The sequence below is a fragment of the Mycobacterium sp. genome (assembly GCF_050700595.1).
Classification (GTDB): Bacteria; Actinomycetota; Actinomycetes; order Mycobacteriales; family Mycobacteriaceae; genus Mycobacterium.
Map to the genome: position 1 here is coordinate 1 of NZ_JBOHHI010000121.1, position 50,369 is coordinate 50,369.

A 50,369-nucleotide genomic window follows, 5' to 3' on the forward strand; every position below is an offset into this window, starting at 1 on the left:
CTGCACAGCTACCTCGCCGACCGACCCCCGACCGAGTTCGAGGACGCGATCTACGCTGACACACGGACCGACCAAGCCCTGGTCGGAATCCAATGAACCGAGCCTCCACCAGAACCAGGGCGCTTCAGTTCGCGGCGCTGGACGTGCTGACCGGCGCGGTGATCGGCCAGTGCCTCCCGCGGCACCGTCACACCGAGTTCCTGAAGTTCTTGAACACCATCGACCGTGAGGTACCCGAGGGACTGCAGGTCCATCTGATCCTGGACAACTACAGTACCCACAAGCACGCCGAGGTTGACCGTTGGCTTAAGCGGCACAAGCGTTTTCACTTGCACTTCACCCCGACCTCGTCGTCGTGGCTCAACCAGGTCGAGCGCTGGTTTCGTGACCTGACCGACAAGAACCTACGCCGCGGAGTATTCGCCAGCGTGCCCGACCTGATCACCAGCATCCAGGCATACCTCAACGCCCACAACGCCGATCCCACACCCTACGTATGGACCGCCACCGCCGAATCCATCCTCGCCAAAGTTCAACGCGCACGCACCAAACTCGGACAAGTAGTCAACCAAAACTGAGACGGACCACTAGTCCGAAGTTCCCCCTGATGGGTTGACGTGTGTTGGTTGACCTGGGGTTTTGGGTGTGGCTGGTGTGGCTTACTGCCTACGCGTAGCCCAGGCGGTGAGAGACATCGAGCAGGTCGAAGGCTCGCCGCTGCAGTGCGGTGGGGCTGGTGATCTTGTTGAATGCCGGCATGTCGTCGGTGGGCTGGATCTGGTTGGCGCAGATGGTGGCCAGGTCGGTGAGCAGGCTGGTGAAGCTGTGCACCGGGTAATCATCGTTGGTGCGTTTGCGTGCGGCCTTGGTGAGAGCTTGGTCGGAGCGTTGGGCGGGTGCGACGGGGTTGGCGCGTTTGGCGACGGCGGCGGGTTTGTCGTTGTCGACAAACAGGATTGGGGCCAGAGCGGCTTTCATGTGCCAGACGATGTAGTAGGACAGCATCCGCAAGAACATGTGCGCGCGGACTCGATCGGCGAGCCGATGCCGGATGGGGCGCACATCAAGTTCGCTGTTCAGCGTGCGAAAGAACCGCTCGACGTCGGCAAGGCTCTTGTAGCGGGCCACCACATCGTCGCGGTCCAGGGTGGGTTCGGGCAGGCTGGTGCGCAGCACGGAGATGCCATCCAGGGCGGCCTCGGCGGTGATCTGATCGTGTTTGCGGGTGAAGCGAAATGAGTCGTCGGTGATGTCAAGGTCAAAGTGCTTGGCCATCTTGTAGTGGTTGATCACCTTGCCCACCTTCAGGGCGATCTTGTCTTTGCCGCGCAGCGGGCGCTTGTCTCGGGCGGTGGCCGCAGCGATGGTGGCGAGTTCTTGTTCGGTGGCTGCCAGCAGTTCGGTGCGTTTGCGGGCCCGCTCCTCGGCCAGGGCGGGGTTGTGGCAGCACACCAGCCGCTCACCGGGGTAGTCGGGGTGGGCGATCTCAAACAGGTCTTGAGTATCGAATAGTGATAGCTGGATCGCGCCGGCTTCGACTAAGGCTTTGATCTGGGGGGCGCGCAGTGCGCTGATCCAATCCAGGGCGGCTGGGCGTAACTCGATGTCGATGCGGGCACTGGTGAGCATGCCACGATCGCCCACCAGCGCGACCCGGGAAAGCCCGAATCGGGTTTTGAGTTTCTGGATCTGGGCGGTCAGGGTTTTTGGGTCGGCGGTGTTGCCCTCGAACACTTCGATGGCGATCGGCACCCCGGCCGGGCTGCACAACAGCCCGTAGACGATCTGCAACCTGCCTTTGACCCCGTCTCTGGGGTGACCGATTTTGCCGAGCGGGCAGGTGCGGCCCTCAAAGGCCGCCGAGGACACGTCATAAAGCACCAGTGTTCCGTTGCTCAAATGTCGTGCAGCCAGGGTGTTTTCGATGCCGTCTTTGCGGGCCAGCACCCAATCCATCGCCGCGTACAGGTCATCCTCATCACAGCCGCCCACCCCGAGCAGCTGGCCCAGGGAGCTGGTGGCGGTCTCGGTGCGCAGCCCGCGCGCGAACGCCAGCTTGGAGCCCGGATCGATCACGGCCGCGATCAGCATCGCGGTCACCAGATCCCGGCGCCGCGACGGGGCTGGGTCGATCAGCTCCTCGATGCCCAACCGCCGTGCGCTGCCCAACACCGCCGCGACATGCCCGTGCGGCAGGCTGCGGGTGATCTCAAACGCCTCGGCAAGATCGGGCGCCGCCGCCGGCAGGCCCTTGAGCGCCCGCTGCAGTTTCTCCACCTTGTGCTCGGGCCAGCGCGACAGGTTGGCCAGGGTGCGGTTTTTCACCTTGCCGCCCTCGCGATAGCTTTCCCGCAGCAGGATCGCCGGCGGCGAGCCCCGGTTCGGCACCCGCGCCACGTACATGTCTATTGATATATCACATCAATGGGGTTATTTCCCGCAGCGACACGCAAATACACATAGCGATTATCGATATACATGTCTACTGAGCGGATCCGCCACGACCGCAATGCACCTGCTCACAACGGCGCGTGCCCTTCAAGGCCGCCCTAACAGGGGGAACTTCGGACTAGTCCTCCGCACAACGCCGACATGGCCCAGGACGGCTGGTCCGCCTAAGAACCAGATCCGTATACCGGCACCGGTGGTCGCGCCTTGGCCAGCAGGTCGGTGACCACCGGCCCGATCTCCGCCGGATCCCACTTCGCGCCCTTGTCGACCTGCGGGCCGTGCGCCCAGCCCTCAGCGACCCGGATCAAGCCGGCCTCGACCTCGAACACCTTGCCGGTGACGTCCTTCGATTCATTGCTGCCGAGCCACACCACCAGCGGTGAGACATTCTCCGGCGCCATCGCGTCGAACCCCTCGTCGGGCTTGGCCATGGTCTCGGCGAACACCGCCTCGGTCATCCGGGTCCGGGCGGCCGGCGCGATCGCGTTCACCGTGATCCCGTAGCGGCCGAGTTCGGCGGCGGCCACCAACGTCAGCGCGGCGATCCCCGCCTTGGCCGCCGAGTAATTGCCCTGCCCGACGCTGCCCTGCAGGCCGGCGCCCGAACTGGTGTTGATGATCCGCGCGTCCACCGGTTGACCGGCCTTGACCAACCCCCGCCAGTAGCCGGCGGCGTGCCGCAGTGTCGCGAAGTGGCCTTTGAGGTGCACGCGGATCACCGCGTCCCACTCCTCTTCGCTGGTATTGGCCAGCATCCGGTCGCGGATGAAACCGGCATTGTTGACCAGTACGTCGAGCCGGCCGAACGTGTCGACGGCGGTCTGGATCAGGTTTTGCGCGCCGGCCCAGTCGCCGACATCGTCGCCGTTGACGACGGCTTCCCCGCCGGCGGCCGTGATCTCCTCGACGACCGCATGAGCCGGGCTTTCGCCCGCGGAGCCGTCGAGTCCGACCCCGATGTCGTTGACCACCACGCGTGCGCCCTCGGCAGCGAACGCCAAGGCGTGCGCCCGCCCGATGCCGCGGCCCGCTCCGGTGACGATGACCACTCGGCCGTCGACCAAACCCATACCTGTTGCCCCTTACTGTTTGTTGGCGCTCGACGCGGCCAAATACGTCGGCGGCTCACCACCACCGTGGACCTCCAAGGTGGCACCACTGATGTACGACGCCACATCCGACGCCAAAAACGCGGCGGCCCAACCGACATCGGCAGGCTTGGCGAGCCTGCCCAACGGTACGGTGGCCGCGACCCTGGCGAGCGACTCGGCGTCGCCGTAAAACAATTCCGACTGTTCGGTTTCGACCATTCCCACCACCAGGGAATTCACCCGTACCTTCGGCGCCCACTCCACCGCCAGTGTGGCCGTTAGGTTTTCCACTCCCGCTTTAGCTGCTCCGTAAGCGGCCGTGCCCGGGGTGGGACGCCGGCCGCTGACGCTCGAGATGTTGACGATGGATCCGCCCTCGGGCTGTGCCTGCATATGAGCGTTCGCCTGTTGGGAGACCGTGAGTGGTCCAATCAGGTTGAGTTCGACGATTTTTCGGTTGAACTTCGGCGTTGCCTCTGCAGCAAGTACGTACGGCGATCCGCCCGCGTTGTTCACCACGACATCGATCCGCCCATGACGCTGCACGATCGCCTCGACCATTGCGGCGACCGCGTCTTCGTCACGCACATCACAGGCATGGAATTCATACTGCAAGTCCTCGACGACCCGGCGCGCACAGGTCACCACGACCGCGCCTTGCTCGGCGAAAACCGAACTGATCCCGGCGCCCACTCCCCGAACACCGCCGGTCACCAGCACCACGCGCCCGGCCAGCCCCAAGTTGATTGCAGGCTCTCCTTCGGCGTGAGTCACTGTGCTAGCGTACCAAGCAAGTGCTTGCTTAGGTACCCGGCCGGCCGTTTCGATAGGAAGTGCCAATTGTCCATCACCTCCACCACCACCGAACCGGGCATCGTCGCGGTCACCGTCGACTTCCCGCCCGTCAACGCCATCCCGTCGCGCGGCTGGTTCGACCTCGCCGACGCCCTGACCGCCGCCGGCGACAGCTCGGACACCCATGCGGTGATCCTGCGGGCCGAGGGCCGCGGCTTCAACGCCGGGGTGGACATCAAAGAGATGCAACGCACCCAGGCTGCCGGCCAGGGCTACACCGCGTTGATTGACGCCAACCGCGGCTGCTTCGCGGCGTTTCGCGCGGTCTACGAGTGCGCGGTCCCGGTGATCGCCGCGGTCAACGGGTTCTGTGTGGGCGGCGGAATCGGGCTGGTGGGTAACGCCGATGTCATCGTGGCTTCCGACGACGCCGTCTTCGGGCTGCCCGAAGTCGAGCGCGGCGCGCTGGGAGCGGCCACTCACCTGTCTCGGCTGGTGCCACAGCATGTGATGCGGCGGCTGTTCTTCACCGCGGCCACGGTGGACGCCGCGACCCTGCATCACTTCGGCTCGGTACACGAGGTGGTGCCCCGCGATGAACTCGACGAGGCCGCGTTGCGGGTGGCGCGCGACATCGCCGCCAAAGACACCCGGGTCATCCGGGCCGCCAAAGAGGCGCTGAACTTCATCGACGTGCAGCGGGTTAACTCCAGTTATCGGATGGAGCAAGGCTTTACGTTCGAACTCAACCTCGCCGGAGTTTCCGACGAGCACCGCGACGCGTTCGTGAAGAAGCCATGACCGATAAACGAATTACTCTCGACGACGCCGTCGCGCAATTGCGCAGCGGCATGACCATCGGGATCGGTGGCTGGGGATCGCGGCGCAAACCGATGGCCTTCGTGCGGGCCATCCTGCGTTCCGACGTCGGCGACCTGACCGTCGTCAGCTACGGCGGGCCTGACCTCGGACTGCTGTGTTCGACGGGCAAGGTGCGCCGCGTCTACTACGGCTTCGTGTCGCTGGATTCGCCGCCGTTCTACGACCCGTGGTTCGCTCATGCGCGCGCCAACGGCTTGATCGAGGCGCGGGAAATGGACGAGGGCATGCTGCGCTGCGGCCTGCAGGCGGCCGCGCAGCGGCTGCCGTTCCTGCCGGTCCGCGCCGGCCTGGGCAGTTCGGTGCCCGACTTCTTCGAGGGCGAATTGCAGACCGTCACGTCCCCCTATCCATCACCCGGCGGCGGGCACGAGACGCTGATCGCGATGCCGGCGCTACACCTGGACGCCGCGTTCGTGCATCTGAATCTTGCCGACGCCCAGGGCAATGCCGCCTACACCGGGATCGATCCCTACTTCGACGACCTGTATCTGATGGCCGCCGAGAAGCGCTACCTGTCGGTGGAAAAGGTGGTGCCCACCGAAGAGCTGGTCAAGGCGGTGCCGCCACAGGCGCTGCTGGTGAACCGGATGATGGTCGATGCGGTGGTGCAAGCACCCGGCGGCGCCCACTTCACCACCGCCGCACCCGATTACGGACGCGACGAGAAGTTTCAGCGGCACTACGCCGAAGCGGCCAAGTCCGAGGACACCTGGCGCCAGTTCGTCGCGACGTATCTGTCCGGCAGCGAAGCCGACTATCAGCAGGCCGTGCGCAAGTTTGCAACGGAGGAGTCCGCATGATCAGCCGAGCCGAAGTCTGCGTGATGGCCTGCGCCGAGCTGTTCCGCGACGCCGGCGAGATCATGGTCAGCCCGATGACGACGGTGGCCTCGGTCGGTGCCCGGCTGGCCCGGCTGACGTTCTCGCCCGACATCCTGCTCACCGACGGCGAGGCTCAGCTGCTGGCCGATACCCCCGCGCTGGGCGCGTCCGGCGCAGTCGAGGGCTGGATGCCGTTCGGGCGGGTCTTCGAGACGCTGGCGTGGGGACGCCGGCACGTGGTGATGGGCGCCAATCAGGTTGACCGCTACGGCAATCAGAACATCTCGGCGTTCGGGCCGCTGCAGCACCCGATCCGCCAGATGTTTGGTGTGCGCGGAGCGCCGGGCAACAGCATCAACCACGCCACCAGCTACTGGGTCGGCAACCATTCGCCGCGGGTGTTCTGCGACGCCGTCGACGTGGTCTCGGGAATCGGCTACGACAAGATCGACGCGGACAACCCGGCGTTCCGGTTCGTCAACGTCTATCGGGTGGTGTCCAACCTCGGGGTGTTCGACTTCGGCGGGCCCGACCACACCATGCGGGCGCTGAGCCTGCACACCGGGGTGTCGCCGGATGATGTCCGCGACGCCACGTCATTCGCGGTGCACGGTCTTTCCGACGCCGACGAGACGCGGCCGCCGAACGATGACGAGCTGCGGCTGATCCGCGAGGTGATCGACCCGAAATCGTTGCGCGACAAAGAGGTCCGAACATGAGATTGCGTACGCCGCTGACCGAGCTGGTCGGTGTCGAGCATCCGGTGGTGCAAACCGGGATGGGCTGGGTGGCCGGCCCGCGGCTGGTCTCGGCCACCGCCAACGCCGGCGGACTCGGAATACTGGCATCGGCCACGATGACGCTCGACGAGTTGGCGATGGCGATCGGCAAGGTCAAGGCCGCTACCGACAAGCCGTTCGGTGTCAACATCCGCGCCGACGCCGCCGACGCCGGCGACCGGGTGGATCTGATGATCCGCGAAGGGGTCAAGGTGGCGTCGTTCGCCTTGGCGCCCAAGCAGGAACTGATCGGCCGGCTCAAAGACGCTGGTGCAGTGGTGGTCCCGTCGGTCGGCGCGGCCAAACATGCCCGCAAGGTGGCGACCTGGGGCGCGGATGCGGTGATCGTTCAGGGCGGTGAGGGCGGTGGCCACACCGGGCCGGTCGCGACCACGCTGCTGTTGCCGTCGGTGCTGGATGCGTTGAACGGAACCGACATTCCTGTCATCGCCGCCGGCGGGTTCTTCGACGGGCGCGGGCTGGCCGCGGCGCTGTGCTACGGCGCGGCGGGGGTGGCGATGGGCACCCGGTTTTTGCTCACCTCGGATTCCACCGTGCCCGACGCCGTCAAGCGCCGCTATCTGGAGGCCGGGCTGGACGGCACGGTGGTCACCATCCGCGTCGACGGCATGCCGCACCGGGTGCTGCGCACCGGGCTGGTCGAGAAGCTGGAAAGCGGTTCGCGGGCACGGGGTTTCGCTGCAGCTTTGCGCAACGCCGCCAAGTTCAAGAAGATGTCGCAGATGACCTGGCCGTCGATGATCCGCGACGGCTTGACGATGCGACACGGTAAGGAACTCACCTGGTCGCAGGTGGTCATGGCGGCCAATACCCCGATGCTGCTGAAAGCCGGACTGGTCGAAGGCAATACCGAGGCCGGCGTACTGGCTTCCGGCCAGGTGGCCGGCATCCTCGAGGACCTGCCTTCGTGCGCCGACCTGATCCAGACGATCGTTCGTGACGCAATCGAGCACCTGCAGGCAGCGGCCGCGCTGGTGGAGAACTAACGCCCCCGGTCAGACCACCGATGAGCCCCGAGGGGGTCGGTCGCTTTGGCGGCCGGGGGAATCGGGGCGTAGGCGAACAGCGTGGTCAGGCGAGTTGTCGGTGTCGTTGCGTAGGGTTCGGTTCATGTCGGGTCAGCGGTTTCGTCGCACGCCGGGAGGCGTGTGCTCGCTGGGCCTGCATCTGGTGTGGTGCCCGAAGTATCGGCGCCGGGTGTTGGGCGCGCGGGTCGCGCGCCGCTTGCACGAGCTGATCGAGCAGATCGCTGCCGAGCAGGGTTGGCAGATCGTGGCTCATGAAGTGATGCCCGATCATGTGCACTTGTTCGTGCGGGTCGGGCCGACCGACGCGCCGGCCGCGGTGATGCGCGCGTTTAAAGGGCGCACCGCGCGGGTGCTCCGCCAGGAGTTTGCGCACTTGCGGAATTTTGCGAAGGTGTTGTGGTCACCGGCGTATTTCGCCGCCTCGGTCGACTACGTGTCGGAGACGACGGTGCGCCGCTACAGCGAGCACCGGTGGGACGCGGTGGCGGCGTCATGAGTCAACAGGTCAACATCACCCGCGCCCGCCTGCACGGCAGTGCGGTGTATCTGGGCGACGTCACGGGGCCAGATGGCGCCCAGATGCCGGTGTGGTCGGCCAACCCGGATGAGGTTTTGAGCTGGCTGTGTGATGGGTTCCGGTTCCGGTTCAATCAGCGCCGCTCGGCCCGCTGCCGTTACCTGACGTGCGAGGACCGTGCCGGGGAGCGGGTCATCGTGAGCGATCCGGCCGGTGTGCCGGTCCTGGTGCCGATCGGTAACAGCGTCACCGACATCACCGATGTTCAGGCGCGTCGCCAACATAGTTTCTTGGCGGCGATGCCCGGCTACGTGGTGGAAGCGACACTGAAGACCGAGAACACCGACTGGTTTTCGGCGACTAAACGCCGAAAGACGAATGTCGCTAACGGCCGTAAGCCCGGGGCGATGCCGGGTTTCCGCCGTAAGGATTCCGATCAACGGTTTGTGTGCTGGTTCAACGGCGGCCGCAACGCGGTGTTCACCCGCACCGGCCGGCGCTCGGGCATGGTGACGATCCGCGGGGCTAATCCGTCTGCGCACCGCGCACCAGGGGCGGGGCCTGACGGTAAACCGCGCACGCTGGCCTGGCGGATCACGCTGCAGGTGCGGCTATCGCAGCCGATCCGGGCGTACACGTCGGTGCGGGTGAACTGGACACGACGCGAGTTGGTGTTCGTCAACGAGCCACTGCCGGTCACCGGCCGCGCCGGCGGCGGTGCGGTGATCGGGATTGATCGCGGCGTGGTGCATACTGCCGCCGATGACCGCGGCGGGTTCTACGACGCCCCCGACACCGCCGCTTTAGACAAGCAGCGGAAGTTTCATCAGCGGCGGATGGCCAAATCGAAGGTGATCGCCGCACGGCAGGGGCGCCGGTTTTGGGAGTCCAAACGCTACCAAGCACACAAGGCCGCCGCCGCGAAGGTGGCGGCTAAACAGGTGCGGGTGCGTGCGGATTTCGCGCACAAGCTCAGTACCCAACTCGTACGCGGGCACGATTTCATCGGCATCGAGAAACTGTCCCTGCAGCGCATGACCCGGCGCGGCAAAGGCAAAGGAGCCGCGCAGAAGCGGGGACTCAACCGGGCACTGCAGAATGCCGCGCTCGGCAAACTCGCCAAGTGCATCGAATACAAAGCCAATCTAGCGGGGGTGCCCTTCATCGAGGTGCCCGCCGCCTACACCAGTCAGCGTTGCCATCAGTGTGGACACACGTGCAAGGGGAACCGCGAAAGCCAAGCGGTGTTCCGTTGCCTCTCGTGCGCTTGGACCGGCAATGCAGACACTAACGCCGCCGTGAACGTGCGTGAGGAAGCCCTCAAGCGGTGGGCGGCACACACCGAACAACTGGCTGGGACATCCGGCGAAAAGCCGGGCGGGATCACACCCGTCAGCCAGGCGGGGAGCAAGAGTAAGACCGACCCCCACACGGGTCCGGCCCCTGGGCCGGCGGCATCTGCGATGAACCGCAAACCACCCAACGCCGCCTAACGGCCAAGGGAATCCCCCGCTTTCAAGCGGTGGAGGATGTCAATGGCGGCTCGATCCGCGCGACGGTGTGGATCCGATCGATGGACCGGTCGAAGGAAGCGACCCTGTCAATGCCTGTGCTCTCCGCGCAGGCGACGAGGTAGGCCTCCGCGAAGTCGATGCGGTCGGTTTCATAGACCTCGATCGCTCGAAGGAGCAGTGCCGGATCCACGCAGACAATCGAGTCGAAGGCGACGAGTGAGCGTAATGCCTGGGCAATTTGGTCGCGCGGCGCTTCGTAGAACGACTCCAACACGTACACCGTCTCGGCCGCGACGAGGTCGGTCAGCAGCAACTCTCGTTCGGCCGCAAGGTATGAAGTCGCGCGCGCCGCCAGATCCGGCGGGTCACCGGTCAGATGGCGGACCAGGACGTTCGTATCAACGAATGCGCTCACCGTCGAGAAACAGCTCGATCCGATCTCGTGCGTCGAATCACGTCGTCCCATGCAACATTGCGCTTCGCCGCCGGCACCCGGATCGTGCCGGCCAAGGCTAGTAAGTCGGGTGTGCGCGCAAGCATGGCGCGCACACCCTCGACACGGAAGATGACCTCGTCTCCCTCCCTAATGCCGAGCGCATCCCGCACCACCTTGGGGATGGTCACCTGCCCTTTCGATGTCACCGTGGCCGCGGCGTCCATTGTGTCTCCTTACTTCCCTATTGGGGTAAGGATAGCTCGGCAGCCCGGGAAAGTCGCCCGCCGCAACAGACCCTGGGTGACATGCTGTGCCCATGGCCACGCTGAGGAACGGCTTCCGGCAAAGTGCCGCAGCTCCGCCCGCCGCCGACAGTATCGGGGTGGCCGGGTCGATCGGCACCGCCGACAGTATCGGGGTGGCCGGCTCGATCGCCAGCGCCGGCAGCATCGGGGTGGCCGGCTCGATCGCCACCGCCGGCAGCATCGCGGTGGCCGGCTCGATCGCCACCGCCGGCAGCATCGCGGTGGCCGGCAGTCTGATGATGTTCTTGTGCGCGGCCACCCGATTCTCCGTGGCGTGCGTCGCCTGCCTGAGATGCACCCAATGCGTGGGTTGCATCGGCTGCCTGGGCTGCACCGACTGCATCGGGTGCATCGGGTGCGTGAACTGTTCAGGGTTACGCGGTGTGGTCGGCGCACGCGACATGCACGTGCAAACCGGCGAACCGGTTGGCGCTACAGCCGTTCGATGATCGTGACGTTGGCGGTGCCGCCGCCCTCGCACATCGTCTGCAGACCGTAACGGCCGCCGGTCCGCTCGAGTTCGTTGAGCATGGTGGTGAACAGCTTGGCCCCGGTGGCGCCCAGCGGGTGACCCAAAGCGATCGCGCCGCCGTTGGGGTTGACCTTTTCCGGGTCGGTCTTGATTTCCTTGAGCCAGGCCATAACCACCGGCGCGAACGCCTCGTTGATCTCGACGACGTCGATGTCATCGATAGACAGCCCGGTCCGCTCCAGCGCGTGGCGGGTGGCCGGGATCGGCCCGGTCAGCATGAATACCGGGTCGGCGCCACGCGCGCTGATGTGGTGGATGCGCGCCCGCGGGGTCAGCTTGTGGTCTTTGACCGCCTGCTCGGAGGCCAGCAACACCGCACTGGCCCCGTCGGAGATCTGGCTGGCCACCGCCGCGGTCAACCGGCCGCCCTCGGTCAACGTCGGCAGCGCGGCCATTTTCTCCAATGACGTCTCGCGCGGTCCTTCGTCGATCCGGAACCCGTCCACCGCGACGACCTCGTTGTCGAAATGCCCACCCCTGATCGCAGCCAGCGCCCGCTGATGGCTGGTGAGCGCGAACCGCTCCATCTCCTCGCGGGACAGGTTCCATTTCTCGGCGATCAGCTCCGCACCGCGGAACTGCGAGATCTCCTGATCGCCGTAGCGGTGCAGCCAGTTCTTCGACTCGCCGGTCGGCGAGGTGAAACCGAATTCTTTGCCGACCGTCATCGCCGACGCGATCGGGATCTGGCTCATGTTCTGCACGCCACCAGCCAGAATCAGGTCGGCGGTACCGGACATGATCGCCTGTGCGCCAAACGAAATCGCCTGTTGGCTGGAGCCGCATTGCCGATCCACGGTGACACCGGGGACCTCCTCCGGATAGCCGGCCGCCAACCACGCCAGCCGGCCGATGTTGCCGGCCTGCCCGCCGATGGCGTCCACACAACCGACGATCACGTCGTCGACAGCAGCGGGGTCGACGTCGACACGTTCGAACAATCCGTGGAAACCGGCCACTCCCAAGTCGATCGGATGCACACCGGCCAGCGATCCGTTGCGCTTGCCGACCGCGGTCCGCACAGCCTCCACGACGTACGCCTCTGTCATATCTATCTCCTTTGATTTGACGTGATTCCGCCAAGGACGATGGCGAGATACTGTCGGCCCACCTGCTCGCCGGTGAGCGGTCCGCCCGGCTGATACCAGCGCACCGACACCCAGGTGGTGTCGCGGATGAAACGGTAAACCAGATCGACGTCGAGGTCCGGCCGGAAGTAGCCCTCCTCGATGCCCTGGTGCAGCACGTCGACCCACATCTTGCGCTGCTGCTTGTTCATGTCCTCGATATAGGAGAACCGCGGCGCAGACAGCAATCGCTTGGCCTCGTCCTGGTAGATGACGACCTGCGCATGCCGATGCTCGATCGCGTCGAACGACGCCATGAACAGCCCCTTGAGCCGCTCGAGCGGATTGGGCTGGGTGTCGACGATCTCCTGGTAGCGGTCGAACAGCCAGTCCAAAAAGCTGCGCAGCAACTCGTCGACCATCTCCTCCTTGGAGGCGAAGTGGTGGTAGAGGCTGCCGGACAGGATGCCGGCACCGTCGGCGATGTCGCGCACCGTGGTCGCGCGTAAGCCGCGCTCGGCGAACATCGTCGCCGCCAGCGCCAGAAGTTCGTCGCGCCGGTTCATGGGTGCTGACTCGACACCGAAATCACTTCGCCGGTCAGGTAACTGGAGTAGTCGCTGGCCAAAAACGCGATGGTGGCCGCCACCTCCCACGGCTCGGCGGCCCGGCCGAATGCCTCGTCGGCCGACAACCGGTCGAGCAGTTCCGCCGAGGTGGTCTTGTCCAGGAACTTGTGCCGGGCGATGCTGGGCGACACCGCGTTGATCCGCACGCCGTATTCGACGGCCTCGACCGCGCTGCACCGGGTCAACGCCATCACCCCGGCCTTGGCCGCCGCGTAGTGCGCCTGCGAGTGCTGGGCCCGCCAGCCCAGCACACTGGCGTTGTTGACGACCACGCCGCCGTGGCCGGCATCGCGGAAGTAGCGCAGCGCCGCACGGGTGGCACGAAATACCGATGTCAGGGTGACATCGAGCACCCGGTCCCATTCCTCGTCGGTCATGTCGGCCACCGGCGTCTGCCCGCCCAGGCCGGCGTTGTTGACCAGCACGTCGATGCGGCCCAGCCGCGCGGTGGCCGACGCGATCAGCGCGTCGACCTGCGCGGTGGAGGTGACGTCGCAGAGTACGTGCTCAACGCGCCCCAGGCCCAGTGCGGACAGCTCCTCGGCGGTCGCCCCGAGCCGTCGTTCGTGGTGATCGGAGATGACGACGTCGGCGCCCTCGATCAGCACGCGCCGGGCGGTGGCCGATCCGATGCCGGTGCCGGCGGCCGCCGTGACGATCACCACCTTGCCGGTCAGAAGGCTGTGTCCGGCAACCTCTTCGGGTGCGACGGCTAGCGTCATCGCGCCTCCCTGGGTAGGCCGAGCACCCGCTCGGCAATGATGTTGCGCTGAATCTCGTTGGAGCCGCCGTAGATGGTGTCGGCCCGGGTGAACAGGTAGAGGCGCTGCCACTCGTCGAAGCCACCGTCGGCCAGCACCATGCCCGCCTTGCCCCGCGCGTCCATCGCGATCTCGCCGAGCTCCCGGTGCCAGTTGGCCCACAACAGTTTTGACACGTTGTCCTGCCCGGGTTGTTCGACGTCCATGGTGGCCAACGCATATGAGCGCATCGCCCGCAAGCCTGCCCAGGACCGGGTCAGCCGTTCGCGGATCAACGGGTCGTCGGCGGCACCCGTGCGCTTGGCGAGTTCCACCACGCCATTCAGTTCGCGCGCGTAGACGATCTGTTGGCCGAGCGTGGAAACGCCGCGCTCGAATGTCAGCGTTCCCATTGCGACCCGCCAGCCGTCACCGGGCGCGCCGACCACCAGGTCGGCATCGGTGCGGGCGTCGTCGAAGAACACCTCGTTGAACTCCGAGTCACCGGTCAGCTGGACGATCGGGCGGATCTGTACCCCGGGCTGGTCGAGCGGCACCAGCAGATACGACAAGCCGGCGTGGCGCTTGGAGCCCTTCTCGGTGCGCGCCACCACGAAGCACCACTGTGCCCAGTGCGCCAGCGACGTCCAGACCTTCTGCCCGTTGATCACCCACTGGTCGCCGTCGAGCACCGCCGCGGTGGAGACATTGGCCAGGTCGCTGCCCGCGCCGGGCTCGGAATACCCCTGACACCACAACTCGGTGACGTCGAGGATTCGGGGCAAAAACCGCCGCTGCTGCTCGGGCGTGCCGAACTCGATCAACGTCGGCCCGAGCAGTTCCTCACCGAAATGGTTGACCTTCTCCGGGGCGTTGGCGAGCGCGTATTCCTCGTAGAACGCCACCCGGTGTGCGACCGACAGGCCGCGGCCGCCATGCTCGGCCGGCCAGCCCAAACACGTCAGCCCCGCTTCGGCGAGATGCTGATTCCAGGCGCGGCGTCCCTCGAACGCCTCGTGCTCGCGGCCCGGCCCGCCGAGGCCCTTGAGCGTGGCGAATTCGCCGACCAGGTTCTCGGCCAGCCAGGCGCGCACCTCGGCCCGGAACTCCTCGACCTGTTGCATCCCTGTAGGCTAACCTACCAAGCACTTGCTTTGTTAGGAGCATGCATCGATGTCTAACGATCCGCAGACCATTCCTGCGGTTCTGGACCGCGTCGCAGGTGAACTTCCCGACCACGACGCGCTGATCACCCCGGATCGCCGGCTCACCTTCAGCGAGCTGCGCGCCGAGGTGCGTCAGGCCGCCGCGGCGCTGATCAAACTCGGCATTCGGGCCGGTGACCGGGTGGCGATCTGGTCGCCGAACACCTGGCACTGGGTCATCGCGTGCCTGGCCACGCACTACGCCGGGGCCGCCATGGTGCCGCTGAACACCCGCTACACCGCCGCTGAGGCCACCGACATCCTGGCCCGCACCGGCGCTCCGTTGCTGGTGGCGATGGGTGAGTTCGTCGGCGCGGACAAGGCCGCCGACCTCGACCGCGGCGCCCTGCCCGATCTGCGTCACATCGTGCGGGTGCCGGTAGACGCGGCCGACGGGACGTGGCGGGAGTTTATAGCCGCCGGCTCTGACAGCACGGCTCTGGCCGCCGCCGACGCCCGCGCCGCCGCAGTGCGCCCCGACGACGTCTCCGACATCCTGTTCACGTCGGGCACCACCGGCCGCAGCAAGGGAGTGCGGTGCGCGCACCGTCAGTCGCTCGCCGGCCCGGCGGCATGGGCGGCCTGCGGCAAGATCACCAGCGACGACCGCTACCTGTGCATCAACCCGTTCTTTCACAACTTCGGCTACAAGGCCGGAATCCTGGCTTGCCTGCAGACCGGGGCCACGTTGATCCCGCAGCTGACCTACGAGCCTGAGCAGGCCATGCACGCGGTGGCCGAGCATCGGGTCACCGTGTTGCCCGGCCCACCAACGATTTTCCAGACGCTGCTCGACCATCCCGCCCGCGCCGCCTACGACCTGAGCTCGCTGCGGTTCGCGGTCACCGGCGCGGCCAGCGTGCCGGTGGTGCTGATCGAGCGGATGCAGCAGGAGCTCGACATCGACATCGTGTTGACCGCCTACGGCCTGACGGAGGCAGGAGGGTTCGGCACCATGTGCCGTGCCGACGACGACCCGGTAACGGTGGCCACCACCTGCGGGCGACCGATCGCCGATTTCGAGCTACGCATCGGGGACCGCAGCGAGGTGCTGCTGCGCGGCCCCAACGTGATGCTCGGCTATCTCGACGACCCCCAAGCCACGGCCGCGGCCATCGACCGCGACGGCTGGCTGCACACCGGTGACGTCGGAAAGCTCGATGCCGCAGGCAATCTGCAGATCACCGACCGGCTCAAGGACATGTACATCTGCGGGGGGTTCAATGTCTACCCCGCGGAGGTCGAGCAGGTGCTCACCCGGCTGGACGGTGTGCTCGACGCTGCGGTGATCGGCGTGCCCGACGAGCGGCTCGGCGAGGTAGGCCGGGCCTTCCTGGTGACACGGCCCGGCTGCGGCCTCGACGAGCAGGCGGTGATCGCCTACACACGTGAACATTTGGCAAATTTCAAGGCCCCCCGATCGGTGAGGTTTGTCGACACGCTGCCACGCAACGCGGGCGGCAAGGTCGCCAAGCCGCTACTGCGAGAGATGGCATAGATGGACCTTGATTTCGATGACGAAACCCGGGCGTTCCAGAACGAGGTGCGCGAGTTCCTGGCAGCCAACAAGGCCTCGTTTCCCACGAAGTCCTATGACACTGCCGAAGGCTTTGAGCAGCACCGGCGTTGGGACAAAGTACTCTTCGATGCGGGGTTGTCGGTGATCACCTGGCCGGGTAAGTATGGTGGGCGCGACGCCACGCTGCTGCAGTGGGTGGTCTTCGAGGAGGAGTACTTCCGCGCCGGCGCGCCGGGGCGGGCGAGCGCCAACGGCACTTCGATGCTGGCGCCGACGCTGTTCGCGCACGGCACCGAGGAACAGTTGGACCGGGTGCTGCCCAAGATGGCCAGCGGCGAAGAGATCTGGGCGCAGGCCTGGTCGGAACCCGAGTCCGGCAGCGACCTGGCATCGCTGCGGTCAACCGCGGCGAAGACCGACGGCGGCTGGCTGCTCAACGGCCAAAAGATCTGGAGTTCGCGAGCTCCGTTCGGGGAAAGGGCTTTCGGGTTGTTTCGCTCAGATCCGGACGCCGAACGCCACCGTGGGCTGACATATTTCATGTTCGACCTGAAGGCCAACGGGATCACCGTGCGGCCAATCGCACAACTCGGTGGTGACACCGGTTTCGGTGAGATCTTTCTTGACGACGTCTTCGTGCCCGGCAAAGACGTGATCGGCGGGGTGCACGACGGCTGGCGCGCAGCGATGAGCACGTCGAGCAACGAACGCGGCATGTCGCTGCGTAGCCCGGCCCGGTTCGTCGCAGCCGCTGAGCAGCTCGCCGAGCTGTGGAAAGACGCGGGCAACATCACTTTTGGTGACGAGGTGGCCGATGCATGGATCAGGGCACACGCATACCGACTGCACACTTTCGGCACTGTGAGCCGACTGGCCAGCGGTGGTGAACTCGGCGCCGAATCGTCGGTGACCAAGGTGTTCTGGTCAGACCTCGACGTCGCACTGCACCAGACCGCGCTGGATATCCGCGGCGCAGACGGTGAGCTGGCCGGCTCCTGGACCGACGGTTTGCTGTTCGCGCTGGGCGGCCCGATCTATGCGGGCACCAACGAAATTCAGCGCAATATCATCGCCGAACGGCTGCTGGGACTGCCACGGGAGGCCAAATGAGATTTGAGTTAGACGCACAGCAGCGCGATTTCGCGGCCAGTATCGACGCCGCGCTGGCGTCAGCCGACGTCCCGGGGGCAGTGCGCGCTTGGGCCAATAGTGACACCGCGCCAGGCCGAAAGGTATGGGCCCGGTTGGCCGACCTGGGAGTGACCGCCCTGGCGGTGCCGGAGCGGTTCGACGGCCTCGATGCACATCCGGTCGACCTGATCGTCGCGATGGAGCGGCTCGGGCGCTGGTGTGTACCGGGCCCGGTCACCGAATCCATTGCGGTGGCGCCGATCCTGCTGGCCGACGACGAGCGGTGTGCCGCGCTGGCCGCCGGTGAACTTCTCGCCTCGGTCGCGCTGCCGCCGCAGGTGCCGCGGGCGGTGGACGCCGATGCCGCCGGGCTGGTGCTGCTTGCCGATTCGGACCGGGTCACCGAGGCCACCGCCGGTGAACCGCACCAGTCCGTCGACCCCAGTCGCCGCCTGTTCGACGTCGCCGCCACCGCCTCGTCGTGGAATGCCGACGTCGCACGCGCTTACGAGTTCGGCGCACTGGCCACCGCCGCCCAACTGGTCGGCGCCGGGCAGGCGCTGCTGGACACGGCCGTCGGCTACGCCAAACAGCGGGCCCAGTTCGGCCAGGTGATCGGCTCCTATCAGGCGATCAAACACAAACTCGCCGACGTGCACATCGCCGTCGAGTTGGCCCGTCCGCTGGTCTACGGCGCCGCGTTGTCGCTGGGAAATCACTCTGGCGATACCGCCCGCGATGTCGGCGCCGCCAAGGCCGCGGCGTCCGATGCCGCATTGCTGGCCGCCCGGGCTGCGCTGCAGACCCACGGTGCCATCGGTTTCACCGCCGAACACGACTTGTCGCTATGGCTGCTGCGGGTACAGGCGCTGCGGCCGGCCTGGGGCGACCCGGCGGCGCATCGGCGGCGGGTATTGGAGGCCTTATGAGCGCCGGCGACGATGCAGAGCGCGCAGCGCGATGAGGAGGAGCGGCGCTATGACACACGAACGCGAACTGCTGCGGGAGACCGTGGCGACCCTGGTGGCCAAGCACGCGTCGCCCGCCGCGGTGCGCGAGGCGATGGAATCGGCCAGCGGCTACGACGAATCGCTGTGGCGGCTGCTGTGCGAGCAGGTCGGCGTCGCCGCGCTGGTGGTGCCGGAGGCATACGGCGGTGCGGGGGGCGATCTCGGTGACGCCGCCGTCGTCGTCGAGGAGCTCGGCAAGGGGCTGGTGCCCACCCCGCTGTTGGGCACCACACTCGCCGAACTGGCTCTGCTCGCCGCCGACGATCCGGACGCCGGCGCGCTGGAGCGGCTGGCCGAGGGTATGGCGGTCGGCGCGGTGGTGTTCGATCCCGGTTATGTGGTCAACGGAGCCATCGCAGACATCGTCATCGGTGCTACCGACGGAAAACTCACCCGGTGGAGCGAGTTCAGCGCCGAGCCTGTCGACGGCATGGACCCCACCCGCAGGCTGGCCCGTGTCACACCGCAGCGCACCGAGGCGATCGGTGCCGACCCCGGCATCGCCGAGACCGCCGCGATCTTGCTGGCCGCCGAACAAATCGGCGCGGCGGCGCGCTGCCTAGAACTGACCGTCGACTACACCAAGGAGCGAGTGCAGTTCGGTCGGCCGATCGGCAGCTTCCAAGCCCTCAAACACCGGATGGCCGATCTCTACGTCGCGGTGCAGGCCGCCCGCGCCGTGGTGAACGACGCGGTCGCGGATCCGTCGCCGACTGCGGCAGCGCTGGCCCGCATCGCCGCCAGCGAAGCACTCAACACGGTGGCCGCCGAAAGCATTCAGCTGCATGGCGGAATCGCGATCACCTGGGAACACGACATGCACCTGTACTTCAAACGCGCACACGGCAGTTCACAACTGCTGGGTCCACCGCGCGAACACCTGCGCCGGCTCGAATCCGAAGTGTTCTAACCTGGGCACATGAACGACCGCGTTTCCCTGCGTGCGGGGATCCCACCGTTCCATGTGATGGACGTCTGGCTGGCGGCCGCCGAGCGGCAGCGCACCCACGGCGATCTGGTGAACCTGTCGGCGGGTCAGCCGAGTGCCGGGGCCCCTGAGCCCGTGCGCGCCGCCGCGGCGGCCGCGCTGCATCTCAACCAGCTTGGTTACACAGTGGCGCTGGGTATTCCGGAACTGCGCGCCGCGATCGCGACCACGTATCAGGATCGGTACGCGCTGCCGGTCGATGTTGACGACGTCGTAATCACGACGGGGTCATCGGGGGGATTTCTGCTGGCGTTTTTGGCCTGTTTCGATGTCGGCGACCGGGTGGCGGTAAGCAGTCCCGGATACCCGTGCTACCGCAATATCCTGTCCGCGCTCGGGTGCGAGGTCGTCGAGATCGAATGCGGGCCACAGACCCGGTTTCAGCCCACCGCACAGATGCTCGCCGAACTCGACCCGCCGGTGGCGGGGGTGGTGGTGGCCAGCCCGGCCAACCCGACCGGAACTGTCATCCCGCCCGCTGAGCTGGCGGAGATCGCGGCCTGGTGTGATGCAACGGGCGCGCGGCTGATCAGTGACGAGGTATACCACGGGCTGGTGTATGAGGGCGCGCCGCAGACCAGCTGCGCATGGCAGACATCGCGTAATGCCGTGGTGGTCAACAGCTTTTCCAAGTACTACGCGATGACGGGTTGGCGGCTGGGCTGGCTGCTGGTGCCGGCCGAACTGCGCCGTGCGGTGGACTGCCTGACCGGCAACTTCACCATCTGCCCACCCGCGCTGTCGCAGTACGCCGCCATTGCGGCGTTCACCCCGGAAGCGATCGTCGAGGCCGACGGGCATCTGCACCAGTACGCGCTCAACCGTCGGCTGTTGCTTGACGGTTTGCGCGACATCGGCATCGGCCGGCTGGCCCCCACCGACGGTGCGTTCTACGTCTACGCCGACGTCTCCGATTTCACCACCGATTCGATGGAGTTCTGTTCGAAGTTGTTGGCGGACACCGGCGTCGCGATCGCACCGGGCATCGACTTCGACACCGTGCGGGGCGGTTCGTTCGTCCGGCTATCGTTCGCCGGGCCGGCCGGTGACATCCAGAAGGCGCTGCGCCGAATCGGCCCGTGGCTGAACTAAGCGAACGGAGCCGGCGGAATCAATTCGGCATGCACCGTGCGCCCGTACTTGTGCCGCATGAGCCGATGCGCCAAAGGCACCAGCACGCCATGCAGCAATGGGTACTTACGGCGCAGCAAACGCGCAGCGAGCTGATACTCACCGCCGTCCAGTAGCCGCACTCGGCCGGGTTGCACAGAGCCCGTCGGCTTGCCCGATGCTGTAGCCGGCCCGAATTCGACACTCGGGTTGCGGTGTATCCGTCGGACCTTGACCGCCCGCTCGAAACTCCGAAAGTAAGCATGCTCACCGTCGACCACAATGCTCACCGGACTGCTGCCGGGTGTTCCGTCCTTCCGAAAGGTGGTGAGCCTGATCGTCTTCTGCCGCACGAACGGAGCCAACCTCGGATCAGCTGCGGTGCCGACGGCGCCCAGCACATAGCCGAGTTGACGTAGCCGCAGCACGAACGCTGCAACCAGCGCCAGCGACACGACGCCGAGGACCCATGCTTGTGCGGCCGAACCGCCGAGGCTGAGGTCCGTCATGTGGTTCACCATGTGGATAGTGTTCGCCACGATGAATCCGGTCAATGCGGTGGCCAATGCGTCGGCCCAGATAAGCGCGAGCAGCAGCATGACACCAAGGCCCAGTTGGAACGCGCCAACGTCATGCAGAAAATGCTCGTGAGCTTCGAAACGCACAAAATCGGCGAACGATCCGGGATCGACAAGACACCAGATCCCAATCCAAACGTTGGCCAGCCCGACCAGGGCCGTCACCGTCACCAGGTATGCGCGCGCTGCCGTGCTCAAAGGTCTCATCGTTGTGTCTCCTCTGACAACTCATCCTCGATACCTAGACGGGGTCGCACGCTGATGCGTGACAAGACGGACTGCTGGTCATCATGATGCGACTAGATGATGCTATGATGCGTGCGTGCGCACCACGGTCAATATCGACGATCATCTGCTCGCCGAGGCGAAGATCCTCGCCGCGAGAACATCGCGATCGCTCGGCGCGGTGCTTGACGACGCGTTACGTGTCATGCTGCGCCGAGTCGATGATGAACCGGGCCGCGGAGAATTTCGGCTGCCGACGCATGGCGCCGGAGGGTTGCAACCCGGCGTGGACCTGGAGGACCGGGAAGCCCTGGCCCAGCTGATAGGTGACAATGCTGCTCCTTGACGTGAACGTCTGCGTGTATGCGATCCGCGAGGACAGCCCCGATCACGAGGTCTATCGGACGTGGGTCGACGCTGTGCTCGCCGGTGACGAACCGGTGGGCATCAGCGAACTCGTGCTCTCTGGTGTCGTTCGACTGATCACCAACCACCGAGTCTTTCGACAGCCCAGCTCGACCGCGCAGGCGCTCGGCGCGTGCCGTGCGCTTCGGACTGCGCCGACCGCCATCCCATTGCGGCCAGGGCCACGACACTGGGACATCTTCGATTCGCTTTGTGCCGAAATCGGGGCAAAGGCGAACACAGTTCCCGACGCATACCATGCCGCACTGGCGATCGAAAACGGCGCGACGTGGGTTACCACCGACCGTTCATTCGCCCGTTTTCCGGGTCTGCGCTGGCGCCGGCCCTTCGATTAACCCACTACAGCCAGGTGTCCTGGGTGGTGGTAGTCAGGAACGCCTCGAGATCGTCCCGCCACTGCGCCGGGGTGGTTTTATCCGGCTCGATGCCGGTGTAGTCGCCGCGATAGAACAGTAGCGGGCGCGGCTTGATCCTGGGCACCTCAGACAGCGATTTCACCGCGCCGAACACCACGAAGTGATCGCCGCCGTCGTGCACCGAGGCGACTGCGCAGTCGATGTAGGCCAGCGATCCGTCGATGATCGGCGACCCCAACGGTGACGGGCTCCAATCGATGTCGGTGAACTTGTCCGTTTCCTTGGAGCCGAATCGGGCCGAGACTTCTTTTTGGCTCTCGGTCAGCACGTTGACGCAGAACTTCCCGCTGGCCTCGATGGCCTGCCATGACCGCGACACCTTGGTCGGGCAGAACAACACCAGCGGCGGTTCCAACGACAGCGCGGCGAATGACTGGCAGGCGAACCCGATCGGAACGTCGTCGCGAACCGAGGTGATGATCGTGATCCCGGTGCAGAACTGCCCCAACACCTGCCGGAAGGTTCGCGAATCGATCGACATCGCAGGTACTAACCGCGGGCGCCGATCGTGAAGTCATGCCCCCACAGGCTCACCGCGGTGCTTTCCCGGGCGACCCAGTCGCGGTCCTTGACTTGCCTCCCCTCACAACCGAATTCGACATCGAATCCGCCGGGAGTCTTCATGTAGAACGACAGCATCAGGTCGTTGACGTGCCGGCCCAGGGTGGCCGACATCGGCACCTTGCGCCGCAACGCCCGGTCCAGGCACAGCCCGACGTCGTCGGAGTTGTCCACCTCGACCATCAGGTGCACGATGCCGCTTGGGGTGGGCATGGGCAGAAAAGCCAGGCTGTGGTGCCGGGGGTTGCAGCCGAAGAACCGCAGCCAGGCCGGCGGTCCGTCGGCGGGCCGGCCGACCAGCTGGGGCGGCAGCCGCATCGAGTCACGCAGCTTGAAGCCGAGCACGTCGCGGTAGAAGTGCAGCGCCTCGACGTCGTCGCGGGTGGACAGCACCACGTGGCCCAGGCCCTGCCCAGCGGTGACGAACTTGTGCCCGTAGGGGCTGACGACCCGGCGGTGCTCCAGCGCAACGCCGTGGAAGACCTCCAGGCAATTACCGGATGGATCGGCGAATTGGATCATTTCGTCGACCCGCCGATCCGCCAGCTCGGCGGCGGTGGCCTCCTTGTGCGGTGTGCCCTCGATATCCAGCCGGTTGCGGATCTCCTGCAGGCCTTCGGCGTTCGCGCATTCCCAGCCTGCTGCCGACAGCCTGTCGTGTTGGCCGGGCACGATCACCAGCCGGGCCGGGAAGTCGTCCATCCGCAGATACAGCGCGCCCTCGGTGGTTCCGGTGCCCTCGACCATGCCGAGGACTTTCAGGCCGTACTCTCGCCACGCCGCCACATCGGTGGCCTCGATGCGCAGATAGCCCAGCGACCGGATGCTCATCACGCACCTCCCAGGAAATCGATGGTCAGTTTGTTGAACTCGTCGAACTTCTCCACCTGTGCCCAGTGTCCACACTGCCCGAAGACGTGCAGCTGCACACGCGGAATGGTCTTCAAAGCGACCAGTGCACCGTCCAGCGGATTGACCCGGTCCTCGCGGCCCCAGATCAGCAGTACCGGCTGACGCAGCCGGTACGCCTCGCGCCACATCATGCCGAGCTCGAAATCGGCTCCGGCGAACGACTTTCCCATCGCGATCGTCGCCGCCAGCGATTCGGGCGTGCTGGCCAGCGCGAAACGCTCCTCCACCAACTCCGGGGTGATGAGCTTGCGGTCATGGACCATGATCTTCAGGAACGCCTCGAGGTTCGCCCGGGTGGGCGTCATGGCGAACTTGTTCAGCCGCCTGACCCCTTCGGTGGGATCGGGCGCGAACAGGTTGACGCTCAGCCCGCCGGGGCCCATCAGCACCAGCCGGCCGGCGCGAGCGGGGTGATCGAGCGCGAACCGGACCGCGGTGCCACCCCCCAGCGAGTTGCCGACCAACGGGGCTCGCCCGATGCCGAGTTGGTCGAACAAGCCCGCCAGAGCCGTTGCGGCATAGCGGTTGAACTGGCCGTGCTCGGCGCGTTTATCCGAGTGCCCGTAGCCCGGCTGGTCGACGGCCAGCACGTGAAAGTGGTTGGCCAGCACGCTGATGTTGGCCGAGAAGTTCGACCAGCTCGACGCACCCGGGCCGCCGCCGTGCAGCAGTACCACGGTCTGCGGATTACCCACCCCCGCCTCGTGGTAGTGCAGTCTCAGCGGTCCGTCGACATCCACTTCCGCATAGCGCGACGTTGATTCAAACGTCAGCTCTTCAACAGCTGTCATCAGACCATCGTGTCGCCGGGCGGCAACCCGAACTCTTGGTTGCCGAAGATCACGTACGCCCGCTCCGGGTCGTTGGCCGCGTGCACCCGGCCGGCGTGCGCGTCGCGCCAGAACCGTTGGATCGGAGCGTCATTGGCCAGCGCGGTGGCGCCGGACGCCTCGAACAGCCGGTCGACCGAAGCGATCGCGCGGCCGGTGGCCCGGACCTGGTCGCGGCGGGCGCGGGCACGCAGCTCGAACGGAATCTCCCGGCCGGCGGCCAACAACGCGTATTCGTCGCTGACGTTGCCGATCAGCTGACGCCACGCCGCATCGATGTCGCTGGCAGCCTCGGCGATGCGGACCTTGGCGAACGGATCATCCTTGGCCTTTTCCCCGGCGAACGCGGCACGCACCCGCTTGCCCTGATGCTCGACGTGGGCGTCGTAGGCGCCGTAGGCCATCCCGACGATGGGCGCCGAGATCGTGGTGGGATGCACGGTGCCCCAAGGCATCTTGTACACCGGTGCGGTGTTGGTTGCCAGCCCGCCGGCGGTGTGGTCGTTCATCGCCTTGTAGGACAGGAATCGGTGCCGCGGGACGAAGACGTCCTTGACCACTAGTGTGTTGCTGCCGGTCCCGCGCAGCCCCACCACGTGCCAGACATCGTCGATGCGGTACTCGGAGCGCGGGACCAAAAAGCTGCCGAAGTCGACGGGCCGGCCATCCTTGATCACCGGGCCACCGACGAACGTCCAGGTGGCGTGATCACATCCTGACGACCAATTCCACGACCCGTTGACCAGGTATCCACCATCGACCACAGTGCCGGCACCCATGGGGGCATACGACGAGGAGATCCGCACATTGGTGTCCTCACCCCAGACCTCCTCCTGAGCCTGCTGGTCGAACAGCGCCAGATGCCAGTTGTGCACGCCGACGATCGAGCCCACCCAGCCGGTGGAGCCACAGGCACTGGCAAGACGGCGCGCGGCCTCGTAGAACAGCGCGGGGTCACATTCGAGGCCACCCCACTGCTTTGGCTGCAGTAACCTGAAGAAGCCGATCTCCTGCAGCTCGCTCACCGTGGCGTCCGGCAACCGGCGTAGATCCTCGGTCTCTTGTGCGCGTTGCCGCAACTTCGGCAGCAGATCATCGATGCCGGCCAGGACCGAGTCCGCGTCACGCTGTTGAATGGACGTCACTGCATTGCCTCCCAGAAGTGGCCTACTCAAAACAGAGACTAGAACACGTTCCGATTTGTGTCGAGCAGGGTGTTCCTGCGGCTGGTGGCGGTCCAGAGCACGGTTTCTGTAACATGTTCTAGTTATGACGGAAGGGAGGGTCGTGTCTTGACGGACACCGTTCCCGACGAGCCGCTCGGCAGCCACGTCCTGGAACTGCAGGTCGCCGACGTCGTCGCCGAAACCGGCGACGCGCGGTCGCTGGTGTTCGCGGTTCCGCATGGTGCCGAGATTCCGGCCGACCGGCTGCGATATGCGCCCGGCCAGTTCCTGACACTGCGCATCCCGAGCGAGCGCACCGGCTCGGTGGCGCGCTGCTATTCGCTGTGCAGCTCACCGTTCACCGACGATGCGCTCACCGTCACCGTCAAGCGGGACGGCACCGGATACGCGTCGAACTGGCTGTGCGACCACGCCCACCCCGGCATGCGGCTCCACGTGCTGGCCCCGTCGGGCAACTTCGTGCCCAAGACCCTTGACGACGACTTCCTGCTGATCGCCGCGGGCAGCGGTATCACCCCGATCGTGTCGATCTGCAAATCCGCGCTGGCCGAGGGCAGTGGGCAGGTGGTGCTGCTCTACGCCAACCGGGACGAGCGCTCGGTCATCTTCGGCGACGCGCTGCGCGAGTTGGCCGCCAAGTACCCCGACCGTCTGACCGTCGTGCACTGGATGGAATCGCTGCAGGGTCTGCCAAGCGCAACCGCGTTGGCCAACTTGGCTGCCCCCTACACCGATCGGCAGGCATTCATCTGCGGCCCGGGGCCATTCATGCAGGCCGCTCGCGAGGCCCTCGAATCGCTGAACGTGCCTGCGCAGCAAGTGCATATCGAGGTGTTCAAGTCGCTGGAGACCGATCCATTCGCCGCGGTGAAGATCGAGGATGACGGCAACGAGCCGCCGGCAACCGCGGTGGTGCAACTCGACGGGGAGACGCACACGGTGTCGTGGCCGCGCCGGGCAAAGCTGCTCGATGTGCTGCTGGACGCCGGCCTCGACGCGCCGTTCTCCTGCCGGGAGGGTCACTGCGGCGCCTGCGCCTGCAGCCTGCGCAGCGGCAAGGTGGACATGGAGGTCAACGACGTCCTCGAGCAGCAGGACCTCGACGACGGGCTCATCCTGGCCTGCCAGGCCCGTCCGGAAGCCGATTCGGTCGAAGTCACCTACGACGAGTAACCGCGAGGAGTTAAGTTCTGCTGATGAACAAGCGGCTGGTGACGGCGGTGGCGGGCATCGGACTGATGCTGGCGTTGGCGCCACCCGCGGTTGCACCTGCGGCAAGCAACACCAACACCACCTTGTTTCCCGTCGACGAGGGAACCCAGCTGGAGACCCACAACACGGTCGATTGCCATAAACCGACCGGCAGCTGCGACTTCACCGTCGGCGCGGACTTGCGCACGCCCGACGCGGTGACCGGATTCCCACCCGGGCTGTGGGCCAGGCAAAGCACCGAAATCCGGTCGACGAGCCGGGTGGCCTACCTCGACGTACACGCCACCGGCGGATCCGAGCGGGTCATGAAGCAGGGCGGCACCGACGTGATCACCGACATCTACACGGGTGCGGGGCCGCCGGAGAAGTACCAGACCACCGGCCGTATCGATTCGACCGACTGGCACACCGGCCAACCCAAGACGGACGTGAATGTCATTGTCTGCACGCATATTCAGGTGGTCTATCCCGGCGTCAACCTGACGTCGCCGGACACCTGCACGCAGACGACGTTTTCCTGATGTGTCGTCAAGGCGCCGGGTCTGTGCGCGCGGACTTCAGCTTCTGCGACAAGACCGCTGCAAAGGTATAGGTATCACCTGGCCAGCGTGCCGACAAGTAGGTGTCGTCGTCAACGACAAACGCCGGCCGCGAGTCGTTCGCAGTATCCCGCACAATTCCTGAGGTCTTGATCCGCCAATGTGGCGATCCACGGACAACGTCACAGAAGTCGGTTGGGTTTTCGAGGGCCCGGGTGACCTCCGACTGCACTGACATGTAGCCGTCGGGCTGACCGGGGTCCTCGATGTAGGTGCGGTAGTAGTTGGGATCCCAGAATCGAGTGACTCGGGTGAGACGCCAGGCGCTGCGCTCAAGCGCCCAGGTCAACGCCGTCGTCCGGCGCCCGTAGAGCACTGAGCGACCTGCCGTGGGATCAACACTACGAGCGGCGAGCAACACACCGTGACAGATCGCGGCCACGATCATCCCGCGGGCAAAGGCGTCGACAACGAGGCGCTGAAGCGTGTCGTTGTCGATGTATCGGCGCATGCCGCGGGCACGGTGGCCACCCGGCAGCAGCAACGCGTCAATGTCGTCAAGGGTGATTTCAGTCCAGCTGAACGGATGCTGATACTCCGTCGACTGCAGCATGTCCTGATATGCGCGGCGCGCGTCCTTGTTCGCCCGTAGCATCCGCCCGACCATTGCCACCGCGCCCAAAACCGGTATCGCAGACCAGATGTCCAAACCGCGGCCGGTTACCATGATGTCGTCGGCCACCCCAGGTGTGCCGCTTTCGGTGGCGAAGACCACTCGGTGACCGTCCGCGCTCAGGACATGCCAACTGACCGCGACCTCGGTCGGGTCGAAGTCGCGATCCGGAATCGGAATCAGCACAGTACCCATTGGTGATGTCCCAGCTTACGGCCCAGCGCGGGCGTCGCGCGGTTTCCGCAGCAGGTAGACGTCGGCATCACGGGCGTTAACGGTTATCGCGGAAATGACGCGGGGAAGGCTGCGGCGACGGTAGGTGAGCAGCCAGTGCCAGAACACGATACAGCCTTCAGACGCACTTCGAGCACGTCGTACGGGCCGAGGTCACCGTCCAGAGTCCACCGGTCTCCGCTGACAAGCTCGCGTTGGATTACCGTCCACCGATCGCGCGGAATCGGGCTTAGATCAGGTGGCCAGAAGTGTTTGTCGAGTTCGATCACCGGCAAGCCGGTGATGCCGCCGAGCCGGGCGGAGAACGGACTTGCCCGCACCCCCGCGCCCTAGAACGACAACTCGCTTCACCGTGTGACTCTTATCATCTGCGCCGAGACAGAAGCCACGGTTGTGAGATTCGCCCGATCAACGACCCTGGCTTCTGCCTCGCGACAGGGTGACTAGCGCGGCAGGCCCAGCAACCGTTCGGCGGCCAGCGTGAGCAGGATCTGCTCGGTGCCACCGGCGATCGTGAGGCACCGGGTGTTGAGGAAGTCGTGTACGGTCCTGTCCTCGACAATGCCGGCGCCGTCGGTCAGATCCATCCGGTATTCGGCCAGCGCCTGCCGGTACCGCACGCCGATGAGCTTGCGGACACTGGACTGCGCGCCGGGATCCTGCCCGCCGACGGCCATTTGGGCGATGCGCTGATCGAGCAGCGCGCCGGCCTGCGCGGTAACGATCAAGCGCGCCAGCCGATCCTGCTGGGCGACGTCGAGATCGATATCGGCCGCCGCTGCCAGCAGCTGTTCCATCGGGTTGCCCAGCGCGGTGCCGGCCGCCATCGCGACGCGCTCGTTGGCCAGCGTGGTGCGCGCCAGCCGCCAGCCGTCGTTCACCGTGCCGACGACCATCTCGTCGGGCACGAATACGCCGTCCAAAAAGACCTCGTTGAACAGCGCGCTGCCGGTGATCTCGCGCAGCGGCCGGATATCGAGGCCGGGTGCGCTCATGTCGACCAAGAAGTAGGTAATGCCTTTATGCTTTGGAGCGTTTCGGTCCGGATCGGTACGGGCCAGGCAAACCCCCCACTGCGCCTTGTGCGCCGACGACGTCCACACCTTCTGCCCGGTCAGCTCCCAGCCGCGCTCGACCGGCACCGCCCTGGTGCGCAGCGACGCCAGGTCGGAACCTGCGCCGGGCTCGGAAAACAGCTGACACCAAAAGATGTCGCCGCGCAGGGTGGCCGGCACAAACCGCTGCACCTGCTCGGGTGTGCCGTGTTCGAGGATGGTCGGCGCCGCCCACCAGCCGATCACCAGATCGGGGCGCGAAACACCGGAAGCCGACATCTCCTGATCGATCAGCAGCTGCTCGGCCGGTCCGGCTTCACGGCCGTAGGGCTTCGGCCAGTGCGGCGCCAACAGTCTCGCCTCGGCCAGCGCCACCTGCCGCTTGTCTGCGGGAAGCGCCGCGACCTCCGCGACCGCTTCGGCGATCTGGGGCCGCAGGTGGGCGACGTCACCGAGATCGATGCTCAGCCGACGGCGGACTCCGGCCCGGGTCAGCGCTGCGGTGCGGCGTAACCAGCGCGCCGACCCGCCGAGGAATTGCCCGATGCCGTAGGCGCGGCGCAGGTACAGGTGCGCGTCGTGCTCCCAGGTGATGCCGATGCCGCCCAGGACCTGGATGCAATCCTTGACGTTGGCCTTGGCGGCGTCGATGCCGATGCCGGCCGCGATCGCCGCGGCGATCGACAACTGGCTGCGATCGGAATCGGCGGCGGCGTGTGCGGCATCGGCGGCGGCCACCGTGGCCTGCTCGGCGCGGCACAGCATCTCCGCGCAGATGTGCTTGATGGCCTGGAAGCTGCCGATCGGCTTGCCGAACTGCTCGCGCACCTTCGCGTAGGCCACCGCGGTGTCCAGCGCCCAGCGGGCGACTCCGGCCGCCTCGGCGGCCAGCACGGTGGCGGTGAGGTCTTCGACCGGCTCGTCGGCGACCGCGGCGGCAGGCGCCGACGTCAGCACCACCCGCGCCAGCGGCCGGGAGAAGTCGGTGGCACCCAGCGGCTCGACCGCCACACCGTCGTCGGTGGCGTCGGTGACCAGCCACGTCTCGGCGGCCGGCAGCAGCAACACACCACCGGCGTCGGCGCCGAGCACCCCCGGCAGACTGCCCGACGCGCGGCCCGTCTCCGCATCGAACTCCACGTCACCGCCCAGCGCCACACCGGCGACACGCTCACCGGACGCCAGCGCGGCGCGCAATTGCGGGTCGGCGACTACCAGCGTGGCCAGCGCCGTCGTCGCCACCGGGCCGGGCACCAGGGCCCTAGCGGCCTCCTCGACCATCGCGCACAGATCTTCGACGCTGCCACCGGCGCCCCCGCAGTCTTCCGGAACCGCCACACCGAACAGTCCCAGTCCGGCCAGGCCCGCGAACACCGGCCGCCAGGCGTCGGCCTTGCCCTGTTCGATGTCGCGGATCGCCGACCCGGCACCCGACCCGGCCGCCCAACCGCGCACCAGCTCACGCGCCGCGAACTGTTCGTCGGTGATGGTCGCTGGCACGATCGGCTCCTGATTCCACGTGACAAGGGCGCTAAGCAACACTAGAACGTGTTCTAATAGTGCCAGCGATCGACCGTCAAGTCGAACGCCATCGCAGCAGGAAACCTCGGTGTCCCGGCCGCACGGAGGTGGGAAATTCGCGCTCGGCGTGCGTATCGTTTCGAGCGGGAATGCAAGAAGAAGGAGTTGCCCGTCACATGTCGTCGCCAGCGAACACCAACTCGGGCCGAGCCTCCGGTGCATCCGGTACGCAGCCCCGCGAGGTACTGAACGTGTCGGTACTGGCGGAGTCCGAGCTCGGGTCGGAAGCGCAGCGCGAGCGTCGCAAGCGGATTCTGGACGCGACGACGGCGATCGCCTCCAAGGGCGGCTACGAGGCCGTCCAGATGCGCGCGGTGGCCGACCGGGCCGACGTGGCCGTCGGGACGCTGTACCGCTACTTCCCGTCGAAGGTGCATCTGTTGGTGTCGGCGCTGGGCCGCGAATTCGAGCGCATCGACGCCAAGACCGACCGATCCGCGCTTACCGGCGCAACACCGTATCAGCGGCTGAACTTCGTGGTCAGCAAGCTCAACCGCGCGATGCAGCGCAATCCGCTGCTGACCGAGGCGATGACCCGTGCGTACGTGTTCGCCGACGCCTCGGCGGCCGGCGAGGTCGATTACGTCGAGAAGCTGATCGACTCGATGTTCGCCCGTGCGATGAGCGACGGTGAACCGACCGAAGACCAATACCACATCGCCCGGGTGATCTCCGATGTGTGGACATCGAACCTGCTTGCGTGGCTTACCCGGCGCGCGTCAGCGACCGACGTAAGCAAGCGGCTGGACCTGGCGGTCCGGCTGTTGATCGGCAACGGGGAAAACACCACGGTCTGAATCTCAGGCGCAGCGGGTCGCCACAAAGTAATTTAGGCTGGCACAACGTGGCTGCTATCAACCTCGACCCCGTGTTCGGCTGATGCGGCTACGGCCCGGGCGCCCCGACATCGCCCGCTATTCCCACCGGTTCACCGTGCCCGCCGCGCAGCCCGGCGCGCCGTTGACCGTGACGTGGATGGGCGTTTCCACGCTGTTGCTGGACGACGGGTCGTCGGCGCTGATGACCGACGGCTACTTTTCCCGGCCCCGGCTGTCGCGGGTGGCGTTGGGCAAGGTGTCGCCATCGTCGGCCCGAGTCGACGGCTGTCTGGCCCGGGCCAGGGTGACGCGGTTGCAGGCCGTCGTTCCGGTGCACACCCATATCGACCACGCGCTGGACTCCGCACTGGTGGCCGACCGCACCGGCGCGCAACTGGTCGGCGGCGAGTCGGCGGTCAACGTCGGCCGCGGCTACGGGCTGCCGGAGGAGCGCCTGGTCGTGGCCGTACCGGGAAAGCCAATACCGTTGGGCCCCTTCGAGCTCACGCTGGTGGAGTCGCAACACAGTCCGCCCGACCGGTTTCCCGGCGTGATCACCGAGCCGGTGCGGCCGCCGGTGAAGGCATCGGCATACCGGTGCGGAGAAGCCTGGTCGACCCTCGTGCAGCACCGGCCGTCGGGCCGGCGGCTGTTGATCCAGGGCAGCGCCGGCTTCGTCAACGGCGCCCTTTCCGGCCAGCGCGCCGACGTCGTCTACCTCGGTGTGGGTCAGCTTGGCCTGCAACGTGAGTCGTACCTCGTCGACTACTGGACCGAGACGGTCCGCACCGTGGGGGCACGCCGAGTGGTGTTGATACATTGGGATGATTTCTTCCACCCGCTGTCAAAGCCGTTGCGGGCATTGTCGTATGCGGTTGACGATTTAGACGCTTCGCTACGCATCCTGGACAGACTGGCTACGGAGGACGCTGTCGCACTGGATCTGCCGGCGGTGTGGCAGCGCGAAGATCCCTGGACCTGAAGCGATCTGGACCTTGACCCTACTGCTTGCGCTGCTGCTGCTTGCTGTTGTCCTCGCCTTCGCGGTTGCACGTCCACGAGGCTGGCCCGAAGCATTCGCCGCCATTCCCGCCGCCGTCGTCCTGGTCGGTGTCGGCGCGATCTCGGTGCACCAAGCCGTGACAGAGGCGGCAAGCCTGGCACGCGTGGTCGCGTTCCTGGGTGCGGTGCTGGTCCTGGCCAAGATGTGCGACGACGAAGGCTTGTTCGAGGCGGCCGGCGCGGCAATGGCGCGAGCCCGGTTCGGCTCACAGCAGCTGCTGCGGCAGGTCTTCCTGATCGCGGCCACCATCACCGCCGTGCTGAGCCTCGACGCCACCGTAGTGCTGTTGACCCCGGTGGTGCTGGCCACGGTCCGCTGGCTGCGGGCGCCGGTCCGCCCGCACGCCTACGCCAGCGCCCATTTGGCCAACGCCGCCTCGCTGCTGCTCCCGGTGTCGAATCTGACCAATCTGCTGGCTTTTCACGTCGCGGATCTCTCGTTCACCAAGTTCACATTGCTGATGGCGCTGCCATGGCTGGCCGCGGTGGGCACCGTGTACGTGGTCTTCCGGTTTTTCTTCGCCCGGGATCTGCGCGTGGAACCCGATCGCCAGCGGATCGGGCCGCCGCCAAGGCCGCCGGTGTTCGTGCTGGTGGTGGTGGCGCTGACGCTGGCAGGGTTCGCGATCGCCGAGGCGGCCGATGTGGCCCCGGCATGGGCAGCGCTGGCCGGCGCGTCGGTGCTGGCGATCCGCAGTCTCGCTCACCGGCGCACCACGGCGGTAGAAATCGTGCGCGCGGTGAACGTGCCGTTCTTGCTGTTCGTGCTGGCGCTGGGAATCGTCGTGCAGGCCGTGATGCTCAACGGTGTCGCCGACGGCATGCGCACGGTGCTGCCGACCGGCACCGGCCTGCTCGCGCTGCTCGGTATCGCGGCGGTGGCCGCCGCGCTGGCCAATATCGTCAACAACCTGCCCGCGACGCTGGTACTGCTGCCGCTGGCGGCCACCAGCGGGCCGGCGGCAATCCTGGCGGTGCTCATTGGGGTGAACATCGGGCCCAATCTGACCTATGTCGGATCACTGTCCAACCTGTTGTGGCGTCGGGTGCTGCGCCAGCACAACGTCGGCGTCAGCGTCGGCGAATACACCCGACTGGGCCTGTGCACCGTGCCCACCGCACTGACGGCAGCGGTGTTGGCGCTGTGGGTCAGCGTGCGGCTGCTCGGCATCTGATCCCTACCTGCGGTACGCCGGCGGCAACGGCATGCCGAGTTCGGCCAGCACCGCGCGCAGCATGGCAGGATTGTCGGTGACAATGCCGTCCACCCCGATTGCGATCTGGGCGCGCATGGTGTCGACGTCGTTGATAGTCCACGGAATAACCTTGAGTCCCAACGCGTGTACCCGGTCGACCAACGCGTCATCGACCAACGAGTAGGTTGGCGAAACGATGTTCGCGCCGACTAACGTGGCGCCGACGAGAGGATCACCGACCACGGCCGGGTTGATCCCACCCAGCCACGGCGAATCGGGTCGCCACGTCATCTGGTCCCACAACGCCACCACAGGAATCGACGGCTCCGCGCTACGCACCGCTTGCAAGGTCCGCCAGTCGAAGCTCGCCATCTCGACCCGATCGACCTTGCCAGCGGAGCGGACCGCGGCCATGATTACGTCGACAAATTCGTCGGGATCGGCTGTCGCGGAAGGCTGCTCGGCGTCGACCTTGGTGTCGATGTCGTAGCGAACGTCGGCCCGATACGAGTCGGTGAGCGCGAAGACCTCCGGCAGTGTCGCGATCTCGCCGCCGCAGTCCAGCGTGTGGATCTGCGCCAGCGTGAGGTCGTGCACGAGCTTTCCGACGTAGGGATACTGCGGGTCGCCGGCGAATGCCGGCTCGGTGTCGACACAGTTCTCCGGCGGCATGTTCTCGTCGTGCCAGACCACCGGTTGGCGGTCCCTGGTGATTCCGATATCGAACTCCAGTGTGCTGACGCCTATTTCGAGCGCGTGTGCACCGCCGCGATGCGCCACCAGGTCAAAGCCGGCTGATTGGGCAGCCACCGTCGGCATCGGGCCCAGAACGACGGCGGCCGACAGAAGCAATGTGCGCAGTCGTGCGATCAATCGATTCAGCGCCTGCGCTGGCGGGCGATTTCGGCGAGCACCACCCCGGCGGCCACCGAGGCGTTCAGCGATTCGGCCGGGCCGGCCATCGGGATCGACACCACCGCGTCGCAGTTCTGCCGTACCAGTCGCGACAGCCCCTTGCCCTCAGAGCCGACGACCAGCACCACCGGGCCGGCGCCGTCGAGTTCGTCGAGCGTGGTGTCACCGTCAGTGTCCAGTCCGACCACCTGTACACCACGGTCGGCCCAATCCTTCAGTGTGCGAGTGAGATTGGTCGCCCGCGCGATCGGAACCCGGGCTGCTGCACCGGCGCTGGTTCGCCAGGCTACCGCCGTCACCGAGGCGGAGCGCCGCTGCGGGATCAATACCCCATGGCCGGCGAAGGCAGCCACCGACCGCACGATGGCGCCCAGGTTGCGCGGGTCGGAGATGTTGTCCAAGGCGACCAGCAGCGCGGGCGGAGCGTCGATCGCGGCGGTGATCAGGTCGTCGGGGTGGGCGTAGTCGTACGGCGGCACCTGCAGGGCGATGCCCTGATGCAGGCCGTTTGTGGTCATCCGGTCCAGGTCGCTGCGCGGTACCTCGAGGATTGCGATACCGGAATCAGCGGCGCGCGTGACGGATTCGGTTAGCCGCTCGTCGGCCTGGGCGCCAAGGGCAACGTAGAGCGCGGTCGCGGGAACGCCGGCGCGCAGGCATTCCAGTACGGGGTTGCGGCCCAGCACCGTTTCGACGTCGTCGCTGCGCTTGGCCGGCCGGCGCGGCTGTGACTTGAACCGCTTGGCGGCCGGGTGGTGGGGCCGCAGGTGTGCGGGCGGAGTCGCACCGCGACCCTCCAGGCCACGGCGGCGCCGGCCGCCGGAGCCGACCGTCGGCCCCTTTTTGGTGCCGGGTTTGCGTACCGCCCCGCGGCGGCGCGAATTACCGGGCATCTAGTTGGCTTCCAACGACCACTGCGGCCCGTCGGCAGTATCGGTGACCTCGATACCGGCGTCTTTGAGCCGGTCGCGGATCTCATCGGCCAGCTTCCAGTCACGCTGCTCGCGCGCCCGCTCGCGCCGCTCCAGCTCGGCACTCACCAGCACCCCGACGGCCGCCAACGCGGCGGACGTCTCGTCGTGGGATTCCCAGCGTTCGTCGAGCGGGTCGCAGCCCAGGACGCCCATCATCGCCCGGATCGCGCCGGCGTGGGCCAGCGCGACGTCGTGGTCGCCGGCGTCGAGTGCCCGATTGCCCTCCGCCCGGGTGTGGTGCACCTCGGCCAGCGCGGCCGGCACCGCCAGGTCGTCGTCGAGCGCTGCAGCGAACCGCGGCGTCCACTGGCCGGGAACGACGCCACCCACCCTGTTGCGCACCCGATGCAGGAAGTCCTCGATGCCGACATAGGCATTGACGGCGTCCTGTAGCGCGGTCTCGGAGAACTCCAGCATCGAGCGGTAATGAGCGCTGCCCAGATAGTAGCGCAGCTCGGCGGGTCGAACCCGTTGCAGCACGGCGGGAATCGCGAGCACGTTGCCCAGCGACTTGCTCATCTTCTCCCCGCCCATCGTCACCCAGCCGTTGTGCAGCCAGTAATGGGCGAACCCGTCGCCGGCCGCCCGGGCTTGCGCGATCTCGTTCTCATGGTGAGGGAACACCAAATCCATTCCACCACAGTGGATATCGAACTCCGGGCCGAGATACTCCCGAGTCATGGCCACACACTCCGAATGCCATCCGGGCCGGCCCCGGCCCCACGGCGTAGGCCACGACGGCTCGCCCGGTTTGGCGCCCTTCCACAGGGTGAAATCGCGTTGGTCGCGCTTCCCGGTCGCAACGCCCTCGCCTTGGTGGACGTCGTCGAGCTTGTGCCCGGACAACTGGCCGTAACCGGGACAGCTCAGCACGTCGAAGTAGACATCACCACCGCCGGTGTAGGCGTGGCCGGTATCGATCAGCCGCGCAATCAGCTCGGCTATCTGGGTGATGTGCCCGGTGGCGCGCGGCTCGGCTGACGGCGGCAGTACGCCCAGCGCGTCGTAGGCAGCGGTGAATGCACGCTCGTAGGTGGCCGCCCATTCCCACCACGGACGGTGCGCCGCGGCGGCCTTGTTGAGGATCTTGTCGTCTATATCGGTCACGTTCCGGATGAACGCGACGTCGTAGTCCCCTGCGATCAGCCAGCGGCGCAGGATGTCGAAGGCCACCGCGCTGCGGACATGACCGATGTGCGGCAGGCCCTGAACGGTGGCGCCGCACAAGTAGATGGAGACGTGTCCGGCGCGCAACGGAACGAAATCACGCACGGCACCCGTCATGGTGTCGTGAAGTCGCAGCCCAGCCGCATCGGTCACGACGTGCCAGCTTACCGGGCTATCGGACCCCTACCACCAACGCCGTGGCGATCGCGGCCAGGCCCTCACCGCGGCCGGTCAGACCCAGCCCGTCGGTGGTGGTGGCCGACACCGACACCGGGGCGTCAAGGATCTCGGAGAGCACCTGCTGCGCCTCGGCGCGCCGCGGGGCTATTTTGGGCCGGTTACCGATGACCTGGACAGCGACGTTGCCGATGCGGAAGCCGTTCTGGGTGAGCAGTCCGCGGACGTGGCTCAGCATTTCCCGGCCTTCCGCGCCGGCCCACCGCGGCTTGTCCACACCGAAGATCTCACCGATGTCGCCAAGGCCCGCGGCCGACAGCAACGCGTCGCACAGGGCGTGCACGGCAATGTCGCCGTCGGAGTGCCCGGCACAGCCGTCGGCGTCAGGAAACAGCAAGCCCAACAGCCAGCAGGGCCGTCCGGGCTCGATTGGGTGTACGTCGGTGCCCAGACCGATCCTCGGCAACTCGCTCACCGGGTCACAATCGCTTGGGCCAGTAGCACGTCGAGTGGGGTGGTGATCTTGAACGCCAGCGGGTCGCCGTCAACCACCTGCACCTGCCCACCGATGTGCTCGACCATCGACGCATCGTCGGTGAAATCACCGGTTCCCGCGCGCTGGTAGGCACGTCGCAGCAGGTCTGTCGCGAATCCCTGTGGAGTCTGCACCGCCCGCAGCCCGGCACGCTCCGGCGTACCCAGCACCACTCCGTTGGCGTCGACGGCCTTGATGGTGTCGGGCACCGGCAGCGCCGGCACCACAGCCGAGTACCCGGCCCGCAGCGTCTCCACCACGCGCACCACCAGTCCCGGCGGTGTCAGCGCCCGGGCCGCGTCGTGTATCAACAGGAAGTCCGGCTCGTTCGCGCCACAAAATTCCGCCAGCGCGCGGCTCACCGACTCGCGGCGGTTGTCGCCGCCCGTGACGATGGTGGCGTCGGATCCGAGGATGAGTTTTGCCTGGTCAGTATGGTCGGGCGGCACCGCCACCACGATATGGTCAACCACGCCGGATTCCACCAGGCCGCCGACCGCTCGTTCGAGCAGGGTGCGCCCGCCCAGGAGAAGAAATGCCTTGGGGATCCCGGCGGCCAGCCGCCGTCCCGAGCCCGCGGCCGGGACTACCGCGACCGTGCCCGTCACAGTCAGGACGCGGCGGCCAGAACCTCGTCGAGGATGGTCTCCGCCTTGGCGTCATCGGTGCTTTCGGCAAGCGCCAACTCGCCGACCAGGATTTGCCGCGCCTTGGCCAGCATGCGCTTCTCGCCCGCGGACAAGCCGCGCTCCTGGTCACGGCGCCACAGGTCGCGCACAACTTCGGCCACCTTGTGGACATCGCCGGAGGCGAGCTTCTCCAGGTTGGCCTTGTAGCGGCGCGACCAGTTGGTCGGCTCCTCGGTGTGCGGAGCGCGCAGCACCTGGAACACCTTGTCCAGGCCTTCCTCGCCGACCACATCGCGAACGCCGACGTATTCGGCGTTATCAGCGGGTACTCGAACTGTCAGGTCTCCCTGCGCCACCTTCAAGACGAGATATTCTTTTTGTTCGCCTTTGATGGTCCGGGTTTCGATCGCCTCGATTAACGCAGCACCGTGGTGTGGATAGACAACGGTATCTCCGACCTTAAAAATCATCTGATGCGAGCCCCTTTCGATACTCCATGCTAACACGGCTTGCCGACACGTGCTGAACAACGGTGCAGGTCAGGGGCATCGGATGCGAAGACTGGGGGTTGACAGACGCGCGAATTCATGCATGGCACCGACCTTTTGGAAAACCCGTTCGGGCCCCGTCGGGACCCTCGGCGGGCCCTATCTGGCAGCACTTAGATCGTACTGCGCTGGTTACCGGCCTCTGCTACCGCCCGCCCCGGCGACCTACTACTGTGCATAGTCGACCCTGGGCAAAATCGAACCCGGTGCGGCGTGGAGGCTGAGCAGGAGGCTTTGAGTGAACCCCTTCGACATCCGACACTCGCGCACCGTCGCCACCCTGGCGGCCGGCGGCTTACTCGGTGCCATCGCGCTCACCGGCTGCGGCAGCGGCCAGCTCTCGCAAACTGCGTCCCAGGTGCCCGCCATCAACGGCACCCAGATGGCGATCAACAACGTGTTGCTGCGCAATGTCCACATCCAGGCCGTGCAGACCGGCGACTTCCTGCGGCCGGGCCACACCGTGGACCTGATACTGGTGGCCACCAACCAGTCGGCGGACTTCGCCGACAAACTGGTCGGCATCACCACCGAGATCGGCACCGTGACATTGTCCGGCGATTCGCAGGTGCCCGCCGGCGGTGTGCTGTTCGTCGGTAGCCCTGACGGCCAGAACCAGCAGGCCGTCGACGCCGTGGAGGCCGCCGAGAACGCGAAGGCGATCGTGGCGTTGGACAAGCCGATCACCAACGGCCTCACCTACAACTTCACCTTCGATTTCGAGAAGGCCGGAAGCGGCAGTTTGAAGGTGCCGATTTCGGCCGGACTGGCGCCCCGGCGAAACGAAGCACCGACGCCGGCTGAGCGGCCTTAGCCGGCCAACGGGTTATTTGTCGTACCCGCCGGATACCGTCACGGCGTGGCCAAGGCACGTTCGCAGTACCGCTGTTCGGAATGCCGCCATGTCACCGCTAAGTGGGTGGGCCGTTGCCTGGAGTGCGGCACCTGGGGCACGGTCGATGAGGTGGCGGTGCTCAGCGCGGTCAATGGCAGCAGTCGCCGCTCGGTGGTCCCGTCATGTGCGGCGGTACCGATCAGCTCCGTCGAGCCACACCGGGCTCGCCATTGCCCAACCGGAGTCGGTGAACTCGACCGGGTGCTCGGTGGTGGTGTGGTGCCAGGCTCGGTGACGCTATTGGCGGGTGATCCCGGCGTGGGCAAGTCGACGTTGCTGCTCCGGGTCGCCCACCAGTGGGCGCAGTCGGGCCACCGGGCGCTGTACGTATCCGGCGAGGAGTCCCGCGGCCAGATCCGGATGCGCGCCGACCGGACCGGCTGCGGCCACGACGAGGTGTTTCTGGCCGCCGAATGCGACCTGCACGCGCTGCTCGGCCACATCGAGGCCGTGCAGCCCACGTTGGTCGTGGTGGACTCGGTGCAGGCCATGTCCACCACCGAGGCCGACGGTGTCAGCGGCGGCGTCACCCAGGTGCGTGCGGTGACCACCGCGCTGACCGCCGCGGCGAAGGCCACCGGAGTCGCGCTGATCCTGGTCGGCCACGTCACCAAGGACGGGGCCATTGCCGGGCCGCGTTCGCTTGAACATCTCGTCGACGTGGTGCTGCATTTCGAGGGCGACCGCAATTCCACCCTGCGCATGGTCCGCGGCCTGAAGAACAGGTTCGGCGCCGCCGACGAAGTCGGCTGCTTTCTCTTGCACGACAGTGGAATCGACGGTGTCGCCGACCCATCCGGCCTGTTTTTGGATCAGCGGCCACGTCCGGTGCCCGGAACCGCGATCACGGTGACCATGGACGGCAAGCGGCCGCTGGTCGGCGAGGTCCAGGCGTTGCTGGCCACACCGTCGGATGGGCGCCCGCGGCGTGCCGTCAGCGGCATCGACCACGCCCGCGCCGCGATGATCATCGCGGTGCTGGAAAAGCACGCCCGGCTGTCCATCTCTGTCAGCGATACCTTTTTGTCCACCGTCGGCGGAATGCGGTTGACCGATCCGTCGTCGGACCTGGCGGTGGCGGTCGCGCTGGCGTCCGCGTACGTAGATCTGCCGCTGCCGGCCACTGCGGTGGTCATCGGCGAGGTCGGCCTGGCGGGCGATCTGCGGCAGGTCAACGGCATGCAACGTCGGCTGGCCGAAGCCGCCCGGCAGGGCTTCACCACCGCGCTGGTTCCGCCGGGATGCGACGCGGTACCGGCGGGTTTGCGGGTACTTCCGGCGGCCACCATCGTCGCGGCGCTTCAGCACACCCTCGACATCGCTCAAGATCGCCGGAACGCGCCGTTACGCCTACTAGACCCACCCCCGGCAGAGCAGAATGGCTGGCAATGACTGCGAGCAAGGCGAAGACGAACGGCGCGCTGCCGACAACGCGACCAACCCTGCGCGAAGCCGTCAGCCGGCTGGCCCCGGGCACTGGCCTGCGCGATGGTCTGGAGCGCATCCTGCGCGGCCGGACCGGTGCGCTGATCGTGCTCGGCTACGACGACAGCGTGGAGGCCATCTGCGACGGTGGCTTCTCCCTGGACGTGCGGTACGCGCCGACCCGGCTGCGCGAGCTGTCGAAGATGGACGGCGCGGTGGTGCTGTCCACCGATGGCAGCCGTATCCTGCGGGCCAATGTCCAGCTGGTCCCCGACCCGTCGATACCCACCGACGAATCCGGAACGCGGCACCGCTCGGCCGAGCGGGCCGCCATCCAGACCGGTTACCCGGTGATCTCGGTCAGCCACTCGATGAGCCTCGTGACCGTCTACGTCAGCGGAGAACGTCACGTGCTGGCCGACTCGGCGAACATCCTGTCACGGGCCAACCAGGCCATCGCGACGCTGGAACGCTACAAAATCCGGCTCGATGAGGTCAGTCGACAACTGTCCAGGGCCGAGATTGAAGACTTCGTCACGCTGCGCGAGGTGATGACAGTGGTGCAACGGCTGGAGTTGGTCCGCCGGATCGGCCTGGTGATCGACTACGACGTGGTCGAACTGGGCACCGACGGACGTCAACTGCGGCTCCAGCTCGAGGAGCTACTCGGCGGCAACGACACCGCCCGGGAATTGATCGTGCGTGACTACCACGCCAACCCCGAGCCGCTGTCCAAGGCAGAGGTCGCGGCCACCCTCGACGAGCTGGACGCCCTGTCGGATACCGAGTTACTCGACTTCACCGTGCTGGCACAGGTGTTCGGATATCCGTCGACAACCGAGGCTCAGGATTCAGCGATGAGCTCGCGGGGCTACCGGGCCATGTCCGGTATTCCGCGCCTACAGTTCGCCCACGTGGACCGGCTCGCCCGCGAGTTCGGTTCGCTGCAGGGCCTGCTGGCGGCCAGCGCCAGCGACCTGCAGTCGGTGGAAGGCATCGGCGAAATGTGGGCCCGACACGTGCGGGAGGGCCTGTCGCAGTTGGCCGAGTCGACGATCGCCGACCCACTGGGGTGAACCCACCCGGCGACGATGTCGAGGTCAGTTGCCGGGGGCGGGCGGACCCGGCGGCGGCCCGAGTGGTGCGGGGCCGGGCATTGCGGGTTGAGGCGCGCCCGGCGCCGCCACCGGCGGCGCACCCGGCGGCGCCGCGGCAACCAGCATGAACGGAACAGGCGCCGAACGCAGATTGCCCAGCTGCACGACGAGGTTATAGGTGCCGGGCCCAATCGCCGGTCGCGGGAGCGGGCAGTGCGGCGCCGAGCCCATACCGGTCCAGGTCACGGCGGTGGTGACCTGCTCACCCGGCCTGAACGCCTTCACCAGGGTCTCGTTGGACGGCGCGCAGTCCAGGTTGGACCACAACCGCTTGTTGTCCAGGGAATAAACGTAGGCCGCCAGCACCGCGGCACCGACGTCACGTTTGCAGGTGACCAGGCCGATATTGGTGACGACCATCGTGAATTTCGGCTGGTCACCGATCACGTACTGGGGTGCGTTGGTCAGCCCTTTGGCGGCCAGCGTCGAGTCCGGGCAGTCATCACCCTCCTTCAGCACCGGTGGCGGCTGAACCGCCGCGGTCGGTGTCTCGGCGGGGGGTTGGTTCTGCGCTGCCGGCGGCTCCACCGGCGTGTTGACGTCGGGCTGCGCCGGTGCGGCGGCCGGTGGGTTCTGTGCGGCCTTCGGCTTGTCAGCCGCAGTGGTGTTGGCGCCCGCGCTGCCGCTCAGCACAGCGACGACGGCCGCGACGACGATCCCGACGACGACCACTCCAATACCCAGCGCCAATCCCCTGCGCCGCCAATAAATCTCCGGCGGTAGCGGGCCATGCGGTTCTAGATCCAGCACATTCACACCGTAAGGCCAGGTCACCGCAACGCGTCCGATCGTTCTCGGCGTGTCGCGAGGCTGGTGTTGGCGACTAGGCGGGCGGGGCGCCCTCATCGCCCACATTGCCGATGTGGTCACGCAGCACCACCCGCCCGTCGGCGAGGTGGTAGGTGACGCCCACAATCGCCAGCGTGCCCGCGGCCACCCGCTCGGCAATCGCCGTCGAGCGGGCCAGCAACTGCGCCCCGGTCTCGGCCACGTGCCGCGCCTCGAATTCGTCGACCCTGGTCAAGCCTTCGCGGCGGCCCAGCAGGATCGACGGTGTCACCCGCTCGACCAGGTCACGCACATACCCGCCCGGCAGCACGCCGTCGTCGAGCGCGGCCAGCGCCGCCTTCACCGCACCGCAGCTGTCGTGGCCGAGCACCACGATCAGCGGCACCTCGAGCACGGTCACCCCGAACTCGATCGAGCCCAATACCGCAGAGTCGATGACGTGCCCGGCGGTGCGGACCACAAACATATCGCCCAGGCCCTGGTCGAAAATGATCTCCGCGGCCACCCGGCTGTCCCCGCAGCCGAACACCACCGCGGTCGGCTTCTGCCCCTCGGCCAATCTCGCTCGATGCTCGATGCTCTGGCTGGGGTGCTCGGGCTTGCCGGCGACGAACCGTTCGTTACCCTCTTTGAGTGCCTTCCACGCGGATATCGGATTGGTATTGGGCATGGCGCACATTCTGCCGCACTCGCCGATGAGCATTCCGGCCACCGACCTGCTGGACTGGTACGACCGGGAGCGACGCGACCTGCCGTGGCGTCACCCCGGGGTGAGCCCGTGGCAAATCCTGGTCAGTGAGTTCATGCTGCAGCAGACACCGGTTGCCCGGGTGCTGCCCATCTGGCAGGACTGGGTGATGCGCTGGCCGACGCCGTCCGCGACCGCCGCGGCCAGCGCTGCCGACGTGCTGCGCGCCTGGGGGAAGTTGGGCTATCCACGGCGGGCGAAACGCCTGCACGAGTGCGCCACCGTGATCGCACGCGACTACGGCGATGTGGTTCCCGACGACGTCGACACTCTGCTGACCCTGCCCGGTGTGGGCAGCTACACCGCGCGGGCGGTGGCGTGCTTCGCCTACCGTCAGCCGGTACCGGTGGTAGACACCAATGTTCGCCGGGTGGTGGCCCGCGCCGTACATGGCCGCGCCGACGCCGGTGCGCCGTCGGCGGCCCGCGACCACACCGACGTCGCCGTGCTGTTACCAGAAAACGATATGGCACACCGATTCTCGGCGGCATTGATGGAGCTGGGCGCGACGGTGTGTACCGCGCGCAATCCGCGCTGCGGGTTGTGCCCACTCAGCCAGTGCCGATGGCGACAGGCCGGCTATCCTGCCGGCGACGGGCCGCCGCGTCGCCCGCAGACCTATGCCGGGACGGACCGTCAGGTCCGCGGTGTACTGCTGGATGTGTTGCGCACCAGTGACTTCCCGGTTACTCGCACCCAGCTGGACGTGGCTTGGCTGACCGATACCGAGCAGCGTGACCGGGCACTGGATTCGCTGCTTGCCGACGGGCTGGTGACACGGACGATCGACGGCTGCTTTACCTTAGCCGGTGAAGTGGGTTAAGAAGGACTCCACCGCTTGGCGGTACACCTGCGGCGCCTCGTCGTGTACCAGGTGGCCGGCATCGGGCACACGCAAGTACGTTGCCTGATAGCCGGTTTCGTTCATCGTCAACATCTGGCCCACCGGTGTGACCGAACTGCCGGCCTCGATGAGCAGCGCAGGCGACCGCACCGCCTGCCACTGCGCCCAGTAGTCGCGAGTGCCCCACTCGGCGGCGATCTCGATCCAGCGTGAGGTGTGGCCGTGCAGCCGCCAGCCGGTCGCGGTGAGGTCGAACGCCTCCAGGAAATACCGGCCGGAAATCTCTCCGAATTCGGCGATCACCTGTTCGGCAGAATCGAATTCGACCGGCAGGCTGTGCAGCCACGGCTCCCACGGGCCGGTGGTGCGCCCGCGGAAATCTGGCGCCATATCTTCGATTACCAGCGCCGAGACCAGATCCCGACGTTCGGCCGCCAGGCACCATGAATGCAGCGCACCCATCGAATGGCCTACCAGCCGTGCCGGCGTGCTCAACGCGGCTACCGCGTCACCCAGGTCGGCCACGAAGCGTTCGGTGCTGATCGGGTACGGGTCGGCGACGTCGCGGCCGCGATGCCACGGCGCGTCGTAGGTGTACACGGCGCCCAGCCGGGTCAGCCAGGGCAGCTGCCGCGACCAGGTGCTGCCCCGACCCATCAGGCCGTGCACCAGTACCACCGGCTCGCCGGATCCACCACGATGGGTTAGCAGATCGGTGGCCATCCTGCGCACGGTAGCCTGGCGGCATGCCAGTGGTGAAGATCAACGCAATCGAGGTGCCTGCGGACGCCGGCCCTGAACTGGAAAAGCGGTTCGCCCATCGGGCGCACGCCGTCGAGAACTCCCCCGGCTTCCTCGGGTTCCAGCTACTTCGCCCGGTCAAGGGTGAAGACCGCTACTTCGTGGTGACCCAGTGGGAGTCCGAAGAAGCCTTCCAGGCATGGGCGACCGGGCCCGCTATCGAGGCCCATGCCGGACACCGGGCCAACCCGGTGGCGACCGGTGCATCGCTCCTGGAATTCGAGGTTGTGTTAGACGTTGCCGGCACCGGCTCGACAGCGTAACCCGCGCCGGCTACCGCACCAGGCGGCGGTAGTGGCTGCGGCCGCCACTCTGGTCGCTGCCGTGGCGCCCGGTTGTGCGCCGCCGCACGCTCCGTCGGCGCACGCGGCGAACACCGGCGTACGGATCGACATCCGGACCCCGCCCGGTTTGCGGGCTCAGCAGACCCTGGACATGCTCAACTCGGACTGGCCGATCGGTCCGGTCGGGGTGCGCACGCTAGCCGCGCCCAAGATGGTCGAGCAGGTCGATATCGATATGGAAGAGCTGTGGTGGGACCGTCCGTTCGCGCTCAGCGGTGTCGACATCAGCGCCGGCGCGGCCACGCTGGCGCTCATCACGTCCTACGGCGCGCGACAGGACATCCGCATTCACACCAACGACGCCACCCTGGTGGACGGGTTCGAGGTCACCACCCAGACGCCGACGATCACCTCCTGGCATGACCTCGATGCCACGTTGAACAAGACCGGCGCCCACTACTCGTGGCAGGTGGCCAAGGTCAACGACGGCCGTTGCGATCCGGTAGCGGGCACCAACACCGGACAGTCCTTGCCGTTGGCGTCGATATTCAAGTTGTACGTGCTGTACGCGGTGGCTGAGGCGGTCAAGGCTCAAACGGTGTCCTGGGACGACCAGCTGACGGTGACCGACAAGGGCAAAGCGGTCGGTTCTGGGATGGAACTACCGGTCGGCGCTCACATTTCGGTTCGCGGGGCTGCCGAAAAGATGATCGCCACGAGCGACAACATGGCCACTGACCTGCTGATCGGAAAGGTGGGCACGCGCGCCGTCGAGCAGGCCCTCGTCGCGGCCGGCAACCACGATCCGGCCGCCATGACGCCGTTCCCAACCATGTACGAGTTGTTCTCGGTCGCCTGGGGGCAACCCGACATGCGTGAGCAATGGAAACGGGCAACCCCGCAAGTCCGCGCCGACTTATTGCAACAGGCGGATTCGCGCCCGTACCAACCTGATCCGACTCGAGCCCACACCCCGGCATCTGGTTTCGGTGCAGAATGGTACGGAAGTGCTGAGGATATCTGCCGGGTGCACGCAGCGCTGCAGGCGAGCGCGGTCGGCAAAGCAGCTCCGGTCAAGCAGATCTTGGGCGCGGCGCCAGGCATCGATTTGGACCGGCGGGAGTGGCCGTACGTCGCGGCGAAAGCCGGTGGCCTGCCGGGAGACCTGACGTTCAGCTGGTATGCCGTCGACAGGACGGGACAGCCGTGGGTGGTCAGCTTTCAGCTGAACTGGTCGCGTGATCACGGGCGCAGTGTGACCGGCTGGATGCTGCAGATCGCCAAGCAGGTCTTCGCGCTGCTGCCCATGCTGCGCTAAGCTCGCGAAAGTCCATGTGAACGGCGAGGAAACCGGTGCATATTCCGGTGCGGTCGCGCCACTGTGACCAGCGTTTCGGCGCTGGAAGTCAGACCTTCGGTTCACATCGCGGATGGGGACGCGTAATCCCCGGAGGGCAGTTCAATGGCTGTTCCGGCATTCTTGTCGGCCTGGAATCGACGCGACCGCGTCGAAATTGGCGCCCTGATGAGCGTGATCGCGCTGATGCACCTTGTTGGGTTTGCGACACTGATATTGCTGATCGGGCCGCGGCATTATCACGCCGGGACGCAGATTTTCGGCGTCGGATTGGGCGTCACCGCCTACCTGTTCGGCCTGCGGCACGCGTTCGACGCCGACCACATCGCCGCCATCGACAACACCACCCGCAAGCTGATGAGCGACGGTGGCAAGCCGAAATCCCTCGGATTCTGGTTCGCGATGGGTCATTCCACCATCGTGCTGCTGATGGCGATCCTCGTCGTCGCCGGTGCGCACGCGGTAGGCGCTCTGGTCGACGACAATTCGTCGGCCCGGCACGCGCTGGGTTTCGCCGGCACCCTCGCATCGGGGCTGTTCCTCTACCTGATCGCGATCATGAACATCATTGCGCTGATCGGTATCACCCGCGCCTTCACCAGGCTGCGGCGGGGGTCCTACTCCGACGAGGAACTCGAAGCCGCCCTGGGCGACCGCGGTTTCCTCGCGCGGTTGCTGCGCCCGATCATGAATCGGATTACCCGCCCGGTGCAGATCTATCCCGTCGGACTACTGTTCGGCCTCGGCTTTGACACCGCCACCGAAGTGGCGTTGTTGGCGCTCGCGGGCACTGGTGCCGCCGCCGGTATGCCGTGGTACGCGGTCTTGGTACTGCCGTTGCTGTTTGCCGCCGGTATGAGCCTGATGGACACGCTCGATGGGCTGCTGATGACCGCGGCCTACGACTGGGCGTTTATGCAGCCGGTCCGCAAGATCTATTACAACCTCACCGTCACCGGGCTTTCGATCGCGGTCGCGCTGCTGATCGGTTCGATCGAGTTGGTGTCGATATTGCACGACGATCTCGGCTGGGTCGACCCGGTCAGCAGTTGGGTCAGCGGCATCAACCTCAACAACGCGGGGGTCGCGATCGTGGGATTGTTCGCCGTCACGTGGCTGGGCGCGATCGGCTACTGGAAGCTGGCCGATGTCGAAGCACGCTGGCAGCCGGCCAACCCGGACTAATTTTTGGGTCGCGAGGTTTACTGCGCCGTCGGGCCGCCCGCGCTGTGGGCTCCGGCCTTCGCCATATCGGGCTCGACCGGCTCGGCCGGCTTGCGGGTTCCGGTGAACGTGAACTTCACGTCCTCGCCGGCGCCTTCGCCGTCCCAGTTGTCGACGTCGACCGTGACGATCTGGCCCGGACCGATCTCCTCGAAGAGGATCTTCTCGCTCAAAGCGTCCTCGATTTCGCGCTGGATGGTGCGCCGCAGCGGGCGGGCACCCAGCACCGGGTCGAAGCCGCGCTTGGCCAGCAGCGACTTGGCCTTGTCGGCCAGCTTCAGGGCCATGTCCTTGCTCTTGAGCTGCTTTTCCAGCCGCCCAATCATCAGTTCGACCATCCGGATGATCTCTTCTCGGGTCAGTTGGTGGAAGACGATGACTTCATCGATGCGGTTGAGGAACTCCGGCCGGAAGTGCTTCTTGAGCTCGTCGTTGACCTTCTGCTTCATCCGCTCGTAGTCGTTGTCACCGCCGCCCTGGGTGAAGCCCAGGCCCACCGCCTTCGAAATGTCGGCGGTGCCCAGGTTGGACGTGAAGATCAGCACGGTGTTCTTGAAGTCCACCGTGCGGCCCTGACCGTCGGTCAACCGCCCGTCTTCGAGAACCTGCAACAGGCTGTTGTAAATCTCCTGATGCGCCTTCTCGATCTCGTCGAACAGCACCACCGAGAATGGCTTGCGCCGCACCTTCTCGGTGAGCTGACCACCCTCTTCGTAACCGACGTATCCGGGCGGTGCGCCGAACAACCGCGACGCGGTGAACCGGTCGTGGAACTCACCCATGTCGATCTGGATGAGCGCGTCGTCATCGCCGAACAGGAACTCCGCCAGCGCCTTGGACAGCTCGGTCTTACCCACACCGGACGGGCCGGCGAAGATGAACGAACCGGACGGACGCTTGGGATCCTTCAGCCCGGCGCGGGTACGACGAATCGCCTTGGAAACCGCCTTGACCGCGTCCTCCTGGCCGATGATCCGCTTGTGGACCTCGTCTTCCATGCGCAGCAAGCGGGTGGTCTCGGCCTCGGTGAGCTTGAACACCGGGATACCCGTCCAGTTGCCCAGCACCTCGGCGATCTGCTCGTCGTCGACCTCGGCGACCACGTCGAGATCACCGGAGCGCCACTGCTTCTCACGCTCGGCACGCTGCGTCACGAGTTGTTTTTCGCGGTCCCGCAGGCTGGCGGCCTTCTCGAAGTCCTGCGCGTCGATCGCGGACTCCTTCTCGCGGCGCGCTTCGGCGATCTTCTCGTCGAACTCGCGCAGGTCCGGCGGAGCGGTCATCCGGCGAATCCGCATCCGGGCCCCCGCCTCGTCGATCAGGTCGATGGCCTTGTCCGGCAGGAACCGGTCGTTGATGTAGCGGTCGGCCAGCGTGGCGGCGGCCGTGATCGCCGTATCGGTGATGGACACCCGGTGGTGTGCTTCGTAGCGGTCCCGCAGACCCTTGAGGATCTCGATGGTGTGCTCCACCGTCGGTTCCCCGACCTGCACCGGCTGGAAGCGGCGTTCCAGGGCGGCGTCCTTCTCGATGTACTTGCGGTACTCATCGAGGGTGGTGGCGCCGCTGGTTTGCAGGTCACCACGGGCCAGCTTGGGCTTCAGTATCGACGCGGCGTCGATCGCGCCTTCGGCGGCGCCCGCGCCGACCAGCGTGTGCAGCTCGTCGATGAACAGAATGATGTCGCCGCGGGTGTTGATCTCCTTGAGCACCTTCTTCAGGCGTTCCTCGAAGTCCCCGCGATACCTCGAGCCCGCGACCAGCGAACCCAGGTCCAGCGTGTAGAGCTGCTTGTCTTTCAGTGTCTCCGGGACGTCACCGTGC

52 protein-coding genes and 1 pseudogene are annotated in these 50,369 nt (G+C 66.5%); 27 read left to right on the forward strand and 26 right to left on the reverse strand.

Annotation, left to right across the window (positions count from 1 at the left end):
- Positions 1 to 128: 128 nt before the first annotated feature.
- Positions 129 to 578 (forward strand): annotated as a pseudogene (locus ACRDTL_RS11940) (IS630 family transposase); the annotation flags it as partial.
- Between the two features lie 88 nt (positions 579 to 666).
- On the opposite strand, the gene ACRDTL_RS11945 reads toward ACRDTL_RS11940, so the two are convergent.
- The 3 genes from ACRDTL_RS11945 to ACRDTL_RS11955 all read right to left on the reverse strand — a co-directional run bounded on the left by ACRDTL_RS11945 (position 667) and on the right by ACRDTL_RS11955 (position 4,316).
- Complete coding sequence (locus ACRDTL_RS11945; RefSeq protein WP_431506916.1) at positions 667 to 2,403, reverse strand: IS1634 family transposase; 1,737 nt, start codon at positions 2,401 to 2,403, stop codon at positions 667 to 669.
- A gap of 212 nt (positions 2,404 to 2,615) precedes the next feature.
- On the reverse strand, positions 2,616 to 3,521 hold the full coding sequence (locus ACRDTL_RS11950; RefSeq protein WP_431506917.1) for an SDR family oxidoreductase: 906 nt from the start codon (positions 3,519 to 3,521) through the stop codon (positions 2,616 to 2,618).
- 12 nt (positions 3,522 to 3,533) lie between these two features.
- Positions 3,534 to 4,316 (reverse strand): SDR family oxidoreductase, encoded by a 783-nt coding sequence (locus ACRDTL_RS11955; protein WP_431506918.1) that lies wholly within the window; start codon positions 4,314 to 4,316, stop codon positions 3,534 to 3,536.
- 66 nt (positions 4,317 to 4,382) lie between these two features.
- Here ACRDTL_RS11955 and echA20 point away from each other — a divergent pair, with 66 nt between their 5' ends.
- The 6 genes from echA20 (at position 4,383) to ACRDTL_RS11985 (ending at position 9,878) form a co-directional block, all read left to right on the forward strand.
- Entirely contained in the window at positions 4,383 to 5,138 is a 756-nt protein-coding gene (gene echA20, locus ACRDTL_RS11960; protein ID WP_431506919.1) for a (7aS)-7a-methyl-1,5-dioxo-2,3,5,6,7,7a-hexahydro-1H-indene-carboxyl-CoA hydrolase, read from the forward strand.
- Positions 5,135 to 6,019: a cholesterol ring-cleaving hydrolase subunit IpdA gene (gene ipdA, locus ACRDTL_RS11965; RefSeq protein ID WP_431506920.1), complete on the forward strand. Its 885-nt coding sequence runs from the start codon at positions 5,135 to 5,137 to the stop codon at positions 6,017 to 6,019. Before echA20 ends, ipdA begins: the two co-directional genes overlap by 4 nt.
- Entirely contained in the window at positions 6,016 to 6,759 is a 744-nt protein-coding gene (gene ipdB / locus ACRDTL_RS11970) for a cholesterol ring-cleaving hydrolase subunit IpdB (RefSeq protein WP_431506921.1), read from the forward strand. Before ipdA ends, ipdB begins: the two co-directional genes overlap by 4 nt.
- Positions 6,756 to 7,826 carry a (3aS,4S,5R,7aS)-5-hydroxy-7a-methyl-1-oxo-octahydro-1H-indene-4-carboxyl-CoA dehydrogenase gene (gene ipdC / locus ACRDTL_RS11975; RefSeq protein WP_431506922.1) on the forward strand — a complete coding sequence of 357 codons (1,071 nt, stop codon included), beginning with the start codon at positions 6,756 to 6,758 and terminating at the stop codon, positions 7,824 to 7,826. Before ipdB ends, ipdC begins: the two co-directional genes overlap by 4 nt.
- Before the next feature lie 124 nt (positions 7,827 to 7,950).
- Positions 7,951 to 8,364 carry an IS200/IS605 family transposase gene (gene tnpA / locus ACRDTL_RS11980; RefSeq protein ID WP_431506923.1) on the forward strand — a complete coding sequence of 138 codons (414 nt, stop codon included), beginning with the start codon at positions 7,951 to 7,953 and terminating at the stop codon, positions 8,362 to 8,364.
- Positions 8,361 to 9,878: an RNA-guided endonuclease InsQ/TnpB family protein gene (locus tag ACRDTL_RS11985; RefSeq protein WP_431506924.1), complete on the forward strand. Its 1,518-nt coding sequence runs from the start codon at positions 8,361 to 8,363 to the stop codon at positions 9,876 to 9,878. The genes tnpA and ACRDTL_RS11985 overlap by 4 nt, the downstream gene beginning before the upstream one ends.
- 22 nt (positions 9,879 to 9,900) lie before the next feature.
- On the opposite strand, the gene ACRDTL_RS11990 is transcribed toward ACRDTL_RS11985, so the two are convergent.
- Together ACRDTL_RS11990 and ACRDTL_RS11995 are read right to left on the reverse strand one after the other, a co-directional pair.
- Positions 9,901 to 10,314, reverse strand: a complete 414-nt coding sequence (locus ACRDTL_RS11990) for a PIN domain-containing protein (RefSeq protein ID WP_431506925.1) — start codon at positions 10,312 to 10,314, stop codon at positions 9,901 to 9,903.
- A complete protein-coding gene (locus tag ACRDTL_RS11995; protein WP_431506926.1) occupies positions 10,311 to 10,559 on the reverse strand; it encodes an AbrB/MazE/SpoVT family DNA-binding domain-containing protein in 249 nt (82 codons plus the stop codon). Before ACRDTL_RS11995 ends, ACRDTL_RS11990 begins: the two co-directional genes overlap by 4 nt.
- Positions 10,560 to 10,651: 92 nt before the next feature.
- Here ACRDTL_RS11995 and ACRDTL_RS12000 point away from each other — a divergent pair, with 92 nt between their 5' ends.
- Complete coding sequence (locus tag ACRDTL_RS12000; protein ID WP_431506927.1) at positions 10,652 to 11,089, forward strand: hypothetical protein; 438 nt, start codon at positions 10,652 to 10,654, stop codon at positions 11,087 to 11,089.
- On the opposite strand, the gene fadA6 is transcribed toward ACRDTL_RS12000, so the two are convergent.
- The 4 genes from fadA6 to ipdE1 are packed head-to-tail and all read right to left on the reverse strand — an operon-like array spanning position 11,073 to position 14,732.
- A complete protein-coding gene (gene fadA6 / locus ACRDTL_RS12005) occupies positions 11,073 to 12,221 on the reverse strand; it encodes a steroid 3-ketoacyl-CoA thiolase FadA6 (RefSeq protein WP_431506928.1) in 1,149 nt (382 codons plus the stop codon). The genes ACRDTL_RS12000 and fadA6 overlap by 17 nt on opposite strands.
- Positions 12,222 to 12,223: 2 nt before the next feature.
- A complete protein-coding gene (kstR2, locus tag ACRDTL_RS12010; RefSeq protein WP_431506929.1) occupies positions 12,224 to 12,805 on the reverse strand; it encodes a TetR family transcriptional regulator KstR2 in 582 nt (193 codons plus the stop codon).
- Complete coding sequence (ipdF, locus tag ACRDTL_RS12015; protein WP_431506930.1) at positions 12,802 to 13,590, reverse strand: (5R,7aS)-5-hydroxy-7a-methyl-1-oxo-2,3,5,6,7,7a-hexahydro-1H-indene-carboxyl-CoA reductase; 789 nt, start codon at positions 13,588 to 13,590, stop codon at positions 12,802 to 12,804. Before ipdF ends, kstR2 begins: the two co-directional genes overlap by 4 nt.
- The gene (ipdE1, locus tag ACRDTL_RS12020; RefSeq protein ID WP_431506931.1) at positions 13,587 to 14,732 is read right to left on the reverse strand and encodes an acyl-CoA dehydrogenase IpdE1; all 1,146 of its coding nucleotides are present in this window, start codon (positions 14,730 to 14,732) and stop codon (positions 13,587 to 13,589) included. The genes ipdF and ipdE1 overlap by 4 nt, the downstream gene beginning before the upstream one ends.
- 49 nt (positions 14,733 to 14,781) lie before the next feature.
- Between ipdE1 and fadD3 the strand changes: the two genes are divergently transcribed.
- From fadD3 to ACRDTL_RS12045, 5 genes are read left to right on the forward strand one after another with little or no spacing between them, the layout of a single operon-like run.
- Positions 14,782 to 16,311, forward strand: a complete 1,530-nt coding sequence (gene fadD3, locus ACRDTL_RS12025; RefSeq protein ID WP_431506932.1) for a 3-((3aS,4S,7aS)-7a-methyl-1,5-dioxo-octahydro-1H-inden-4-yl)propanoate--CoA ligase FadD3 — start codon at positions 14,782 to 14,784, stop codon at positions 16,309 to 16,311.
- Entirely contained in the window at positions 16,312 to 17,442 is a 1,131-nt protein-coding gene (locus ACRDTL_RS12030) for an acyl-CoA dehydrogenase family protein (protein WP_431506933.1), read from the forward strand.
- Entirely contained in the window at positions 17,439 to 18,392 is a 954-nt protein-coding gene (locus ACRDTL_RS12035; RefSeq protein ID WP_431506934.1) for an acyl-CoA dehydrogenase family protein, read from the forward strand. The genes ACRDTL_RS12030 and ACRDTL_RS12035 overlap by 4 nt, the downstream gene beginning before the upstream one ends.
- A 49-nt stretch (positions 18,393 to 18,441) precedes the next feature.
- Complete coding sequence (gene ipdE2 / locus ACRDTL_RS12040) at positions 18,442 to 19,383, forward strand: acyl-CoA dehydrogenase IpdE2 (RefSeq protein WP_431506935.1); 942 nt, start codon at positions 18,442 to 18,444, stop codon at positions 19,381 to 19,383.
- Positions 19,384 to 19,392: 9 nt separating this feature from the next.
- Positions 19,393 to 20,553 carry a pyridoxal phosphate-dependent aminotransferase gene (locus tag ACRDTL_RS12045; RefSeq protein ID WP_431506936.1) on the forward strand — a complete coding sequence of 387 codons (1,161 nt, stop codon included), beginning with the start codon at positions 19,393 to 19,395 and terminating at the stop codon, positions 20,551 to 20,553.
- Here ACRDTL_RS12045 and ACRDTL_RS12050 read toward each other — a convergent pair.
- Complete coding sequence (locus ACRDTL_RS12050; protein WP_431506937.1) at positions 20,550 to 21,356, reverse strand: PPOX class F420-dependent oxidoreductase; 807 nt, start codon at positions 21,354 to 21,356, stop codon at positions 20,550 to 20,552. The two genes, ACRDTL_RS12045 and ACRDTL_RS12050, sit on opposite strands and share 4 nt — an antisense overlap.
- A gap of 115 nt (positions 21,357 to 21,471) precedes the next feature.
- On the opposite strand from ACRDTL_RS12050, the gene ACRDTL_RS12055 reads away from it, so the two are divergent.
- Positions 21,472 to 21,720 carry a ribbon-helix-helix domain-containing protein gene (locus ACRDTL_RS12055; RefSeq protein WP_431506938.1) on the forward strand — a complete coding sequence of 83 codons (249 nt, stop codon included), beginning with the start codon at positions 21,472 to 21,474 and terminating at the stop codon, positions 21,718 to 21,720.
- The gene (locus ACRDTL_RS12060; protein ID WP_431506965.1) at positions 21,707 to 22,135 is read left to right on the forward strand and encodes a type II toxin-antitoxin system VapC family toxin; all 429 of its coding nucleotides are present in this window, start codon (positions 21,707 to 21,709) and stop codon (positions 22,133 to 22,135) included. Before ACRDTL_RS12055 ends, ACRDTL_RS12060 begins: the two co-directional genes overlap by 14 nt.
- A 4-nt stretch (positions 22,136 to 22,139) precedes the next feature.
- Here ACRDTL_RS12060 and hsaB read toward each other — a convergent pair whose 3' ends face one another.
- The 4 genes from hsaB to hsaA are packed head-to-tail and all read right to left on the reverse strand — an operon-like array spanning position 22,140 to position 25,664.
- Positions 22,140 to 22,697 carry a 3-hydroxy-9,10-secoandrosta-1,3,5(10)-triene-9,17-dione monooxygenase reductase subunit gene (gene hsaB, locus ACRDTL_RS12065; RefSeq protein WP_431506939.1) on the reverse strand — a complete coding sequence of 186 codons (558 nt, stop codon included), beginning with the start codon at positions 22,695 to 22,697 and terminating at the stop codon, positions 22,140 to 22,142.
- An 8-nt stretch (positions 22,698 to 22,705) separates the two neighbouring features.
- Positions 22,706 to 23,608 carry an iron-dependent extradiol dioxygenase HsaC gene (gene hsaC, locus ACRDTL_RS12070; RefSeq protein ID WP_431506940.1) on the reverse strand — a complete coding sequence of 301 codons (903 nt, stop codon included), beginning with the start codon at positions 23,606 to 23,608 and terminating at the stop codon, positions 22,706 to 22,708.
- Positions 23,608 to 24,480 (reverse strand): 4,5:9,10-diseco-3-hydroxy-5,9,17-trioxoandrosta-1(10),2-diene-4-oate hydrolase, encoded by an 873-nt coding sequence (hsaD, locus tag ACRDTL_RS12075; RefSeq protein WP_431506941.1) that lies wholly within the window; start codon positions 24,478 to 24,480, stop codon positions 23,608 to 23,610. Before hsaD ends, hsaC begins: the two co-directional genes overlap by 1 nt.
- Positions 24,480 to 25,664 (reverse strand): 3-hydroxy-9,10-secoandrosta-1,3,5(10)-triene-9,17-dione monooxygenase oxygenase subunit, encoded by a 1,185-nt coding sequence (gene hsaA, locus ACRDTL_RS12080; protein ID WP_431506942.1) that lies wholly within the window; start codon positions 25,662 to 25,664, stop codon positions 24,480 to 24,482. Before hsaA ends, hsaD begins: the two co-directional genes overlap by 1 nt.
- Positions 25,665 to 25,811: 147 nt before the next feature.
- Between hsaA and ACRDTL_RS12085 the strand changes: the two genes are divergently transcribed.
- Both ACRDTL_RS12085 and ACRDTL_RS12090 read left to right on the forward strand, forming a co-directional pair.
- Entirely contained in the window at positions 25,812 to 26,879 is a 1,068-nt protein-coding gene (locus ACRDTL_RS12085; protein WP_431506943.1) for a 2Fe-2S iron-sulfur cluster-binding protein, read from the forward strand.
- Between the two features lie 23 nt (positions 26,880 to 26,902).
- The gene (locus ACRDTL_RS12090; RefSeq protein WP_431506944.1) at positions 26,903 to 27,439 is read left to right on the forward strand and encodes a hypothetical protein; all 537 of its coding nucleotides are present in this window, start codon (positions 26,903 to 26,905) and stop codon (positions 27,437 to 27,439) included.
- Positions 27,440 to 27,446: 7 nt separating this feature from the next.
- Here the strand turns inward: ACRDTL_RS12090 and ACRDTL_RS12095 are convergent, their stop codons facing one another.
- Positions 27,447 to 28,325 (reverse strand): type 1 glutamine amidotransferase domain-containing protein, encoded by an 879-nt coding sequence (locus ACRDTL_RS12095; RefSeq protein ID WP_431506945.1) that lies wholly within the window; start codon positions 28,323 to 28,325, stop codon positions 27,447 to 27,449.
- 482 nt (positions 28,326 to 28,807) lie between these two features.
- Positions 28,808 to 30,919 (reverse strand): acyl-CoA dehydrogenase family protein, encoded by a 2,112-nt coding sequence (locus tag ACRDTL_RS12100; RefSeq protein WP_431506946.1) that lies wholly within the window; start codon positions 30,917 to 30,919, stop codon positions 28,808 to 28,810.
- Between the two features lie 272 nt (positions 30,920 to 31,191).
- Between ACRDTL_RS12100 and kstR the strand changes: the two genes are divergently transcribed.
- From kstR to ACRDTL_RS12115, 3 genes are all read left to right on the forward strand, one after another.
- Positions 31,192 to 31,797, forward strand: a complete 606-nt coding sequence (gene kstR, locus ACRDTL_RS12105; RefSeq protein ID WP_431506966.1) for a cholesterol catabolism transcriptional regulator KstR — start codon at positions 31,192 to 31,194, stop codon at positions 31,795 to 31,797.
- 82 nt (positions 31,798 to 31,879) lie between these two features.
- Entirely contained in the window at positions 31,880 to 32,800 is a 921-nt protein-coding gene (locus tag ACRDTL_RS12110) for an MBL fold metallo-hydrolase (RefSeq protein WP_431506947.1), read from the forward strand.
- Between the two features lie 13 nt (positions 32,801 to 32,813).
- Positions 32,814 to 34,055: an SLC13 family permease gene (locus ACRDTL_RS12115; protein WP_431506948.1), complete on the forward strand. Its 1,242-nt coding sequence runs from the start codon at positions 32,814 to 32,816 to the stop codon at positions 34,053 to 34,055.
- Positions 34,056 to 34,058: 3 nt separating this feature from the next.
- Here ACRDTL_RS12115 and ACRDTL_RS12120 read toward each other — a convergent pair whose 3' ends face one another.
- The 6 genes from ACRDTL_RS12120 to carD are packed head-to-tail and all read right to left on the reverse strand — an operon-like array spanning position 34,059 to position 38,943.
- Positions 34,059 to 34,937, reverse strand: a complete 879-nt coding sequence (locus ACRDTL_RS12120; protein WP_431506967.1) for a glycerophosphodiester phosphodiesterase family protein — start codon at positions 34,935 to 34,937, stop codon at positions 34,059 to 34,061.
- Between the two features lie 17 nt (positions 34,938 to 34,954).
- A complete protein-coding gene (gene rlmB / locus ACRDTL_RS12125; RefSeq protein WP_431506949.1) occupies positions 34,955 to 35,884 on the reverse strand; it encodes a 23S rRNA (guanosine(2251)-2'-O)-methyltransferase RlmB in 930 nt (309 codons plus the stop codon).
- Complete coding sequence (gene cysS, locus ACRDTL_RS12130; RefSeq protein ID WP_431506950.1) at positions 35,885 to 37,285, reverse strand: cysteine--tRNA ligase; 1,401 nt, start codon at positions 37,283 to 37,285, stop codon at positions 35,885 to 35,887.
- Positions 37,286 to 37,304: 19 nt separating this feature from the next.
- Positions 37,305 to 37,784, reverse strand: coding sequence for a 2-C-methyl-D-erythritol 2,4-cyclodiphosphate synthase (ispF, locus tag ACRDTL_RS12135; protein ID WP_431506951.1), 480 nt, complete (start codon positions 37,782 to 37,784; stop codon positions 37,305 to 37,307).
- Positions 37,781 to 38,452 (reverse strand): 2-C-methyl-D-erythritol 4-phosphate cytidylyltransferase, encoded by a 672-nt coding sequence (gene ispD / locus ACRDTL_RS12140; protein ID WP_431506952.1) that lies wholly within the window; start codon positions 38,450 to 38,452, stop codon positions 37,781 to 37,783. The genes ispF and ispD overlap by 4 nt, the downstream gene beginning before the upstream one ends.
- A gap of 2 nt (positions 38,453 to 38,454) precedes the next feature.
- Positions 38,455 to 38,943 (reverse strand): RNA polymerase-binding transcription factor CarD, encoded by a 489-nt coding sequence (carD, locus tag ACRDTL_RS12145; RefSeq protein WP_431506953.1) that lies wholly within the window; start codon positions 38,941 to 38,943, stop codon positions 38,455 to 38,457.
- Between the two features lie 316 nt (positions 38,944 to 39,259).
- Here carD and ACRDTL_RS12150 point away from each other — a divergent pair, with 316 nt between their 5' ends.
- Genes ACRDTL_RS12150 through disA form a run of 3 tightly spaced genes read left to right on the forward strand, consistent with a single transcriptional unit; the run spans position 39,260 to position 42,417 of the window.
- A complete protein-coding gene (locus ACRDTL_RS12150) occupies positions 39,260 to 39,835 on the forward strand; it encodes a hypothetical protein (RefSeq protein WP_431506954.1) in 576 nt (191 codons plus the stop codon).
- A 45-nt stretch (positions 39,836 to 39,880) separates the two neighbouring features.
- The gene (gene radA, locus ACRDTL_RS12155; RefSeq protein WP_431506955.1) at positions 39,881 to 41,308 is read left to right on the forward strand and encodes a DNA repair protein RadA; all 1,428 of its coding nucleotides are present in this window, start codon (positions 39,881 to 39,883) and stop codon (positions 41,306 to 41,308) included.
- A complete protein-coding gene (disA, locus tag ACRDTL_RS12160; RefSeq protein WP_431506956.1) occupies positions 41,305 to 42,417 on the forward strand; it encodes a DNA integrity scanning diadenylate cyclase DisA in 1,113 nt (370 codons plus the stop codon). The genes radA and disA overlap by 4 nt, the downstream gene beginning before the upstream one ends.
- A 24-nt stretch (positions 42,418 to 42,441) precedes the next feature.
- On the opposite strand, the gene ACRDTL_RS12165 is transcribed toward disA, so the two are convergent.
- A complete protein-coding gene (locus ACRDTL_RS12165; RefSeq protein ID WP_431506957.1) occupies positions 42,442 to 43,248 on the reverse strand; it encodes a hypothetical protein in 807 nt (268 codons plus the stop codon).
- A 73-nt stretch (positions 43,249 to 43,321) separates the two neighbouring features.
- Positions 43,322 to 43,957, reverse strand: a complete 636-nt coding sequence (locus ACRDTL_RS12170; RefSeq protein ID WP_431506958.1) for a carbonic anhydrase — start codon at positions 43,955 to 43,957, stop codon at positions 43,322 to 43,324.
- Between ACRDTL_RS12170 and ACRDTL_RS12175 the strand changes: the two genes are divergently transcribed.
- Positions 43,956 to 44,858, forward strand: coding sequence for an A/G-specific adenine glycosylase (locus ACRDTL_RS12175; RefSeq protein ID WP_431506959.1), 903 nt, complete (start codon positions 43,956 to 43,958; stop codon positions 44,856 to 44,858). The genes ACRDTL_RS12170 and ACRDTL_RS12175 overlap by 2 nt on opposite strands.
- Here ACRDTL_RS12175 and ACRDTL_RS12180 read toward each other — a convergent pair.
- Positions 44,838 to 45,602, reverse strand: coding sequence for an alpha/beta fold hydrolase (locus ACRDTL_RS12180; protein WP_431506960.1), 765 nt, complete (start codon positions 45,600 to 45,602; stop codon positions 44,838 to 44,840). The genes ACRDTL_RS12175 and ACRDTL_RS12180 overlap by 21 nt on opposite strands.
- A 23-nt stretch (positions 45,603 to 45,625) precedes the next feature.
- Between ACRDTL_RS12180 and mhuD the strand changes: the two genes are divergently transcribed.
- The 3 genes from mhuD to ACRDTL_RS12195 all read left to right on the forward strand — a co-directional run bounded on the left by mhuD (position 45,626) and on the right by ACRDTL_RS12195 (position 48,506).
- Complete coding sequence (mhuD, locus tag ACRDTL_RS12185; protein WP_431506961.1) at positions 45,626 to 45,943, forward strand: mycobilin-forming heme oxygenase MhuD; 318 nt, start codon at positions 45,626 to 45,628, stop codon at positions 45,941 to 45,943.
- Positions 45,918 to 47,282, forward strand: a complete 1,365-nt coding sequence (locus ACRDTL_RS12190; RefSeq protein WP_431506962.1) for a serine hydrolase — start codon at positions 45,918 to 45,920, stop codon at positions 47,280 to 47,282. The genes mhuD and ACRDTL_RS12190 overlap by 26 nt, the downstream gene beginning before the upstream one ends.
- Positions 47,283 to 47,426: 144 nt before the next feature.
- Positions 47,427 to 48,506 (forward strand): HoxN/HupN/NixA family nickel/cobalt transporter, encoded by a 1,080-nt coding sequence (locus ACRDTL_RS12195; protein WP_431506963.1) that lies wholly within the window; start codon positions 47,427 to 47,429, stop codon positions 48,504 to 48,506.
- Positions 48,507 to 48,523: 17 nt separating this feature from the next.
- Here the strand turns inward: ACRDTL_RS12195 and ACRDTL_RS12200 are convergent.
- Positions 48,524 to 50,369 (reverse strand): ATP-dependent Clp protease ATP-binding subunit (locus tag ACRDTL_RS12200; protein ID WP_431506964.1); only part of this gene is annotated, 1,846 nt, incomplete at its 5' end.

What these genes read in the sequence shown, in the direction of transcription:
- ACRDTL_RS11945 (WP_431506916.1), bottom strand. Translation starts at nt 2,403, where the DNA reads ATGTACGTGGCGCGGGTGCCGAACCGGGGCTCGCCGCCGGCGATCCTG.
- ACRDTL_RS11950 (WP_431506917.1), bottom strand. Translation starts at nt 3,521, where the DNA reads ATGGGTTTGGTCGACGGCCGAGTGGTCATCGTCACCGGAGCGGGCCGC.
- ipdA (WP_431506920.1), top strand. Translation starts at nt 5,135, where the DNA reads ATGACCGATAAACGAATTACTCTCGACGACGCCGTCGCGCAATTGCGC.
- ipdB (WP_431506921.1), top strand. Translation starts at nt 6,016, where the DNA reads ATGATCAGCCGAGCCGAAGTCTGCGTGATGGCCTGCGCCGAGCTGTTC.
- ipdC (WP_431506922.1), top strand. Translation starts at nt 6,756, where the DNA reads ATGAGATTGCGTACGCCGCTGACCGAGCTGGTCGGTGTCGAGCATCCG.
- tnpA (WP_431506923.1), top strand. Translation starts at nt 7,951, where the DNA reads ATGTCGGGTCAGCGGTTTCGTCGCACGCCGGGAGGCGTGTGCTCGCTG.
- ACRDTL_RS11985 (WP_431506924.1), top strand. Translation starts at nt 8,361, where the DNA reads ATGAGTCAACAGGTCAACATCACCCGCGCCCGCCTGCACGGCAGTGCG.
- ACRDTL_RS11995 (WP_431506926.1), bottom strand. Translation starts at nt 10,559, where the DNA reads ATGGACGCCGCGGCCACGGTGACATCGAAAGGGCAGGTGACCATCCCC.
- ACRDTL_RS12000 (WP_431506927.1), top strand. Translation starts at nt 10,652, where the DNA reads ATGGCCACGCTGAGGAACGGCTTCCGGCAAAGTGCCGCAGCTCCGCCC.
- fadA6 (WP_431506928.1), bottom strand. Translation starts at nt 12,221, where the DNA reads ATGACAGAGGCGTACGTCGTGGAGGCTGTGCGGACCGCGGTCGGCAAG.
- kstR2 (WP_431506929.1), bottom strand. Translation starts at nt 12,805, where the DNA reads ATGAACCGGCGCGACGAACTTCTGGCGCTGGCGGCGACGATGTTCGCC.
- ipdF (WP_431506930.1), bottom strand. Translation starts at nt 13,590, where the DNA reads ATGACGCTAGCCGTCGCACCCGAAGAGGTTGCCGGACACAGCCTTCTG.
- ipdE1 (WP_431506931.1), bottom strand. Translation starts at nt 14,732, where the DNA reads ATGCAACAGGTCGAGGAGTTCCGGGCCGAGGTGCGCGCCTGGCTGGCC.
- fadD3 (WP_431506932.1), top strand. Translation starts at nt 14,782, where the DNA reads ATGTCTAACGATCCGCAGACCATTCCTGCGGTTCTGGACCGCGTCGCA.
- ACRDTL_RS12030 (WP_431506933.1), top strand. Translation starts at nt 16,312, where the DNA reads ATGGACCTTGATTTCGATGACGAAACCCGGGCGTTCCAGAACGAGGTG.
- ACRDTL_RS12035 (WP_431506934.1), top strand. Translation starts at nt 17,439, where the DNA reads ATGAGATTTGAGTTAGACGCACAGCAGCGCGATTTCGCGGCCAGTATC.
- ipdE2 (WP_431506935.1), top strand. Translation starts at nt 18,442, where the DNA reads ATGACACACGAACGCGAACTGCTGCGGGAGACCGTGGCGACCCTGGTG.
- ACRDTL_RS12045 (WP_431506936.1), top strand. Translation starts at nt 19,393, where the DNA reads ATGAACGACCGCGTTTCCCTGCGTGCGGGGATCCCACCGTTCCATGTG.
- ACRDTL_RS12050 (WP_431506937.1), bottom strand. Translation starts at nt 21,356, where the DNA reads ATGAGACCTTTGAGCACGGCAGCGCGCGCATACCTGGTGACGGTGACG.
- ACRDTL_RS12060 (WP_431506965.1), top strand. Translation starts at nt 21,707, where the DNA reads ATGCTGCTCCTTGACGTGAACGTCTGCGTGTATGCGATCCGCGAGGAC.
- hsaB (WP_431506939.1), bottom strand. Translation starts at nt 22,697, where the DNA reads ATGTCGATCGATTCGCGAACCTTCCGGCAGGTGTTGGGGCAGTTCTGC.
- hsaC (WP_431506940.1), bottom strand. Translation starts at nt 23,608, where the DNA reads ATGAGCATCCGGTCGCTGGGCTATCTGCGCATCGAGGCCACCGATGTG.
- hsaD (WP_431506941.1), bottom strand. Translation starts at nt 24,480, where the DNA reads ATGACAGCTGTTGAAGAGCTGACGTTTGAATCAACGTCGCGCTATGCG.
- ACRDTL_RS12090 (WP_431506944.1), top strand. Translation starts at nt 26,903, where the DNA reads ATGAACAAGCGGCTGGTGACGGCGGTGGCGGGCATCGGACTGATGCTG.
- ACRDTL_RS12095 (WP_431506945.1), bottom strand. Translation starts at nt 28,325, where the DNA reads ATGGGTACTGTGCTGATTCCGATTCCGGATCGCGACTTCGACCCGACC.
- ACRDTL_RS12110 (WP_431506947.1), top strand. Translation starts at nt 31,880, where the DNA reads ATGCGGCTACGGCCCGGGCGCCCCGACATCGCCCGCTATTCCCACCGG.
- rlmB (WP_431506949.1), bottom strand. Translation starts at nt 35,884, where the DNA reads ATGCCCGGTAATTCGCGCCGCCGCGGGGCGGTACGCAAACCCGGCACC.
- carD (WP_431506953.1), bottom strand. Translation starts at nt 38,943, where the DNA reads ATGATTTTTAAGGTCGGAGATACCGTTGTCTATCCACACCACGGTGCT.
- disA (WP_431506956.1), top strand. Translation starts at nt 41,305, where the DNA reads ATGACTGCGAGCAAGGCGAAGACGAACGGCGCGCTGCCGACAACGCGA.
- ACRDTL_RS12175 (WP_431506959.1), top strand. Translation starts at nt 43,956, where the DNA reads ATGGCGCACATTCTGCCGCACTCGCCGATGAGCATTCCGGCCACCGAC.
- ACRDTL_RS12170 (WP_431506958.1), bottom strand. Translation starts at nt 43,957, where the DNA reads ATGCCCAATACCAATCCGATATCCGCGTGGAAGGCACTCAAAGAGGGT.
- ACRDTL_RS12180 (WP_431506960.1), bottom strand. Translation starts at nt 45,602, where the DNA reads ATGGCCACCGATCTGCTAACCCATCGTGGTGGATCCGGCGAGCCGGTG.
- mhuD (WP_431506961.1), top strand. Translation starts at nt 45,626, where the DNA reads ATGCCAGTGGTGAAGATCAACGCAATCGAGGTGCCTGCGGACGCCGGC.
- ACRDTL_RS12195 (WP_431506963.1), top strand. Translation starts at nt 47,427, where the DNA reads ATGGCTGTTCCGGCATTCTTGTCGGCCTGGAATCGACGCGACCGCGTC.